The following is a 54,579-nucleotide window of genomic DNA, read 5'->3' as shown; positions in this document are numbered from 1 at the left end:
CGAGGTCGAGGACGTCGCGGATGTGGACGGTGCCGACGACCTCGTCGAGGGTGTCGCGGTAGACCGGGAACCGGGACAGGCCGGTGGCCAGCGTCAGGTTCGCGGCGTCGGCTGCGGTGGCGTGCAGTTCCAGGGCCTGCACGTCGATGCGGGGCGTCATGACGTTCTCGGCGGTCAGCTCGGACAGGTGCAGCGTGCGCACGAACAGTTCGGCCGAGTCCGCTTCGATCGCGCCCTCGCGGGCGGAGTGGCGCGCGAGCGCCACCAGCTCCTCCGGGGTCCGCGCGGAGGCCAGTTCCTCGGCGGGCTCCAGACCGAAGCGGCGGACGAGCCGGTTGGCCGTGTTGTTGAGGTGGCGGATCAGCGGGGCGAAGGCCGCCGTGAACGCGCGCTGGGGACCGGCCACGACCTTGGCCACGGCCAGGGGGCGTGAGATCGCCCAGTTCTTGGGGACGAGCTCGCCGACGACCATGAGGACGACCGTGGAGAGCGCCACGCCCAGCAGGGTGGCCGTGGTGGAGACGGCGCCGGCGGGCAGGCCCGCGGATTCCAGGGGGCCGCGCAGCAGGGCCGAGACGGAGGGCTCGGCGAGCATGCCGATCACCAGGGAGGTGACGGTGATGCCGAGCTGGGCGCCGGACAGCTGGAAGGTCAGCCGCTTGGCGGCCTTCAGCGCGCCTTCGGCGCCCCGTTCCCCGGCGGCGGCGGCACGTTCCAGCTCGCCGCGCTCGACGGTCGTCAGGGAGAACTCGGCGGCCACGAACACCGCGCAGGCGAGCGTGAGCACCAGGGCGAGGAGGAGCAGCAGGATCTCGGTCACCGTGCCACCTCCGCTTCCCGGCTCGGACGCTGCGGGTGGGACGTGGCACGGCGTGGACTGGGAGGTTCACCCATTGCGGGTCTACTGCTCCTTCTGCTCTCGCGGGCCGCGTCGCGCGGCCCGGGGGTGGTCGGGTGGTGATCGGTGGGGAGGGACCCCACCCCAATAGTAAAGGAAGGGCAAAGCGTCGGCGGGGTCGCGTCTCGTGGGTGGATGTTTTCCGGCCTTGCTTCCGGAATATTCCGAGATGTGGCCTGCGCGTGGCCTTGCCGCCCCTATGCTTCTACAGCTTTGTAGAAAAAGCGAGAGGCGGCCGCCTCCGGGATCTCGACCGGCGCCGTGCCGCGGCTTCCGTGTGCCCGCGCTCTCGCATCCGTCGCCTGACCCGTGGAGGGAACCGCTGTGGCTTCGATCGATCTGAGCAAGGTGCTGGACAAGGCGTGGGCGGAGAAGGGCCTGCCCGAGGTGCTCGCGGCGCCCGTGTCGGCGCTCAAGGGGGTCAGCGAGCGCCAGGGCGGCCTCCTGGAGGAGGCCTTCGGGGTCAAGACCGTCGCCGACCTCGCCGACCTGAAGTACGCCCACTGGGCGCGGGCGCTGGCGACGCTGGACGCCTCCGTCAAGTAGCCGCGCGCGGGGTGGCCGGCCCGGCCGCGCCACCCCGCTCGTCGGTCATCACCCGTACAACCGGAAGGAGTGGACACCGCGATGGTGTTCAAGAGACTGCTCGGCTCGCTCGGTGTGGGCGGCCCGGCCGTGGACACGGTGCCGGACCCCTTCGCCGCCCTGCCGGGCGGCACCCTCGGCGGTCAGGTGCACATCAAGGGAGGCGCCGCGGACTTCACGGTCGAGCGCGTCACCCTCGAACTGATCGCCCGGGTCGAGGCGGAGCACGAGCGCGGCGAGTCCGACGGCGTCGTCGTCTTCGAGCGCTTCACCGTGGCCGGCGGATTCCGCCTCGCCGCGGGGGAGGAGCGCGACATCCCCTTCGCGGTCACCCTGCCCTGGGAGACGCCCGTCACCGAGCTGCACGGGCAGTCGTTGGGCGTCGTCCTGGGCCTGCGGACCGAGCTGGGCGTCGCCGCCGCGAAGGACAAGGGCGACCTCGACCCCATCGCCGTCCGGCCGCTGCCCGTCCAGGAGGCCGTCCTGGAGGCCTTCGGGCAGCTCGGGTTCGGCTTCGGGTCCGCCGACCTGGAGCTCGGGTACATCCGCGGCACCGGACAGCGGCTGCCGTTCTACCAGGAGATCGAGCTGACGCCCCCCGCCGCGTACGCGCACCGGGTGGAGGAGATCGAGGTGACCTTCCTCGCCGGCCCGGACGCGGTGGAGGTCGTTCTGGAGGCCGACCGGCGCGGCGGGCCCTTCTCCGACGGCCACGACATCGTGGGCCGCCACACCGTCGCCCACGCCGACGTCCCGCACCGGAACTGGAACGCGGAGGTCGAGGGCTGGATCCGGCACCTGGTCGAGCACCGCGCCGGCCATGACGGAGGACTCGGCGGCGACCTCGGCGGAGCCCGGTACGCCGACAAGGGCCACGGCGCCCACCGGGGCCCGGGCGTGGGAGCGGTCGTCGCGGCCGGAGCCGCGGGCCTGGCCGTCGGTGTGGTCGGCGGCCTCGTCGCGGCCGAAGTCGTCGACGAGGTGGGCGACTTCTTCGAGGGCGACGACGGCGAGGGCGACGACGGGGACGAGGGCGACGAGGCGTAGTCGCCCGCCGCGGGCCCGGACGGGGTGTGCGGCGCGGGGGTGATCACCTGCGGGCACACCCCTGCTGGTAACTTCTACAGAGTTGTAGAAACAAGGGGCTTCGGGTGTCCGCCCGGAGCCACCGCCCGAGGGATGTGGAGTGGGCATGGCACTGTGGGACCGGATCAAGGAATCCGCATCGACGATGCAGACCCAGCTGGTGGCCAGGAAGAACGACCTCAAGAGCGGCGCCTTCCGCGACGCGAGCATGGCCATGTGCGCGCTGGTCGCCGCCGCCGACGGCACGGTCGACCCGTCCGAACGGCGCCGCGTGGCCCAGCTCATCATGACCAACGAGGTGTTGCAGAACTTCGACGCCACCGATCTCCAGCGCCGCTTCGACGCCAACCTCGACAAGCTGCTGGCCGACTTCGACTTCGGCAAGGTCGCCGTCCTCCAGGAGGTCGCCAAGGCGCGGAAGAAGCCCGCCGAGGCCCGCGCGGTCGTCCAGATCGGCATCGTCATCGGCGGCGCCGACGGCGACTTCGACAAGACCGAACAGGCCGTGGTCCGGGAGGCCTGCTACACCCTCGACCTGCCGCCCCACGAGTTCGACCTCTGAGCGCGCGACGGCGCCCGCGCGACGACCGGGCGGGGCCGCCACCCCCTACAGGGGCGTGGCGGCCTTGAGGATGAAGAACAACGTGACCGCGGCGTTCGCCGACGACAGCGCGGAGACCGCCGCACCGACCGTCGCCCCCCACACCGCCAGCCCGACGGCCGTGAACACCGGAGGCCAACGCAGCGCGGCCGGCGCCGGAGCCAGCAGCGCGGCCACCCGCCGCGGCACCGGACCCGCGACGGCGAAGTGGGCGAACGCCCCCGCCGGCGCGGAACCCCGTACCAGAGCCGCCTTCGCCACGGCCCGCGCTACCCCCCGGCGGCTGCCCGTCACCGCCGCCGCGTCCTCGTCGGCCCACCGCTCGGTGGTGTAGGCCACCGAGGTGCACAGCGGACGCAGGAACGGATTGGCCCGGGCGGCCAACCGCACCACCAACAGGAACCGGTGGTGGCGCGCGGCGAGATGGGCCCGCTCGTGCGCGAACAGGGCGCGCCGCTCGCGCCCGTCGAGGGCCGCCAGCATCCCGGCGCTCACCACGATCCGCCCGCGCCGCCCCGGCACCGCGTAGGCGTAACCCGCGTCGTCGGGCAGCACCGTCACGCTCCGCCGGGGCAACCCGGCCAGGGCGCGCACGGCCCCGCGCCGCACCCGGAAGTGGCGCCACGTGATCGAGGCGCACCCGGCGAGGGCGGCCAGCAGCGCCGGGATGGCCGCCTTGCCCGCCACCTCGTCGTAGGGCACCGCGTCACGGACCTCCGGATCGGACCAGCCGTCGGGCAGCGGGTTCCCGGGCAGCTGGGCGGTACCGACCACCATCAGCAACGCCAGGCACAAGGTGCTGCAGACCGCGAGGACGGCCGCGATGGCCGTCAACAGCCACGTCGCGGTACGGGGATGGAGATGGTGCTCGGCCAGCCGCGCGATGGGCCACGCGGTGAACGGGAGCACCAGGGGAAGGAAGACGAAGACCCCCATGGGAGCTCAGCGTTCTCCCTCGTCCTCGGCCTGCGCGAGCAGACCCCGCAACAGCTCCTCGTCCCCCGGCGAGAGCGAGGTGACGAAGCTCGTCAACACCGCCTCCCGGTCGGCCTCGCCGTCCAGGACCCTGCGCATCCGCAGCGCCGCCAGCCCGGCCTCGTCGGCCACCCGGACCCACTCGAAGGAACGGCCCACGCGCTCGCGCTCCACCGCCCCCTTGGCGTGCAGCCGGGTCAGGATCGTGATGACGGTGGTGTAGGCCAGCGCCCCCGGCAACCGCTCCTGCACCCAGGCGACGGTGACCGGCCCGGGCGCGGTACCGAGTACGGCGAGGATCTGGGACTCCAGCTCGCCCTGCCCGCGCCGCGCGGGCGACGCGCCCGCCGTGCCGTGCCCGTCCACCATGCCGGGGCCTCCCGTCCGGGATCGTGTTCCACCTGAGGTGGGCCCCATCGTACGCAGCCCGGGCCGCCGCTCCCGCCGGGGCGGCCGGGCCGCGGCCCGGACTCCTGCGCGGCGCGGCTCACGCGGGGTCGGGGACCGGGTCGAGGAGCGGGTCGAGGTCGATCGACCGGTACTCCTCCAACACGGTGAACCCCGCGCTCTCGTACAGCCCCATCGCCACGTCGTTGCCGCCGAACACGTTCAGCATCAGCACCTCGTCGCCGCCCTGCCGGGTGGCCCACGCGCCGACCGCCATCGCGGCCCGACCGTAGCCCCTGCCCCGGTGCTCCTCGTACACCTCCAACGAGAAGCCGAACGTCACCCCCGGCAGGAAGGCGTGGTTCACCCACCCGGTCCCGACCACGACGCCCTCGGCCTCCATCGCGTAGAACGCGTGCCCCGGGGTCGCGTACCCCCGCGGCAGGAGCCGGGCGAAGTCCCGGTCCGACTTGGCCTTCGCCTGCTCCGGGGTCATCGCCCCGGCCCGCACCATGTCCGCGACGTAACCGGCCTGCTCACCGGCCAGCCAGCGCGGGTACTCCTCCTCGGTGAGGCGCCGGGCCGTCAGGCCCGCCGGGAGCTCGGGAACCTCGGCCACGGCCCGCATGCGGTTCTGCGCCCGCACCGGATAGTCGGCGAACGCCCCCGCCCCGCCCGTGAGTCGCACCGCCACCCGCTGCGCCCCGCGCTCGGCGCACCACCGCTCGGCCCACTCGCGTCCCCGCGGCGTCGTGAGGTCGTGTATCCGGCCCACGAGGGCGCCGTCCTCCTCGCGGACCTCGACGGCCGCCCACCCGGCGCCGTCCGTGGCCACCGTCCAACCGTCGATCCCCTCTACGGCCTTTTCGAGAAGGGCCCGCGCCAACGGCTCGGAACAGCCCGCTTCCCGGTACCCGGCCAACACCCGCCCCTCGAACTCGCCGCGCCACACACCCGTTTCGGAAATGATCTCCATCTGCTGCATGGGCCCACCGTAGGCACCCCCACCGACAGAGCCCCACCGATATTTCCGGGCGAGGGTCACCGGCGATGGCGCACGCACCCGCTCGGCGCGCGTGCGCCCCGCGCACGCGCGTCTCGGCGCCGGGCCCTACATGGGGTCCATGGTGGCGGCCTCCGGCCCGCCGAGCCGTTCGCATTCCCTCCGGATCTCCAGGGCCCTGCGGATCAGTTCCCGGCGTCGCGCGGGGTCGGGCGACCGCTGGGCCTGGAACTCCAGCTCCTCGGCCTGCCGACGCAGCTGCCGGGCGTCTTCCTCTGCATCCTTCATGAGCGATCGATCCTTACCTGGGAGGGCGGTCTTCCGGTTCGGTGGCGACGCGGTGCTCGGCGATCACCGACAGCCCCATCATGCTGGTCCGGCTCCCGACAGCGGCGTAGCGACCGGCGCGCCACTTCGGCCGAAGGTCACCCGGCGCCTGCCCCGCCCGAGGGGGCGGGGGATTTCAGCGATGGCCGGCTCGCCCGTTCACGGGGTCGTGGCCCCAATTCATCAGCGAATAGCGCCATCGCGTATCGGTGACGTCGCCCTTCGGCCGTTGCCCGGTGTGGCGGTGGACGAAGCCGACCACCTTGCGCATGTGTCGGAGGTCGTCGTCGCTGAGGTCCGCCTTCCTGGTGCGGAGGAGCTTGACGATGCGGCGTCCTGACGCGTGTCCGACGCTCTCGCCGCCGTTGCTCTGCCCGACGCCCTTCGACTCATCGGTGGCCAACCACTTCTCCAGTCGGCCCGCGGTCATGTTGACGGCCTCCCCGAAGGCGCGCCAGGTGTCATCGCGTTCGTCCTTCGGGCGCGCGGTCATCGGGAGCCGCCCTTCCTCGGGTGCAGCGCGTCGGGCTTGTGTACGGCCGTGCGGCCCGACTTGTCGCTCTCCACCTCGTACTGCGGTTCGTCCCGCGAGGCGTCCACGGTCCGGCCCGCCGCGCGCGTCCGTTCGGTGATCTTCTTCTTGACCGTGCCCGACACGGTCCGGCCGTGACTCTTCCACGACACCTTGTCGCCCGCTTGCGCCTCGTCCTTCCGCTTCGACACGGCAGGTCTCCTTCCTTCCGCCCTACGGTGCCGACGTCGATCGCCCGGGCCCCTCGCTCCGGGCCGGCCCGAGGGCGTCGTCCCGGTCCGCGAGCGCGGGGACGCACGCGAGCAGGCCGGCCGTCGAGGTGATCTCCAGCATCCTGATCATCTGGTGCCCGGGCGCGGCGAGGACGAGTCGACGGCCCAGGTTCAGGGCCTGCTGCCGCGCCTCCAGGAGCACGTTCAGCCCCGTCGAGTCGCAGAAGGAGGAGTTCCGGAGGTCGACGACGATCTCCGAGCGGGCCGGGGCCCGGGCGAGGGCCGCCGCGAGCGCGGTACGCAGGTCCTCCGCGTGCTCCAGGTCCATGTCACCGCTCACGCGGACCACGTAGGGGCCGGGACCGTGAGGTTGCGTCGTGCCGGTGTTCATCGTGCACCTCCTGTACGGCACCGGGTCCTGTACGGCACCGGGCTTCTGCCCCGCGCCGCGCCGGGCATGCGTACCCGTGCCCGTCCGCGGACGGGGGCCGCCGCCCGGCGGTGCGACGGGTGGCAGCGGGTAGGAGCGCGGTGAGGCAGGAGCCCGACCCGAAAGGAGCCGTACGTCATGGGAGGCATGCAGGACAAGCGGCAGGAACCCGGCAAGGGCCGCGAGGAGCAGGCGCGGGACCTCACGACCCGCCCCGGCCGGACCCGGGAGCACCGCGGCGGCGGCCGCCACACGGACCGGGATCGCCACCCCGAGCCGACCCCGCCCCGCGAAGAGCGCCACGAACGCGGCGGACGCGGCGAGCAGGGCTAAGCGAGGGCGGACCGTACGCCGTACGCCGCGCGGGGGCCGAGGCGGCCTCGGGGGTTCAGGGCTGTCCGACGGCGTCAGCCGCGGAGGGCGGCGAGGCCTTCGGCGCAGCTCGGGTAGCGGGGGGTCCAGCCGAGTTCGGTCCGGGCCCGGGCGTTCGAGACGCGCAGGTTGGTGGTGAACATCCGGTGCGCGTACGGCATCGGCCGCGTCAGCCAGGCCGGCACGGTCCTCGGCGCGGGAGTGCCGAACACCTCCGCGACCGCGCGGACGTGGGCGCCGAAACCCGTCGGGGTGTCGTCCACGACGTTGTACGCGCGCCCCGCCACCCCGCCCTCCACCGCGAGCGCCACCGCCCGGGCGGCGTCGCGCAGTTCGACCCACGGCAGCACGCGACCCCGGTCGGCGACGGCCGGCAGCTTCCGCTCGCGCAGCAGTCCCACCAGCGCCTCGGTGCCGCCGGGACCGTAGAACAGCCCGAACCGCAGGGCGACGCCCTCGATGCCTTCGGCGCCGAGCATCAGCTCCTCCTTGGTCCGCATCGCGTCCACGTGCGCCTGCGACCCCCGGTCGAGCCCGCCGGCCCCGAAACCGTCGTCCTCGTCCAGCACCCGGTCCCCGAAGTCGCGGTACCCGTACCCGAAGACCATCGACTCGGCGATCATCCGCCGCGCCCCCACCGCCCGCGCGGCCTCGACCAGGTTCGCGGTGCCGGTGGTTCTCAGGGCGTCGGTGGCGGCCATGTCGCGGTGTCTCATCGGCGCCTCGCGCAGCGCGGTGGCGGCGTGCACGACGACGTCGACCCGCAGTCCGTCAACGGCCCGCAGCAGACCCTCGCGGTCCGTCAGGTCGGCGACGACGTCGTTCTCCGCCCCGCGCCCCAGCCCCAGTACGCGGTGGCCCGCCCCGGTGAGCTCCTTCGCGATGTGGCGTCCGAAGACCCCGCTCGCCCCTGCCAGCAGCACGTTCTCGATGTCGTTCATGCCCATGTGACAAGTCGGCCCGCCCGGAACGTGACACCTCCGGAAGTGACCCCCGTCACTCCGAGGGGTCACGGGGCGGCGGCGTCCTCGTAAAGGCGGAACAGGCGCGGTCGCCCGGGTCCCTCGTCGTGCCCGGCGGCCAGGGCCTCCCAGCACCGTGCGGCCAGCGCGCGGGCACGAGTGCCCGGCCACGGCCGGGGGAGCAGTTCGGGGGGCAGCAGCGGGTCGGGCTCCATCGCGGCGGTGAAGGCCGCGGCCAGCTCGATCGCGTACCGCAGCCGCTCGGTGCCGGTCGCGGGCCCCGACGCGCGGAGGCGGGCCAGGCGGGCCTCGGCGAGCGCGGCGAGGGCCTCGTACCGTTCGGCGATCGCGGGCAGCGGCCAGAGTCGGGCGGCGAGTCGGCCGGCGTCGACCTCCTCGCCGAGGCTCAGGTCCCGGCTGGTCAGGCGGGTCAGGGAGGCGTGCACCCCGAGCCGGCGGGCGTGCGCCTCGACGAGGTCGCCGATGGCGTTCGCGCTGACGTACAGGCCGCCCTGGAGGGGGGCCGCCCCCAGGTACAACAGGGTGTCGCGCAACGTGTCGCGGGCCTGCCGGGCGGTCTCGGGAATGGCGAAGGCGAAGAGGTGCCAGTTCCCGTCCCAGGGGGCGAGGCCGCGGTCCTGCCGGTAGGCGTGACGTACATACTCCACGTCCGGTGCCACGACCCCGGTGGGGTCCGCCGCGGCGTGCAGCAGCGCCTTGCGGCCGCGCCCCTCCTGGCGGAACCTGCCCTCCGCGACGAGTCGCTTGAGGCAGAGCCGGACCTGCTGATCCGTCATGCCCAGCGCCTCGGCGACGGCGTACAGCTCGCCCGCGTCGACCGTGCCGTCCTCGCGGACGAGGGCGAACACCAGCGTCCTGGTCCCGATCTCGGGCACGGCGGGATCCTTGGCGGCTGCGCTGGTCATCGCCGGTGCTCCTCGGTGTGGTCGGGGACGCCGCCGCCGGGCCGGGCGGGGACGGCCCGACGCATGGTGGTCACCGCGCCGAAGCCCATGAGGCCCCGCAGGTACGGCGTCCGCTCGGTGCGCACGGCGGTGAAGCCGTGGCGTTCGTACAGAACGCGGGCGCGCGGGTTGACGTCGATGACGTCCAGGCGGACGCGCGAGCGGCCGTGATCGGCCGCGACGGACAGGATCTCCGTGAGGAGCAGGCTCCCCACGCCCCGGCCGCGCAGGGCCGGGTCGACGGCGATGCCGTCCATGACCAACTCCCCGGGCCGGGGGGTGCGTTCGAGCAGGGCCAGGAGGGCGAGCCGGGGCAGACCGCGCAGCGGCCCGTACGCCGACAGGACCTCGCGCGCACCGCCCCCGGTCAGTCCGCGTCCGTCCAGCCGGTACCCGGCGACACCCACCACCCGCTCCCCACCCGGGGCGAGGGCCACCACGGCGCGGTCGTGGTGGAGGTGGCGGGCGAGGAAGGCCCGACCCCGTTCGGGCGGGTCGAGCGCCGGCCCCAGTTTGCGGCCGAAGGCCTCCCAGTACAGGGCTGCCACCCGGGGCTCGGCCCCGTGCGGTACGCCGCGCCGAACGATCACCGCCGTGTCCACGCATCCTCCTCGCCTTGTCCGTACGAACATAGTACGGTCGAAATGAAAACGAGCGTTGTTGAAACGATAGTTTTGAGGAGCGGCGGAATGGCACCCACGACAGCGGCGGGCCCGTCGAGACGCCGACGGATCGCGCGCGCCCTCGCCGCCACGCTGGCCGCGCTGACCCTCGCGGCCACGGCGCTCACCGGCCTCGCCGCCTGGCAGCACAGCTACGACCTGCGCGAACGAGCGGTGACCGTGCGCCACGGCGGACGCACCCTCGACGGGGTGCTGGCCCTGCCCGAACGGGGGGAGGGGCCCTTCCCCCTCGTCGTCCTCGTGCACGGCGACGGCCCCGTCGACGCCACCCACGACACCTTCTACCGCCCGATCTGGGAGGCCTTCGCCCGCGCCGGCTACGCCTCGCTGTCCTGGAACAAACCCGGCGTGGGCGGTTCGTCCGGCGACTGGCTCGACCAGTCCATGGACGACCGGGCCGCGGAAGCCGTCGACGCCATCGCCTGGGCCCGACGGCACCCCGACGTCGACGGGAGCCGGATCGGCCTGTGGGGCGCCAGCCAGGCGGGCTGGGTCCTGCCGAAGATCGCGGCGAAGGACCGCGACATCCGGTTCGTCATCGCCGTTTCGCCCGCCGTCGACTGGCACCGCCAGGGCCGCTGGAACCTCCTCGCCGAGCTGCGTCGCGACGGCGCCTCCGACACCGAGATCGCCGCCGCCCTGCGCCGCCGCGAAACGGTACTGGAACTGCTCGGGCGCAAGGCCCCGTACGAGGAGTACGCGCGCGCCGTCGGCGATCCGCCGGACATGACGGAGGCCCGCTGGCGGTTCGTCTCCCGGAACCACACCGCCAACGCCGAAGCCGACCTCCCGGCCCTGCGCGGGATCCCCGTCCTGCTGGTCCTGGCCGGCCACGACCTGAACGTGGACGTCGCCGACACCGAGGCCGGCTACCGGCGGGCGCTGCCCGGGCCCGCCCTGCGCGTCGTCCACTACCCCCGGGCCACCCACTCCCTCCTCGACCACGACGTCGAGGGCTCGTGGCCGCGCCTCACCGCGACCGCGGTGTTCGCGCCGAGGTCCCTGTTCGCCGCGGGCTTCCTGACCGACCAGCGGGATTTCCTGGCCTCGCTCGGGGCGACCGCGCGCTGAGCGGGCGAGCCGCGGTCGGCCCGCCGGGACGGCCCGGGGCGGCCTCAGGGCTGCCTCAGGGCTGCCTCAGGGAGGCCTCAGGGCGGCAGGTCCCCCCGCCCGCGCTCGCCGCGCAGCACCTCCCGCAGGTCCGTGAGGCGGTCGAGGCCGTACACGGCGCGGGCCGTGCGCGGGTTCGCCGCGAGCACGTCACGGTGGCGGTGCACGAAGGACCAGTACCCGGTCGTGTAGGGGCAGGCGCGGGGCCCGGTGCGGTCCCCCGGCCGGTAGGCGCAACCGCCGCACAGGTCGCTCATGCGGTGGATGTAGGCGCCTCCGGAGGTGTAGGGCTTGGTCGTCATCCGCCCGCCGTCGGCGTACTGCGACATGCCGACGACGTTCGGCAGCATCACCCAGTCGTAGCCGTCGACGAAGCAGCGGTGGAACCAGTCGGTCACCTCGCGCGGGTCCCACCCCCGTTGGAGGGCGTGACTGCCGAGCAGCATGAGCCGTGGGATGTGGTGCGTCCACCCCGTGTCGCGGACCTGCGCGAGGGCCGTGGCCAGGCAACGGGCCGTGACGGCGTCGGCGTCGAGTTCGGCGAACCAGCGGGGGAGCGGCTCACGGTGCCCCAGCGCGTTGCTGTCGCGGTAGCCGTCCCCGAAGTGCCAGTAGAGCTGCCACACGTACTCGCGCCAGCCCGCGATCTGCCGGACGAACCCCTCGACGCTGTTGACCGGCGCCCGACCGTCCCGCCAGGCCCGTTCGGCCTCCTCGACCACCTCCAGCGGGTCCAGGAGGCCCAGGTTGAGCGAGGAGGACAGCAGGCTGTGGCTCATGACGGGATCCGCCGCGAGCACGGCGTCCTCGTACGGGCCGAAGTCGGCCAGCCGCTTGTCGACGAACCGGCGCAGGGCCGCCAGGGCCTCGCGGCGCGACGCCGGGAAGAGGCGGGGCCCGTCCCGACCGACGAACTCGATCCCGTCCTCGCGCTGCCACCGGTCCAGGTCCGCGCGGACCTCCTCGTCGATGGCGTCCTCCCGGGGCCGGTAGGGCCGCGGGGCGCCCAGCGTCGCGGAACCCCTGGGCGGCGGTTCCCGGTTGGCGTGGTCGTGGTTCCACCGACCGCCGGCCGGGGCGTCGCCGTCCATGAGCAGGTTCAGCTCGCGGCGCGTCCAGTGGTAGAAGTCCTCCTGCCGCAGTTCACGTCCCTCGCGCAGGTCGACCCAGGCGCGGAAGGACTCGCGCGGGATCAGGAACCCCCTGGCCGGCAGGACCCGGACCCGATCGAGACCGCGTACGAACGCCGACGCGGCGTGGGACGTCGGATGGTGGACGGTGACGGGACCCCTTCCCGGCAGCCCGCGCAGGCCCTCCCTGTAGGTCTCGGCGCGCACGTAGTGGACGCGGTCCCCCAGCTCGGCCGCCCTGTGGCGCATCGCCGACAGCACGAGGTGCGCCTTGGCGCGGTGGAAGCGCCTGCGCCGGAAGACCGCCCGGGACTCGATCATCACCACACGGGCGTCGCGGGCGGGACCGTCGTCGCCGGGATCCAGGAAGTGCGGTCCCAACTGGTCACCGAACAGCCAGTGCCATCGCATCTCGACTCCTTGCCGCCGCCGGGCACGACGCTATCCGAGCCGGCCCGACGAACCGGTCGCCGAGCCGTCGTGTCGGCCCGCGAACGGCGCCCGCCGGCAGGGCCGCACCGCACGGCATACTCGTCCCACGTCCCGACAAGGAGCCCGCGTGACACCCCTCAGAGCCGAAACCCTCCACACCGACCGGTTGACCGTGCTGCCCCTGCGGGTCGAGCACGCCGACGAGATGGCCGTGGTGCTGTCCGACCCCGACCTGCACTCCTTCATCGGCGGCACTCCCGAGACCGCCCCGGCCCTGCGCGCGCGGTACGCGCGCTGGGAGGCCGGTTCACCGAACCCCGGGGAATCCTGGTGCAACTGGGTCATCCGGCTCCGCGACGGGCGGGACGGTCCCCTGACCGGCACGCTCCAGGCGACGATCACCGCCGACGACCGGGGCGCCACGGCGGAGTTGGCCTGGGTCGTGGGAACCCCCTGGCAGCGCCGCGGCATCGCCGGCGAGGCGGCCCGAGGGCTCGTCGCCTGGCTGCGCACGCTCCCGGTGCACACGGTCCTCGCCCACATCCACCCGGACCACGAGGCCTCCGCCGCCGTCGCCTCCGCCGCCGGACTCACCCCCACCGACGAGCGGGTCGACGGCGAGGTCCGGTGGCGGCTGGCGATCGACTGAACAGGGAGTAAGGGGCAGGGCGTCTCACTCGGGGCGGCCGAAGCGGTGCGCGGCCCAGAGCAGGGCGACGACCCCGACCGTCAGGAGCCCCGCCGCTTCCAGGAGGAGCGGGGGTTGGTGCCCGAACCACGTGATACCGGCCCCGGTCGCCCCGTCCGGTTCCCGGATGGCGACGACGCGGCGCAGCAGGTCGACGCCGTGGGCGAGCGGGTTGAAGGCGGCCGATGCACGGGCCCAGCCCGGCAGGCTCTCCAGCGGGAAGAAGCCGCCGGACAGGAACAGCAGCGGCATCATCACCAGGCCGAGCAGCATCTGGAACATCTCGGCCCGGGCCAGGCTCACGGCCAGGGCCAGGGACAGGGCGGTGAGGGTGAACGAGGCGAGCACCATGCCCGCCAGGAGCAGGGCCAGCAGGATCGGGTCGTAGGGCAGACCGACGGCGCCCGCGAGGGCGAGCAGCACGGCCCCCTGGACCGTGGCGACCGCGGTGCCGCCGGCGCAGCTGCCCAGGAGCAGGGTGGAGCGACGTACGGGGGCCATGAGCAGTTCGCGCAGGTAGCCGCTCTGCCGGTCGGTGATCAGCCGGATGCCCACCACGATCGCCGGGGACTGGATCGTCATCATCAGGACGCCGGGGAAGAGGTAGGTCCGGTAGTCGACGCCCAGCCTCGCGTCGGGGATCAGGGCCGCCAGGCCGCCGCCGAGGAGGAACAGGTAGAGCACCGGCTGGATCAGCATCAGCGCGGTGTGGGTGCGTTGGGAGGCCAGGCGCAGCAGGTCGCGGTGGACGAGGGCGTGGACGGCCCGGAGTTCGCGGCGCAGGGCGGCGAGCGGCGACCGCTCCGGGGCGTCCCCGGCACGGGGGGTTCGAGGGGCTCCCCGCTCCCGCACGGCGGAGGTGCTCACGGGCCCTCCCCGCTCGTCGTCGCCACCGGGGGCGCCTTGTGGATGCTGCGTCCGGTGTGGTGGAAGAAGACGTCGTCGAGCGTCGGCGGGGTCGCGGAGGCGGCGTGCACGGCGATGCCGTGCTGTGCCAGGGCCCCGCACAGGCGCGGGACCCAGGAACCGCCGTCGGGTACCCGCAGGGCGATCCCTTCGCCGTCCGAGGTCGTGACGGTGCCCGGCGGCGCGGTCCGGCGCACGACCTCGAGCGCCGCGCGGTCGTCACCGGTGCGCAGCACCACGCGGTCGTCCCCGATCGCGGCCCTCAGCGCGAGCGGTGTCCCCTGGGCCACCAGGCGGCCGTGGTCGATGATGGCGAGGCGGTCGCAGTTCTCCGCCTCGCCCAGGTAGTGGGTGGTGACGAAGAGGGTGGTGCCCTGCCGGTCGCGCAGGGCCCGCAGGTGTTCCCAGACCTGGGCGCGGGCGTGGGGGTCGAGTCCCGTCGTCGGCTCGTCGAGGAACAGGATCCGCGGCTCGTGCAACAGCCCGCGGGCGATTTCGAGACGGCGTCGCATGCCGCCGGACAGGCTGCGGACGGGGGAGCGCCGCCGGTCGCTCAGACCGACGGCCTCCAGGGTCTCGGCGGCGCGCAGCCGGGCGTGGCGGCGGCCCAGCCCGTAGAGGCGGGCGTGGATGTGGAGGTTCTGCTCGGCCGTCAGGTCCGTGTCCAGGGCGCTGTGCTGGAAGAGCATCCCGACGTGTCGTCGTACCCGCTCCGGTCGGTCGAGGACGTCGGCGCCGGCCACCGTGGCGCTTCCGGCGGTGGGCCGGGCCAGGGCGCACAACAGGGCGATGGTGGTGGACTTGCCGGCGCCGTTGGGGCCGAGGAAGGCGAAGGTCTCGCCCTGCCGTACGTCCAGGTCCAGGCCGCGCACGGCGTGGGTCGTGGTTCCGTCGGGACCCGGGTAGCTCTTGACCAGGCCCCGCGTGGTGATGGCGTACGCCGTCCCGTGGTCCGGCCGTGCCCCGTCCGGGTCCTCGCGGGCGGCGTCCGGGGCGGTGGCGGGGAGGGCGTCCGGGAGGGTGGCCAGGGCGGGGGCGTCGGCACCTGCGGGTGGCTGCATGGGCGGGTCCTCGTCTGCGGGGTGGTCTGCGGACTCGGCAGGACGGCGGTGGAGCCGGGAACGGGTGGGGAGGGTCGCCGGCCCCACCGCGCGGTGGAGCGTGCTCCGACAGGTGGCCACCGCCGTGGGCGGTCACCTGTCGGAGGTCGTGCGGCCCCGTGCGCGCCGGGGCCTACTGCCCGGTCAGGCGCAGCTGATGCCCACACAGACGGTGTTGAGCAGCGTCAGGAGTCCGACGCACGCGCAGGTGTCGGCGAACGGGACCCCGTCGACGCCGACCGGGTCGGTCTCGGGAAGGGCGTGCAGGTGAGCCAGCAGTTCGAGGTCGCGGTTCTCCATGGCTTTCTCCTTCTCTCGGAGGTGGCGGCAGGGCAGGTTTCCCTGCCGCTCAGCCCGGCTGCCTGGTCATCCAGAGCCGGGAGTCGGTGTGGCGGGTCCGCAGGAGGAACGCGAGGATCCCCGCCGATCCGTCGCTCCAGCTCGTCGAGACGTCCCCGTACTCGGTGGGGAAGACGACGTGGCCGGCGCGGTGGGCCCGTTCGGTCGCGATGAGGTGGGCCAGGTCCTCGGCCATCGCGTGGTAGGTGGTGTCCCCGGTGGCCGCGGCCATGTCGAGGAGGAAGTCCCCGTTGCCGGCCGACCCGTGGCACTGGGTCAGGGGGGCGCGGGAGGCGCGTTCCACCACGGCCCGGGCGGCGCCGTGGGCGAGTTCGCCGAAGCGGTCGTCCCCGGTGGTTTGCCACAGTCGGAGCAGGAAGGTGCCGATGCCCGCCGAACCGTGGCACCAGTACGGGGCCGTGGGCACGTCGCCGGCCTGCGCCGGCCATTGGACGGTGTCCCCGATCCGTACCGCGCCGGCCACCAGCTCCTCGCCGGCCGTCACGGCCAGGTCGAGGTAGCGCCGGTGCCCGGAGACCTCGGCGGCGGCGAGGAGGAAGCAGCCGATGCCGGACGCCCCGTGGGCGAAGCCGAGGTAGCGTTTCCCGGCCTCCGCGGAGGCGGCTTCCGCCGGGATCGGCCAGCTCACCCCGCAGGGCTCGGGCCGGGCGGCGGCGGCCAGCCGATCGGCGGCGCCGACCACGAGCGCGGCCAGGCGCGGGTCGCCGGTGCGCTGCCACAGGTGGGCGGCGGCCATTCCGCTGCCGGCGCGGCCGTGGGTGATGTCGTGGCTCGGTGTCGTCTCCTGCGGTGCGAGGGCCAGGGCCGTCGCGTGCTCCGCGAGGTCGGGGTCGTCGACGGCGCGCGCCGCGTCGTACAGGGCCCAGGCGATGCCCGACCCTCCGAAGTGGAGCCCCGGACGTATGGAGCGGGTGTCGGTCCGCTCCGTGATCCAGCGCCCCGCGGTGGAGATCACCTCCGGCAGGCGCGGATCACCGGTGAGTTCGAAGCAGCGGGTCAGGACGGCCAGTACGCCGGCCGCCCCCTGCTGCACCGTGCAGGGGTCCGTCTCGCCCGCCTTGGTGGACACGGGCCACAGGCGTCGCGCGTCCTTCGGCGTCATCGAGTCGACGAGGTGGTCGACGAGGCCCTCCAGGGCGGCGGACACCGCGTCGGGCGCCGGCCGTCCACGGGCCGGGCCGGCCGGCGGGCCTTCCCGCCGCTGCGGCGGGGCGATCGCCCGGCGCAGGGCCTCGCCCGCCCCGACCGGGTCCCCGCGTTCGCCCGGCTCGTCCCGCATCAGCCCGAGGATGAGCTCGGGCAGGCCGTCGGGCAGGGGGAACGCGGCGCAGGCGGCGTCCAGCCACTCGGCGAGCCGCCGGTCCGTGGACCGCTCGGCGGGCTCCTCGGGCAGCAGGTTGGGCACCTTGCCGACGAGGACGAAGCACAGGGTGGCGCCGAGACTGTAGTAGTCGGCCGTCGGGGAGACGGGCGCGTCCGCCAGGCGCTCGGGCGCGCTGAAGCCGGGGGTCCCCACCGTCGTGGGCAGGGCGTCGTCGTCCTCCAGGACGGCGAGTTCGAGGTCGATGAGGCGCAGTTCGCCGTCCGGGCGCACCATGATGTTGCCGGGGGTGAAATCGCGCAGGACGCAGCCGCGGGCGTGGGTCGCGGTGACGAGGTCGATCAGCCGGCCGGCCTGGACGAGGGCGTCGGCGCGGTAGCGCGCGGCGCCGGTGTCGCGGAAGTGTTCGGCGACCCAGTTGCGCAGGGGGATGCCGGGGATCTCCTCCTGGGCGAGGAAGAGGTGTCCGCCGTGCTCGAACAGGGCGAGGGGCTCCGGCGCGAGGCCGGTGCCGCGCAGGTTCTCCAACGTCCGAGCCTCGGCCCGCAACCAGTCGCGCACGTCGCGCCCCGAGGCGTCGGCCTCCACGTGCGGCCGGGCCTCCTTGATGACCACCGGCGCGCCCGTGGTGACGTCCGTGCCCCGGTAGACGCCGCCCTTGTTGGTGTGGCGGATCGCCTCCCGGACGGAGAACCGGCTGCCCAGCAGCACCGGCTGTGTCCCGGTCTCCCGGGGTGGGGGCGCCACCGGGACCGATGCGGGGAAGGGGCTGACCGCCCAGGCGGGGGGCGCGTACCGGCCGGTGCGCTCGTCCTCCACGGGGTTGCCGTCGGGGTCCTCGATGTACCAGACCAGCAGTCCGGCGTCGGACAGGTGCCGCCGGCCGACGAAGGCGCCGTAGCGGTAGTGCACCAGGCTGTTCGCGGCGTACGGCTGGTCCGAGAGGATCCGGGGGCCGGCCAGGCCGGCCGTGGCGGTGTGCAGTTCGAGCGCGATCCGGGCGGCGTCCGCGTCGGAGCGGGGGTAGACGGTGAGGAACTTGCCCGAGCCGCCCCGGGGCGTGGCGCGGGAGTTGAGCGCGCCCACCTGCTCCAGGGACCGGGCGAACTTGAACGCCGACGCGTCCCGCAGCAGTACCTCCAGGGCCCTCGCGAGGACCGTCGGCGCGGAGGCGGACGTCGCCGAGACGTGCAGCTTCCAACCCTGCTCGCGCAGTGTCGCGGACCGGGGGGTGAGCCGGCACCACATGTCGTCCGTGTCGGTGGTCCACCGCGCGGCCGTACCGGTCGAGTCCAGGGTCCGGCGGAGGAGTTCTTCGAGTTCGACTTCGATGGCGTGGCTCGTCATGCCCGTCCCCCTCAACGGCGAATACCGCGGGTTGGAATATGCCTTCGGTAAGCAAGAACGTACAACCGGGCCACCGCGGGCGTCACTTGTTCCGGTGAGCGCACGGTGTTGTTGTGCGTCCGGATGGTGTGGGCCGGCGCGGAAAGGAAGCGCGGGGAGGGTGTGCGCGGTGGTGATGCACCGGGCGGCGGGGCGAAATCGTGGCAGGTGGGGCGCCGGGTGCGCGTGGGACGGGGCGGGGCCGGCCAGGCCGCTCCGCGTTCCCCGCCGCGAGGAGGTCGGGCGCGCGGCGGCCGAGAGGGGGAGCGCGTTTCCGTTCCGGGGCGAATGGACGTGCGCGGAACACCGGCAGGTGCTGTTGTCTGCGGCTTTACGGATCGTTCCGCGGGGAATTCGGCCCACGGGGGGCGTGTCGTACGCCGGGGAGGAAATTGAAAGGAAAATGAATTACGTGGCGCCCCCGCATGCGACTCGAATCGACGACCGAAATTTTCGGGATCGACGGAGGCGGGTGGGGTGTGCGCGTCGGGTGGGACTCCGTCGGAGCGGCCGGCGCGCCGCCGGCGGCACGGCGACGGCGGCGCGAAACGGGTGCCTGCTCGCGGGGGCCGGCTTCGGTCCCGTGACGCTCCTCCCGACCCGTATCGCATTTTTAGGTCGTCTGACCTAAACTCCGGGCCATGATCACCGAACTGCGCGACGAGCTGCGCCCGGACCCCTCCGGCCCCGTCCTCATCACCGGCGGGTACGGCACCGTGGGCGCCGAGATCGCCCGTGTCCTCGGGGCGGACACCCCGACCCTCCTCACCGGCCGCAACCCCGACCGGGGCGCCGCGCTGGCCGCCGAGGTCGGGGGCGAGGCGCGGGCCTGGGACCTGACGGACCCCACCCCCTTCCGGGCGGGCGTCCGCGCCGTCATCGGCTCCGTCAACGACCCCGACGACCGGGTACTGCGCGCCGCCGCGACCGCCGGCGTGCCCTACGTCGACATCACCCGCTGGACGGGCCGCCTGCAACGGGCGGTCACCGTCGCCTCCCTGCTGCGGCCCACCGCCCCCGTACTCCTGTCGTCCGCCTGGATGGGCGGGGTCACCAGCCTGGTGGCCGCCGCGTCGGCCGCGGAACTCGGCGGCGCCGAACGCGTGGAGATCGCCGTCCGCTGGGACATGGCCGACCGGGCCGGGGCGGACTCCGTGGAGTTCATGGACCGCCTGGGAGTGTCGTTCGAGGTGGTCGACGGCGGCAGCCGCCGCCTCGCCGCGCCGATGACCGAGGCCCGTACGGTGGCCGTCGGCGGAACGCCCGTACGCGTCGCCCGCATCGACACCCCCGAACAGTTCACCCTGCCCCTGACCCTCGGCACCACCACCGCCGTCACCCGCATCGGGTTCAGCTCCCCGGCCGCGACCCGGGCCCTCCTCGCGCTGCGGGGCACGGGATTCTTCCGCTGGGCCGGAGGGGAACGCTGGGCCCCCGCCCGCCGCGCCCTGCTGCACTCGCCGGGCGAGGGCGGAACGGCCCGCCTGCGCGTGGACGTCACCCACCGCGGCCGCACCCGCACCACGACCGTCACCGACCCGCTCGGCCAGCACCACCTGACGGCGGTCGGGGCCGTCGCGGGCCTGCACCGCGTCCTGGGCACCGACGGATCCCCCGCCCCCGAGGGCGTGGTCTTCCCCGAACAACACCCGGACCCCGCCCGCGCGCTCGCACTCCTCTCCGCACACGGCGTCGACCTCTCCTTCGACGAGCACGCCGACGCCGCCGCCGACGAAGCCCGCGGCAAGGGCCCCGGCCGGGCCGGAACGCGGGCCGCCGCGTGAGCGCCGCGCCCGAGCCGACCCCCAAGGGCCGGCAGCGGCGCGAGGCCCTCCTCGACGCGACCGCGCACGTCCTCACCTCCTCCGGAGGATCCGAACTGACCCTGAGGGCGGTCGCGGACCACGCCGGCGTCCGCCTCGGCCACCTCCAGTACTACTTCCCCACCCGCGCCGCCCTCCTGGCCGCGCTCCTCGACCGCGTCCTCGCCGCGTCCCTGGAGCGGGTCACCGCCCTCACCGCCGCGCACACGGAAGGCACCGACCGCGAGGCCCTGCTCGACGGGGTCCTCTCCGACCACGACGACCCCGGCCTGGTACGGCTGTTCACCGAGGTGTGGGCCCTGGCCGCGCACGACGGGGAGGCGGCCGCGGCCGTCCGCGCCTTCTACGACCGTTACGCCGAGCACGTGGCCGCGTTCGTGCGGGACCGGGCGCCCGGGCTGAGCGCCGCCGAGGCGCGCCACCGGGCCGAGGTGTTCGTCATGCTGATGGAGGGCTCCGCCCTCTTCCGCTCGGGCATCACCGGCCGGCGCACCGCCGGCGCCGACGCCCGCCTGCGCGAGACCGCCCTCACCCTGCTCGGGGCCGCCGAACGCCCCTGATCAGCACGCCCGCCGCCGGGCGACGGCCGGGACGCGCCCGATCGGGCGGACCCACCGGGGCGACAGGCGCCCGGCGGGTCCGCCCGTTGGACCGGCGGTGTCGGACGCGGCCCCTATCCTCGGGCCCATGACCATTCAGCGCATGGACAACGTCGGCATCGTCGTCGACGACCTCGACGCCGCCGTCGCCTTCTTCACCGAACTCGGCATGGAGCTGGAGGGCAGGATGCCGATCGAAGGGGGCTGGGCGGGGAAGGTCGTCGGCCTCGACGACATGCGGTGCGAGATCGCGATGATGCGGATCCCGGACGCACCGGGCCGGCTCGAACTGGCGCGGTACCACCACCCGAAGGCGATCACCCCCGAGCCGAAGACCACCCCGGCGAACACGCTCGGCCTGCACCGCGTCATGTTCGCCGTCGACGACCTCCAGGACACCCTCGCGCGCCTGCGGCCGCACGGCGCCGAACTCGTCGGCGAGGTGACGCGCTACGAGGACGCCTACCTGCTGTGCTACCTCCGCGGGCCGGGCGGAATCATCCTCGCGCTGGCCGAGGAACTCGGCTGACCGCCGAACGCTGAACGACGCCCCCGCCCCCGGCGGCGGCCGGGTCAGCCCGTCAGTCGGGCGAGCGCCAGCGCGTGAGCGCGGTCGAGGGATTCGGCGGCGGTGCAGGGGACGTCCGGCCGTACGCCGACGCCCTCCCAGTTCGTGCCGGACACGGGGTTGACGGCGCGCGCCAAGGGGACGGTGACCTCCAGGTGGGGGTGAACGGTCCAGCCCTGGCACGGGTGGGCGCCGCCGCGGGTGGTCTCGCCGACGACCTCGGCGCGGCCGAGCTGCTGGAGGTCGTACGCCAGCTCCTCGGCGGCGGAGAACGTGCCGGCGGCGGTCAGCACGTACAGGGGCTTGCTGCCGCCGAAGCGCGGGCCGGGGACGTGCGGCTGGCTCCAGGACTGCTCGACGCGGTCGCCGCCGCGCCAGTGCATGGTGTTGAGGTGGGTGCGCTCGTCGAGCAGGTGGCTACAGACGAAGGCCACCGTGTCCGGGTCGCCGCCCCGGTTGGAGCGCAGGTCGATGATCAGCGCCGGGGCGCGGGAGATCAGGGTCAGCGCGGCGCCGAGCGGTTCGGCGGCCCACTCCAGCGGGAACAGCATCGGCGCCAGTTCCAGCACGGCGACCCCGCCGTCGAGCAACTGCACCCGGGGCGCACCGCCCAGCGAGGTGTCGAAGTCCCGGCGTATGGCCTCCAGGGTGGCCGCCCCCTCCTTCGGGGGTACCGGGGTGGCGTGGTGCTTCAGTCGCAGGTGCCGGTCGCCGTTGACGGACTGCAGGTCCGCGGTGACCAGTCGGGCGAGTTCCGCGGCGTCGTCGACGTCGTAGGCGCCCTCGGAGAGGCGTTCGCGGAGCAGGGCGGCGAGTTGTTCGGCCGTCTCGGGGAACACGTAGTGCTCCGTCAGCAGTCGGACCGTCTCGTCGACAACAGGGCGCGTGGAGAGCTTCGTTGGAGTCGTCATGGCAGGGAGTAGAGCACGGCCCTTGCGAAAGCGTCAAAGATTTTGGATACTTTCGGCATGCGTGATGAGTCTTCCCACCCGCAGCCTCCCGAGGACGTCCTGGAGATCGGCGCGCCCGAGCAGTTCGCGGCGCTCGCCCACCCGTTGCGCCAGCGCCTGCTCTTCGCCCTGGGCCACCGGCCCGCCACCGCACGGCAGTTGGCGGCGCGGCTGGGCGCGGCGAAGGGCAATGTGGCCCACCACCTCAAAGTGCTCCGCGACGCCGGGCTGGTCCACATCACCGAGACCCGCCCGGTCCGCGGCGGCACCGAGCAGTACCACCAGCGCACGGCCCGCCGCATGGTCGTCGCCGAACCGCAGGCGGCGGGCACCGCGGCGATGCTTGCCGCCTTCGCCCAGGAACTGGACCTCTCGCCCACGGAGACCCACCTGACGCTGCGCCACCTGCGCCTGAGTCCCGACCGGGCGCGGGAACTCGGCGAGACCCTCGCCCGACTGGTCGACGAGGCCGAGGAGGACACGGAGGAACAGCCCCTGCACGGCGTGCTGGTGGCGCTCTACCAACAGGGCCCGCCGACCGACGCCACCCCGTCCGGCTAGTGCGGCCAGTCCGGCCGGACGGCATGGTGCTCCGACCGCGAGGGGTCACCGGATCGCGGTCAGCCCTGGGCCGTCGGTCGCACCACGATCTCGTTCACGTCCACGTCCGCGGGCTGTTCGATCGCGTACGCGACGGCCCGCGCCACCGCCGAGGGGGCGATGCCGACCTCCTCCCGCAGGCGTGTGATGTCGGCGCGGACCCGTTCGTTGTTCGACGCCTCGGCGAAGTCGGTGGAGATCACGCCCGGCGAGACGGTGGTGACCCGCAGGGTCGGCCCCGCCTCCTGCCGCAGGCCCTCGCAGATGGCTCGTACCGCGACCTTCGTGCCGGCGTAGACGGCCATCGTCGGCACGACGCGGTGGGCGGCCGTGGACGCGGTCGTGACGAAGTGACCGCCGCCCTGGGCGCGGAACACCGGGAGGGCCGCGCCGATGCCGTTGAGGACGCCCTTGATGTTGACGTCGACCATGTGGTCCCACTCCTCGATCCGCAGATCGTCGAGCGGCGAGATCGTGCCCACCCCGGCGTTGCCGACGAGGACGTCCAACCGCCCGAAGCGCTCGCCCGCCAGCGCGACCAGCGCGCGCAGATCGCCGATGCGCGTCACGTCCGTACGGAGGTGGACCGCCTCACCGCCCGCCTCCTCGATCCGCGCGGTCAACCGCTCCAGCCGCTCGGTGCGGCGCGCGCCCAACACCAGCCGGGCGCCCCGCCCGGCCAACAGCAAGGCGGTCGCCTCGCCTATCCCACTGCTCGCCCCCGTGATGGCCACGACCTTGCCCTTGATGCCCGACACCGTGTTCCTCCCGTACCGCTGATCCGCCGTCGCCCTTCGACCGGCGGCAAGGCCAGTGTGCGAGGGGTTTAGCCTGGTATCCAGAGCCGACTTATCCTGGAATCAGAGGTGGTAGCCGTATGTCCGACCCCCGGCGGGAACAACGGCGCGAGCTGGCGGCCTTCCTGCGCAGCCGCCGCGAGCGCATCACCCCCCGCGAGGTCGGCCTGCCGCCCACGGGCCGGCGCAGGACCCCGGGCCTGCGGCGCGAGGAACTGGCGTTGCTCGCCGGGATGAGCGCCACCTGGTACACGTACCTGGAGCAGGGCCGGGACGTCCGCGCCTCGGAACAGGTCCTGGAGGCCCTCGCCGGCGCGCTGCGCCTTGGCCCTCCCGAACGCGACCACCTCTTCCGACTCGCCGGCCGCGCGCCCGCCGACGGGGAGACGGCGCCCGCGCCCCTCGACCCGGACGTGGCCGTCGTCCCGCTGCTGCTCCAGCCGCATCCCGCGTACGTCATCGACGGCGCGTACGAGGTACTGAGCCACAACCCGGCCACCGAAGGGGCGTTCCCGGGACTCCTCCCCGGGGACGGGCGGCGGCCGAACCTCGCGCGCTGGACGTTCCTGGAGCCGCGGGCGCGGGAGGTGCTCGTCGACTGGGAAGCGGAGGCGCGCGGACTCCTCGCACGGGTGCGCACCCTGACCGGGGCCCGCCCCGAGGACCCGCGACTCGCGCGGCTGGTCGACGAACTGCGCGAGGGCAGCCCCGAAGTCCGCGCGTGGTGGCCGCACTTCGAGGTCGAGGCGCGCGGCGGCGGCCGCAAGCGGCTCCGGTCGCCGGACGGGGCCGTGGTCACCTACGCCTACACCGCCTTCCACGTGGCGGGGAGCCCCGAGCAGACCCTCGTCGTCTACGCCCCGGCCCCGGCCCCCTGAGCGGGCGCGCGCCGGCCCCGCACGGGGGCCGATGCGCGGCCGACGCCAAGGCCGTACGGGCCAACGCCAGGGCCGTACGGGCCGACCCCGACGTCGTACGGGCCGGTGCCAAGGCCGAACGGCCGACCGCCCGTTCGGGCCGCACCACCGCTCCGCTAGGGTCGCCCGGATGGAAACCCGTACCCCACCCGTCCTCCTCCTGTCCGCGCCCCGCACCTCGACCGCCGAACTCCTCGCCCGCGCGGCGGCCTGGCGGGGCCACGACGTGGCCGACCGCGCGGCAGGCCTCGAAGGACGCCGGGTCCACTGGTACGGAGGTCCCCGCGCGGCCGCGCGCCTCGCCGGTCCGCTCGGCCTCGGGCTCCTCGAACCCGCCGACGACTGGCTGACGCACCTGCCGCACCGGCTCCTGCGGCGCCCCGTGCGGCTCACCACCCTCGCCGAGGCCCGGACCTCCCGGGAGCGGGCCTTCGTGAAACCGCCCTCGGCCAAGATCGACCCGCTGCCCGCGCAGGTCTACGAGGACGGCGGCGACCTGCCCGCCGGGCTCGACGCATCCACGCCGGTCCTGGTGAGCGGGGTGGTCGAGTTCACCGCCGAGTACCGGCTGTTCGTCCTCGACGGTGAGGTCGTCACCGCGAGCCGCTACGCCGTCCACGGACGCCTGGACCCGGCCCCGCCGGACGCCGAGAGCCTCGCCTTCGGCCGCACCGTGCTGGACGCCGAGGCCGCCCGCCTGCCCAGCGCGGTGTGCCTGGACGTCGGCCGGCTCGCCGACGGCGGGTGGGCCGTCGTGGAGGCCAACATGGCCTGGTTCGCCCACTGCTACGCCGCCGAACCGGACCGCGTCCTCGACGTGGTGCTCCGCGCCGCCGGCCCGATCGACGCGGTCGCCGAGCGCGACCGGACCCACCTCGCCCCGCACCCACCCCGACCGCGATGACCTGGGGCCCGCCCGGAACCACGGCGGTGACGGGCGGTCCGGAAGCGGGTGTTCCGAGGGGTGGGATCACGCCACGGATTCCGCACCCGATCGGCTCGGCAGCCCCTAGAGTGTGCGCGTGAGCGAGCAGAATCCCGAACTCATCGCCGGCCGATACCAGCTGGTCGAACGCATCGGCCAGGGCGGTATGGGCCGCGTGTGGCGCGGCCTCGACCGGCACCTCTTCGGGCGCGAGGTCGCGATCAAGGAGATCGTCTTCCCGCCGGGACTCGACGACGCCGACCGCGCCGCGCTGCTGCGGCGGTTCACCGGCGAGGCCCGCGCCGCGGTCACCCTCAGCCACCCCGGGATCATCACCATCCACGACGTCGTCGAGCACGACGGCGCCCCCGTCATCGTCATGGAACTGGTCCGGGGCCGCTCCCTGGCCGCCGCCATCCGCGACGACGGGCCCCTGCCCGTGCGCCGGGTCGCCGAGATCGGCGCCGCCGTGCTCGACGCGTTGGCCGAGGCGCACCGGGCACGGATCGTCCACCGCGACATCAAGCCGGACAACGTGCTCCTCACCAAGGACCGCGTCGTCCTGACCGACTTCGGCATCGCCCACCTCGCGGACGCCACGACCCGGCTGAGCCACAGCGGGACCGTCATCGGCACGCCCCACTACATGCCGCCGGAGCAACTGGAGGGCAAGCGGCCCACTCCCGCCAACGACCTGTGGGCACTCGGCGCGACGCTCTACCACGCCGTGGAGGGACGCCCGCCCTTCGACGCGGAAGGGCTCCACGCCCTGGCCGTGGCCGTCTTTACCCGACCGCACCGGCCGGCGGTCCACGCCGGCCCGCTCGCACCGGTGTTGGACGCGCTGCTCACCAAGGACCCGGACCGGCGCGTCGACGCCGACCGGGCGGCCGAGATGCTGGCATCGGTCCTGCGGTCCACCACCCCCGCCCCCGCCCACGGTCCGTCCGCCGGACCGGAGTCCGACCCCGCACCCGCCTCCCCCCGCGCCCCGGACCCGCGCGCGAGCCACTCCGGGGCGACACCGGACGCCGCGCCGGCCACCCCGGACCCCACACCCACATCCTCGCGGCGGCAGCCGGAGCCCCCGCCCCGAGCGACGCCGGCGACGCCGGCCGCGCCGACCCGGACGCCGACCGTCCTCGACCCCGCCGGAGCGACCCCGGTGGTGTCGAACGGGACGGAGGACGGCGAGGGCCTCCCCGCCGGGCGGCGGCCCCCGGCCCGACGCTCCGTGGTCCTGGCCGCGGTGCTCGCCACCCTCGCGACGGGCTCCCTCCTGACCTGGACCCTCACCCGTGACGAGGACGCGCCCCACGGCGGGGCGGCCGGCAACGGTTCGGCGGCCTCCGCCGTCACCGTGGTGATCGGGGTGGACGCACCGCTCAGCGGCGGCCTGTCCGCCCTGGGCGCCGGCATGAGGAACTCCGCCGAACTCGCGGCCCGCACCGCCAACGAGGCCGGGCACGTTCCCGGCGTGAAGTTCGAGATCAAGGCCCTGGACGACGCCGCGGACCCCGCGAAGGGCGCCTCCAACGCCGCCCGCTTCGTGTCCGACGAGAAGGTGATCGGGGTCGTCGGCCCCCTGAACTCCGGTGTCGCCAAGACCTTCCTCCCGCCGCTCGCGCGGGCGGACATGGCCGTCGTGTCGCCCGGCAACACCGACCCCGTGCTCACCCTGGGACCCGACTGGGCCGCGGGCACCATCACGCGGCCCTACCCCACCTATTTCCGCACCGTCGCGACCGACGTCGACCAGGGTCCCTTCGCCGCCCGCTACCTGCACGGCCAGGCGAAGAGGACCAGGCTGTACGTGGTGGACGACGCGAGCGCCCACGGCACCGCCCTCACCTCCGGCCTCACGGCCGAGTTCACGAAGCTCGGCGGGACCGTCGTCGGCACCGAGCAGGTCGACCCCGCCGAGCGCGCCTTCGCGGGCCTCGCGGAACGGGTGCGCTCCTCGCAGGCCGACGCCGTCTACTTCGGCGGCTACCACGACACCGCCGCGCCGCTCTCCCGGCAGCTGGAGCAGGCGGGCGTGACGGCCCCCCTGATGGGCGGCGACGGCATCTTCGACCGGCAGTACCTCACGGCGAACCCGCACGCCGAGGGCGACCTCGCGACCAACATCGGCGTGCCCGCCGAGGATTCGGCGGCCGGGCGGGACTTCCTGGCCCGCTACGGAGGGGCGGGCTTCCAGGAAGCGGCCGGCTGGTACGGGCCGTACGCCTACGACGCGACCTGGAGCCTCATCGAAGCGGTCAAGGCGGTCGTGGCGGCGAACGGCGGCACCCTTCCCGGGGATGCCCGCGGGCGACTGCCCGCCGCCGTGGCCCGCCTGGGCTTCGACGGGGTCACGGGACGCGTCGCCTTCGACGGCAGCGGGGACACGCTCGATCGCCGGCTGACGGTGTACACGGTCAAGGGCGGGAGCTGGGCCGCCGTGCCGAACGCGCGCCCGGCCCGCTGAAGCCGAGGTCGCCACCCGGCCGCCCGCCAGGCCCCGGCAGTCGCCCGCCAGGCCCCGACCGGTGACCGTCTCGACGTCAGACGGACGTCTCCGGCCCCCGGGAACGGGCGGACCGCACGCCCGGCGCCGTCAGGTGTTCCAGGGTCCCGGTGACCTCCAGGAGCCGGTTCAACTGCACGGTCCGGCCGTCGAGGTGAAGCCCCGCACCGACCGCGTCGGTGCGGCGCCGGACCATCAGCAGCGCGGCCAGACCGCTGGAGTCGACACCGGTCAGCCCGGTGAAGTCCAGCCGCAGGTGCCGCATCGGTCGGTGCTCGGCGAGCACCCGGTCCACCACGTCGAGGAGCCGGTCCGTGAAGAGGTGGTCGAGGTCGCCGCGCAGCTCGACGCGCACGGTGCCCTGCGAGGCGGAGCACGTGAGGCTGAGCGGGGAGGAGTGGGGAAGGCTCGTCATTCTGGGATCCCGGCGGCGGTGTGGGGGGTACGGGTCAGGCGGGCGCTGCCGGCCCGCAGGGCGGAGCGGGCGCGGGGGAAGTCGTGGAGCTCGCGTCCGAGCAGGTCCAGGGCCGGCACGAGGGATCCGGCCGGGACGCCCCGGGAGCGCAGGACTTCGGCGGTCCACAGCAGGAACCCGCAGAACAGTTCCTCGTCACCGGTGTACAGCGCGGTGGCCAGGAACTCGACGATGTGCGCGAGGTCCTCGGCGGTCCGCTCGCGCTGCGCCTGCGTGTACGCGCGCATCGCCGGAAAGGCCTCCTCCAGCCGCCCGAACACGGCGCGCACCAGCCGGGGTCGGTTGCGGGCGACCAGCGTGTACTCCTGGTCCTTCAGGTGGGGCAGGTCGTCGATGGCCTGGTGGCCGGCTCGGGGGCGGGGCAGCGGTCCGGCGGCGAGCGCGTCCGCGGCGGACCGGGCGTCCGGGGCCCACGCGTCCGCGCCCAGCAGCCGGGCGTAGCGGCCGTCGGCACCGAAGGCGGCGCCGCCGACGATCACGGGGGTGCCGACGGCCTGGCAGGCGGTGATGGTCGCGTGCGCGGCCGGCAGCCGGGTCGCGAGGGATCCGGACAGCGCCACCGCGTCCGGGCCGGTGCGGTGCAGGTGCGCGACGAGGTGCGGGGCGGGGACCTGTGCGCCGAGGTAGTCGACGTGCCAGCCCCGCAGCCGCAGGACCTCGGCCAGCAGCCGGGCCGGCAGGGCGTGCCATTCGCCGTCCACGCAGGCCACCGTGACACGGCCGCGCCCCGCCACCGGGCGGGCCGCGGCGCGCAGCGCGAGGGCGGCGACGGCCCGGTCGTTGATGGCCGTCGCGGCGTGCTCCTGGGCGACGGTGAGCCGGTTCGCCGCCCACTCGCTGCCGACGCGGCCCTGGACGGCGGCGATGACGTCGAGCAGGAGGTCCTCGGCCCGCGCGCCCTCGTCCAACGCGCGCAGCAGCGTGGCGACCGTGGCGGCCTCGTCGAGGGCCGTCACCGACTCCCACACGCGCGCGAGGAGCCGTTCCGTGCCGGGAGCGGGACGGGGCGCGTGCGAGGGCACCGCGCCGTCGTGCGCCGGGTCGTGTGCGGTGTCGTGCCCGGTGCCGGGGGTCGTGTCGTGGGTCGTGTCGTGGGTCGTACCGCGCACCGTGCCCCGCGCCGTGTCGTGAGCGCTCACGCGGTGAACCGCCCGCGGGTGTGGCCGTCGACGGCACTGAGGTGGTTGGTGCGGGGCGCCGCGATCACCACGAGCGCCATGTCGTCGTGCCGACCCGTGCCCACCCACCGCGAGGTCAGCATCTGCACGTGCTCCACCACCGCCTCCGCGGGCATCGCCGCGCACTGCGACAGGGCGCGGTGAAGCCGTTCCTCCCCGAACATCGCGCCACCCATCGGTCCGCCCCGCGCCTCGCTGATGCCGTCGGTGTAGAGCACGCAGGTGTCACCGGGGGACAGGGTCACCGAGGCCGTCTCCGTGGAGATCTCGGGCAGCGCGCCGACGAGCGTGCCCTTCGTGGGGGCCTCCTCCACCCGGCCGTCGGAGCGCAGGATCAGCGGAGCGGGGTGCCCGGCGCTCGTCAGGCGCAGCCGCACCGCGTTGCCGTCGCGCGTCGCGGAGGCCAGCACCATGGTGGCGAAGCGGGTGCTGTCGGAGTTCAGCAGCGAGGTGTTCAGCAGGCTCAGCATCCGGTGGTGGTCGTCGGCCATGGGCAGCAGGGCGTGCAGGGTGTTGCGGATCTTGCCCGTCATCACCGCCGCCTCCAGCCCCTTGCCGCAGACGTCCCCGAGGACGACCAGCGAGGCGTCGCCCTCGCGGGTGGCCGGATGGACGTCGTAGAAGTCCCCGCCGACCCGCTCGTGGTCCTTCGACGGCCGGTAGCCGCCCGCGTACTCGACGCCGGAGACCTGGTGCAGCGACGGGGGCAGCAGCTCCCGCATCAGCGTGTCGGTGATCGACGCCTGCTCCGAGTAGAGCCTGGCGGCCGACATGGCCGCCCCCGCGCGGGCGGCGAACAACCGGGCGAAGACCTCCTCGCCCTCCGTGAAGGCGCTCGCCCCGTCGCGACGCAACAGGACCAGGGCGCCCGCGGGGACCCCGTGCCCGGGCAGCGGCGTGATCACGATCGATCCGACGGCGCCGAACCCCTCGGGCACCAGCCAGTCCGGCGCCGCGGACGGGTCCAGCCACCGGGAGGGGACGGGCGGGAACCCCTGGAGCGCCTCGGCCAGACCCGGTACCTCCTCGGGGGCGACGGCCGCGCGGGACACCGTCAGGCCGCCGCCGCGCAGGCAGGAGACGACGGGCAGTTCGGCCCCGTGCGCCGGGGCGATCACCAGGGCCGCGTCGGCGAGGTGGTCGGCCGCCATCTGCGCGGTCACGTCCATGCACCGGCCGAGGTTGAGCGAGGACAGCAGCAGGTTGGAGGAGCGGACCAGGAATGCGGTGCGTTCGCGCTCCGCCCGTAGGGCCTCGCGCGCCAGGCGGTGGTGGGTGTCGTCGACCAGCCACCACACGACCGTCCCGTCGTCACACCGGGTCGGATGCGCCTCGTACGAGCGCTCGCCGACGGCCCCCCGGACCTCCTGCGCCCCGGCGAGCGACCCCCGCGCGGGCGGGACGGCGGCGTAGCGCGCGTGCGCCGAGGTCAGCCACCCCGGCACCGCGTCCGCGAGGGGCGAACCGGGGAGGGCGCGCGGGAACACCAGCCGGGCCGGGTCGTTGACCTGGACGACGACCGCCCGGAGGTCCACCACCAGAGCGGGGTAGGGGGCCTGACTCCACGGCAGGCCCGCGACGGAAGAGCCGGGCGTCGTCTCGGTGGAAGGAACCAATCGTTGAAGGCCCGCTGCGCGAACCCCTCACCTCTTCATCGCGTTTCGTCACGTCGGAAAGTGACCGGAGAAACCATTGTCCTGCGGCAACCATCCTCCATCCGCCCTCCCCCTCGCAACCGCGCGCGGCCGGGACGCCGTGTCGAGCCGTCCCTCCCGCGGGTGACGAACGGCCGTGCGGCACTCGCGGGAGGGGGTCGCGCCGGCCGCGCACGATGTAGGAGGATGTCCCGGTGAGTGGAGAGGGAGCGGTCGTCGCCACGACGACGGACCGGGACGTGGCGGTCATCAGCCTGCGCGGAGAGGTCGACGAGGACCACGCGCCCCGGTTGGCGGGCGCCCTCGCGCAGGCCGCGTCCAGGGGTCCCCGGCGCACCGTGGTCGACCTCTCCAGGACCCGCTTCGCGGACTCCTCCGTGCTGCACGCGCTGCTCGACGCCCAGCGAGCCCACACGGCCGCGGGGGCCACGCTCGTCCTCGCCGGTCCCTTCCACACGGCCGTCCGGCGACTGTTCGAGGTCACCGGCTCCGCGTCCGTGTTCCGCATGGCGGACAGCCTGGAGACCGCGATGACATGCTGAGCACCGACCCCCGTCCCCGAACGGGCCGGCGCGGTACGACGCGCCGACCATGGGCAGGCGATGACGCATGAACCCACCCCGCCCGCCCTTCGACTCCCCGCACGACCCGCGGTCGCGGCGGGGGGACACCCCCCGGCCCCCCGGCCCGCCCGACTCCGCGGCCGCCGCCCGCCAGAGGGTGTGCGAGCTGCTGCTGCGGGCCGGCGTCGGCCTCGACAGCGTCATGGCCGCGGACGCCCTGCTCGTCACCTCGGAACTGGTCACCAACGCCATCCGCCACGGCGGCGGCATCACCCACTTCCGCGCCGACGTCGCGGGCGACGTCCTGCGCCTGGCGGTCGGTGACGCGAACCCACGACTGCCCGTTCCCAGGACGGGCACCGCCGACAATCCGGGCGGATTCGGCTGGCCGCTCATCCGACGCCTGAGCGATCACGTCGCCTGCGACGCGCGCCCCGACGGCAAGACCATCACCACGGCCCTCCGCCTCGCCTGACCCGGAGCGGGCCGCGGAGCCGGTCGCGGAGCGTGAGCCGGGCCGGGCGCGTCCCGGTGCCACACTGGAGGGGTGACCGACCACGGGCGGCAGACGCGACGGCTCCTGGAGCGGGCCATCACGGAGCTGCTGGACCACCGCGCCCCCGGCGCCACGATCTGCCCGTCCGACGCCGCCCGGGCGGTGTACACGGGCGACGACGAGGGGTGGCGGGCCCTGATGGAACCGGCCCGCGGCGCGGCGCGCCGCCTGGTGGAGGCCGGCGAGGTGGAGATCACCCAGGGTGGCCGACCCGTCGACCCGTCGAAGGCGCGCGGCCCCGTGCGCATCCGCCGCGCTCGCCCGACGTCACCCGGGCGGCCCAACCCCTGACGGGGGTCGACCGTCGGAGGCCTGTTGGTCCCGGGACCCGCGCACGCGCCGTGATACGGAGGGCGGAGGCGTTTGTACCCGTGATCGCGAGAGGTGCGGCCCGTGTCCGACGAGCAACGCAAGCGGGGACAGAGACGGCGACTGCCCGTGAAGGCGGCCCTGCCCGGCCGTCATCCGCACGAGGACGAGGAGGCCGTCACCGACCGGATCGTCTTCGGCGTGACGGCCGCCCTGACCCTGGGCTTCGTCATCTGGGGCGTCACGGCCACCGACAGCCTGGAGCGGGTCTCCGACACCCTGCTGAACGGCCTGATGCACAACGCCGGCTGGGCGTTCGTCCTGGTCGCCTCCGGGTTCGTCGTGTTCGCGCTCTGGCTCGCCATCAGCCGGTACGGGCGGATCGAGCTGGGTCAGGAGCACGAGAAGCCGGAGTTCAGCACCGTCTCCTGGGTCGCGATGATGTTCAGCGCCGGCATGGGCATCGGCCTGATGTTCTACGGCGTCAGCGAACCCCTCGCGCACTACGCCGACCCGCCGCCGGGCACCGACCCCGCCGACTCGGCCGACGCCATGCAGACGGCTCTGGCCACCACCCTCTTCCACTGGACGCTGCACCCGTGGGCCATCTACGCCGTCGTCGGCCTAGCCATCGCGTACAGCACCTTCCGCCGCCGCAGGCGGCAGACGATCAGCGCCGTCTTCGTCCCGCTCCTCGGGGAGAGGCGCGCCGAGGGCGCCCCCGGCCGCGTCATCGACATCCTGGCGATCTTCGCCACGCTGTTCGGCTCCGCCACGTCCCTGGGACTGGGCGCGCTCCAGATCGGCAGCGGCATGCACGAGGTGGGCTGGCTGGAGAAGGCCGGCACCGGCCTGCTCGTCGCCGTCATCGGGGTGTTGACCGTCTGCTTCGTCTTCTCCGCCGTGTCCGGTGTCGAGAAGGGCATCCAGTGGCTCTCCAACATCAACATGGTGCTGGCCGTCGTCCTCGCCGTCTTCGTGTTCGTCGTCGGCCCCACCATCCTGGTCCTCGACCTCATCCCCACCTCCCTCGCCGCCTACTTCGACGAGCTGCCCCAACTGGTCGGCCGCACCGAGGCGTCCACGGGCGGCGGTGACGTCGCCGACTGGCTGAGCAGTTGGACGGTCTTCTACTGGGCCTGGTGGATCTCCTGGACGCCGTTCGTCGGCATGTTCATCGCCCGCATCAGCCGGGGCCGTACGATCCGCCAGTTCGTCGGCGGGGTCATCCTGGTGCCCAGCACCGTGAGCCTGGTCTGGTTCGCGGTCTTCGGTGGCACGGCCATGCGTCTGAAGGAACAGGGAGAACTCGGCGCCGCGACCACGCCCGAGGCGCAACTCTTCGGCGTGCTCCAGGAGTTCCCCATCGCCGGTGTGATGAGCCTGCTCGTGATGGTCCTCGTCGGCGTCTTCTTCGTCTCCGGCGCCGACGCGGCCTCGATCGTGATGGGCACGCTCTCCCAGAAGGGCACGTTCGAACCGGGCCGGTGGGTCGTCGTCTTCTGGGGCGTGGTCACCGGTGGCGTGGCGGCCGTGATGCTGCTCGTCGGCCAGGGCAAGGGCGACGCCCTGGAAGGCCTGCAACACCTGACGATCCTCGTCGCGGCGCCGTTCGTCCTCGTCATGATCGGCATGTGCTGGGCCCTCCTGAGGGACCTGCGCCGGGACCCGCTGATCGTCCGTGTCGAACTCGCCGAGGAGGCGGTGGAGGAGGCCGTGATCGCGGGCCACGAGAAGTACGCGGGAGGTTTCGAACTGCGCATCGGCCCGGCAGGGGACACGCCCCCCGCGGAGCCGAGGGACGAGGACCGCGACCGCGAGGACCCGCCGAACCCGCCGCCCGCCCCCTGAACGGACGGACCCGCGGGCCCACGGACCTCCGGGCGGCGGTCGGCGGTCGGCGAGACGGTCCACCGGCCGGGCGCCGCGGGCGGGACCGCGCCGTCAGAAGGTGACGGCGTCGCGGATGATCGGGCAGGTCATGCAGTGGCCGCCGCCGCGTCCTCGCCCGAGTTCGGCTCCGACGATGGTGATGACCTCGACGCCCGCCTTGCGGAGCAGGGTGTTGGTCGTCGTGTTGCGGTCGTACGTGAAGACCACCCCGGGTTCCAGGGCGACGGCGTTGTTGCCGCTGTCCCACTGCTGCCGCTCGGAGGCGTAGACGTCACCGCCGGTCTCGATCACCCGCAGCCCGGGGAGGCCGAGGCCCTTGGCGACGACCTCGACGAAGGGACGACTCCCCTCGTCCGTGATGTGGACGCCGGTCGGCGCGTCACCGGGGCGCAGCGAGAAGGTGTGCACCGCGTCCATGATGGTGGGATAGAGGGTGACGATGTCCCGGTCGGCGAAGGTGAACACGGTGTCGAGGTGCATGGCGGCCCGGAGCTTGGGCATGCCGGCGACGATGACGTGTTCGGCCGCGCCGCCCCGGAACAGGGAGGCGGCGACCTGGGTGATGGCCTGGCGGGAGGTGCGCTCGCTCATGCCCATCAGGACGACGCCGTTTCCGACGGGCATGATGTCGCCGCCCTCGAAGGTGGCCTGGCCCCAGGACCGCTCGGGATCCCCCCACCAGACGGTGGAGTCCTTGAAGTCGGGGTGGAAGGTGTAGACGGCCTTCATCAGGAGGGTCTCGTCGTGCCGGGCCGGCCAGTACAGCGGGTTGAGGGTGACGCCGCCGTACAGCCAGCAGGTCGTGTCCCGGGTGTAGAGGGTGTTGGGCAGGGGAGGCATCAGGTACTCCCGCGCGCCCGTGCCCTCGCGGGCGAGTGCGACGTACGGGGGTCGGTAGTCGTCGGGCAGGTCGGCGGTGGCCAGTCCGCCGATCAGGAAGTCGGCCAGCTCGCGGGAGGTGAGCGTCTCCAGGAAGGCCCGGGTGGTGTCGAGCAGTCCCAGGCCCACCTCGTTGGCGGTGATCTTGCGATCGAGGAGCCAGGCGCGGGCCTCGGGGATCTCCATCGTCCGCGCCAGCAGGTCGTGGAGCTCGACGACCTCGACGCCGCGCTGCGTGAGCTTGTTGACGAAGTCCGCGTGGTCGCGCTGGGCGTTCTCCACCCACATCACGTCGTCGAAGAGGAGGTCGTCGGCGTTGGTCGGCGTGAGCCGCCGGTGCGCGAGTCCGGGCGCGCAGACCAGGACCTTGCGGAGCCTGCCGACCTCGGAGTGGACGCCGAAGGCGGGCGGGGCGGGGCTGTCGGTGTTCAACTCGTCGCATCTTTCGGTCGTCGGGTACGGCGGAGACGGGGGCGGGTCCGGTCAGAGCTCGATCCAGCCGAGGGCGAGGGCGAGTACGCCCAGGGCCGCTCCGGCCACCGAGACGGCGCAGATGACGGCCTCGCGGGCGGAGAACACCCGGCGGTTCTGCTCGCGCCGGGCCTTGGCGAACAGGAAGGTGGCCGGGGCGTAGAGGAGGAAGGACACCAGGACGAACTTGAGGCCGGCGGCGAACAGCAGGAAGGCCGTGTAGAGGGTGGCCAGTACGGCGACCACCAGTTCCGGTCGCGTGCCGCGTCCGACGGTCCCGGCGCCGCCCCGTCCCGCGGCGATCTTCACGGCGAAGCCGGCGGCGAGCAGGAAGGGGATCAGGCTCAGCGCGCTGGTCAGGTCGAGCGCGAAGGTGAAGGCGTCGTCGGAGAACATCGTCACGACCAGGACGATCTGGCTCAGCGAGGTGCTCATCAGCAGCGCGTTGGCCGGTACGTCCGCCGCGGTGGCCCGCCCCAGGAAGCGGGGCATGTCGTTGTCCTTCGCGGCGACGAACAGCACCTCCGCGGCCATGAGCGTCCAGGCGAGGTAGGCGCCCAGGACCGAGACGATCAGGCCCACGCTGACGAAGACCTGCCCCCACGTGCCGACGGCGTGCTGGAGGACCCCGGCCATGGAGGGTTGGCGGAGTTCGGCGATCTCGGCCATCGGCATGATGCCGTAGGAGACGATGGTGACGGAGGCGAAGACGGCGAAGACGCTGAGGAATCCCAGGATCGTGGCCCGCCCGACGTCCTCCCGGCGCCGGGCGTGGCGGGAGTAGACGCTGGCCCCCTCCACGCCGAGGAAGACGAAGACGGTCGCCAGCATCGTGCCCCGCACCTGGTTGAACAGCGAGCCCGCGTAGTCGGCGCCGCCCCAGTTGGCCGCGAACACCTCCGCGTCGAGGTAGAAGAGCGCGATCAGCACGAAGACCAGGATGGGCACGATCTTCGCGACGGTCACGATCCTGTTGATCGCCGCGGCTTCCTTGACCCCCCGGCGGATGAGGAGGAAGAAGCACCACAGGCCGACCGAGGACAGCACGACGGCGAGCAGGGTGTCGCCGTCGCCCAGCGCGGGCCACACCGCGCCGATCGTCGACATGATGAGCACCCAGTAGGTGACGTTGCCGACGCAGGCGCTCGCCCAGTAGCCGAACGCCGAGAAGAACCCGAGGTACTCGCCGAAGCCGGCCTTGGCGTAGGCGTACACGCCGGCGTCGAGGTCGGGCCTGCGGACGGCGAGGGTCTGGAAGACGAAGGCGAGCATCAGCATGCCCGTGCCGGCGATCGCCCAGGCGATCAGGGCGCCCGCGACACCGGTCTCCTGGGCGAAGCGGCGCGGCAGTGAGAAGACGCCGGCGCCGACCATGGAGCCGACCACCATCGCGGTCAGCGTCACCAGCGTCAGCTTCACGGCCGGCGGGCCCCCGGCCGGCGCGGCCTTGGCTTCAACGTCGCTCATGGCTTCCTTCGTGCGGGCCCATCGGTCACGGGTCAGACGCAATGTATCCACAAGAGGAAGGAATCAGGCATATTGCCGGTTCGGGGTGCGGGCGCGTCAGCCCACATGGCGCCTTCCGCCGACCCCGCCGGCACCCACGGTCCCGTCGGGCCCGGTGGTGCGCACCAGGAGCAGGGCGGTGTCGTCGGTGTACCCGCCGGTGGGCCAGGCGCGGCGGATCAGGCGGTCGATCAGCTCCTCGACCCCTTCGCCGTGGTGGTCGGCGAGGTGCCCCGCGAGGTCGGCGGCGATTCGGTCCGGATCGCTCCCGGGGACCTCCACCAGCCCGTCGGTGTACAGCGTGAGGGCGCTTCCCGGCGGCAGGGCGAGTTCGGTGACGGGGTAGGGCGCGCCGATGTCGATGCCGAGCGGCGGGGCGGGGTCGATCCCGACGACCAGCCCCGCCCGCCCCGGCCGGTGCAGGAGGGGCGGTGGATGACCGGCACCGGCCAGGGCGACCCGCCCCCGGGCGAGGTCGATCCGGGCGTACAGGCAGGTGACGAGCAGGTCGGTCCCCAGGCCGATGAGGACCTCGTTGGTGCGGGCCAGGACCCGGTCCGGCGGTGCGCCGGCGGTGGCGCGGATCGCGGTGCGCACCTGGCCCATCAGCGCGGCGGCGGCCACGCTGTGGCCCTCGACGTCGCCGATGACGGCGGCCACGGTGGTGGCGTCGAGTCGGATGACGTCGTAGAAGTCCCCGCCGATGTCCATGCCGCGGCCGGCGGGCAGGTAGCGGGCGGCCATCGTGAGGCCGGGCACGGTCGGCAGGTTGGGGGGCAACAGCGACTCCTGGAGGCCCAGGGCGAGACCGTGCACGGCGTCGTAGAGGCGGGCCCGGTCCAGTGCCTGGGCGATCAGGCCGGTGAGGGAGGTGAGGACCGCCCGTTCGTCGGCGGTGAACGCGTGCGGGCGGTCGTAGGACAGGATGCAGCAGCCGACGGGCCGGCCGGAGACGAGCAACGGCAGGAAGGCCCAGGCCTGTTTGCCGCTCATGAGGGGGGCCCGGGGGAACGCGCGGACCATCGCGTCGACGTCGGCGAAGAACGACGGGATGCCGGTGGACAGGACGTGACCGGCCGGGGTGATGTCGGTGCCCAGGGGCAGGCCGTCGAGACGTTCGACGGCCCGTCGGTCGTAGCCGTGCCAACCGGTGATCTTCAGACGGCCGGCCTCGGCCGCGGAGAGGACGAGGCCGTCCGCGCCGAAGGCGGGCAGGACCTGTCCGGCGACCAGCTCGACGACGTCCCTGACGGCCACGGTCTCCGTCAGGGCGGACGCCAGGTGCAGGAGTTGGTAGAGCCGCCCGGTGTGGGCGGTCGCCGGCGCGGTCGACGAGGGGCGGTCCGGAGGGTCCGGGGGGTCCGGAGGGTCCGGGGGGTCCGGCTCGGGCCGGTCCCCGTCGGGGCGCGTCGCCGCGGTGATGCGGACGCTGATGCCACTGGCGTCGGGGTGGAGCCGGAAGCGCAGGAGGCGGTCCGGGGGCTGTGGGGCGGTGAAGTCGACGGGCTCACGGCTGATGACGGCGGTGCGGTAGTGGTCCTCGACGGAGGGCTGGTCCAGCCAGGGCAGGGACTGCCAGGGCCTGGTCCCCAGCAGGCGGTCCGCGGGCCGGCCGAGGAGCCCGGCCGCCGCACCGTTCACGAAGGTGATCCGGCCCTCCAGATCCAGGGCGAGGGCGCCCTCGGGCAGGCGCTCGGCGTAGTCGGCCGCCGCCTGCGAGGTCCGGCCCGCGTAGGGGTGGGGCTCGGTGAGCGACACCTTCTCGGGCCGCTCGGGCACCCGCGGCGGGTCCGTGCACCGGTCCAGGGCGTGCGCGATGCCCCGCGCCTCGGAGGCGATGTGGCCCCGCTCGCGGCGGGTGGCCTCCGGCGGGTGGGAGGCCGGCCACAGCAGGACCAGGCCGCCCCAGCGGCGGGAACGGCCGGGCAGCGGTGCGGCCGCGAGGGCGAAGCGGTACGGCAGGCTCGCCGCCACCCGCGGGTACGCGCGGGCCATGTCCTCCTGGGAGCCGACCCACACCAGCCGGTCCTCCCGGACGGCGTCACAGACCGGAGCGGCCGCCGCGAGGGGGATCCGGTGCCACGGCCAGGCCACCTCCTCGGGAAGCCCGCACAACACCGCGAGGCCGAGCGACCGGGTGGCCTCGTCCAGCAGGTAGAGGACCCCCGCGGAGGCTCCGGTGCGCCGCACGGTGTCGACCAGCGCGGTGCCGAGCGACCCCGTCCCGCCGGGCCGCTCGCCGAAGCCGGGTACCGCAGCTCGCATACCAGGACCATACGCCGAGAAGCCGGACCCATCCCGCCGCCGGTCGGGGGCCGGCGCCGCCGACCCCTCCCGGATCCTCCGGAGCGGAGACCCGGCGGGACCACCCGAGGGGCCGGCCGCGGTGACGCGGGCGCCGGCGCACGCGGCGGGGGAGTGCGGCTCGCCCGTTCGGCCTACGCCCGGGGGCCTGGCGCGGCGGCGCGGGCCGCCGCGTGGCACGGTGGCAGGGCGACGAGAGTCCACGCGCGCGGGGACCGGCCGGTCGAGGAAGCCCGGCCGGCGGCCCGCGCCGGAGCCGGCCCCCGCCGCCACCCTCGGCGGTGACCCGCCGGGGGATCGGCGACGTGGGCGGCCACCGCCCCTTCTCGGACACCGTCACGCGGGCGGCCACGCCCGCGCCAATTCTCACCCCGCCCGTCCCACTTCCCACGGTTGGAGAACACCGTGCTCGAACGCGAGCCGCTCACTTTCGTCCTGCCCCCCGACGTTCCGCGAGGGGCGGTCGGCGGCGCGGGCCGCTCCCACCGTGCGCGGCCCGCGGTGCCTCCCCGCGCCGGCGCGACGCCGTCCTTCCACTACGTCGCGGCCGGCGACTACTGGTTCGACGACCGGGCCGCCGGCCCGCACCGGGCGACCGCCTCCGACGCACCCGCCTGAGCGCGCCCGGGGCGGGGCCCCGCCCCGCCCCGAAGCGGACGCCGAACGAAGCTCGCCACGCGCGGGGTTCGGCGTCCGTCGTCGGGTCGGCGAACGACGGTCGGCCGGCATCGGTCCTCCGCGTCGACCGCCACCCCGCCGGCTCCCTCGCGGATCCCCGCGCGGCGACTCGCGCGTCTCCCGCGCCGGGACCGCCCCTTCGCCGCGCCCAGGACCGCGCCCAGGAACGCGCCCAGGGTCGTGAACAGTGCCGCCCCGCGCGGTCGGTCTTCTACGCCGGGCCGATCGAGGCCTCGATGCGGGCGAGGTGGGCGGCGAGGATCTCCTCGAACGCGGCGTCGCGGTCCTCACCGAGCGGGCGCACCTCGCGGGCGAAGTGGGCCAGGGCCGGGAAACGCTCGGGGTCCGCGCCCAACACCGCCACGCGGAACAGCTCCATGCCCTGTTCGTGCTCCTCGGGGGTGACGGAGCCGGCCCCGGCCTCGGAGGCGATCAGCGCGGAGATCAGGACCGCGAGCCGGTGGTAGCGCACCGGGATCTCCTCGTCGGGCAGACCTGACGCGCGCAGCGCCTGGAGGGCCTCCTCCATGACCAGTCGGGAACCGGCGCCGCTCGACGCGTAGCGCCCCCAGACGCCGGCGAGCTGGGGCTGTTGCCCGAAGGCCTCCCGAACACGCAGGGCCAGGTCCGTGAGGCGCCGCTTCCAGTCGCCCTCGGGTCGGTGGCCGTCCATCGCGGCCAGCAGGATCCGGTCGGCGACCGCGCGCAGCAGTTCGGTCTTGCTGCGGAAGTGCCGGTAGAGGCTGGAGGAATCGGTCCCCAGGACCGCCGCCAGCTTGCGCACGCTGAACGAATCCGCGTCGCTCGTGCGCAGCATCTCCGCCGCCGCGTCCAGGATCTCCTCGGTCGTCCAACGCCTTCGGCCTGCCATCCCGCTCCTCTCGTCGGCCCTCATCCTAGCGGTGCACTTGGTGTTGCACGCACCGCGTGCATAATGAGGACATGAGCGTGCCGGCGAGCCGGCGCGCCGTTCGTGCCCTGTTGTCCGGGACGGGCGGCCGGTGCGGAGCCCGCCCGCCCGCCCCGGGGATGTGAAAGGACGCATGACGTGCGAAACGCACTGGATCACGCGGCGTTGGACGCCGCCCTCGACCACGTCCACCGCGCCGGGATGCCGGGCCTGTTCGCCGAGGTGCGCGCCGGCGACCGGGTCTGGCGCGGCGCCGCCGGGGTCGCCGACGTCGCCACCGGCCGCCCCGTCACCGCCGACATGCGCCACCGCGTCGGCAGCGTCACCAAGACCTTCACCGCCGTCGCCGTCCTGCGCCTGGTCGAGGGCGGCCGGGTCGATCTCGACGCGCCGATCGGCCGGCACCTGCCGGAACTGGTCCCGGGGGAGCGGGGGGAGGCGATCACGGTGCGGATGCTGCTCGACCACACCAGCGGCCTCGCCGAGTACCTCCCGTACGCCTACCCCTCCCTCAAGGCGTTCCCCGTCCTCGCGGACACCGGACCCGAGAGCCTCGACGACCTTCGGCACACGCGGTTCGACCCCGTCGAGCTGATCGGGATGGGGGTGGCCGCGCCCCCCGTCGGCGTCCCGGGCGGCGGTCCGGGGGTGTACTCGAACACCAACTACCTGCTCCTCGGCCGGCTCCTGGAACGGCTGACCGGCACCACCGCCGAGCGGTACATCACCCGGCACGTCATCGAGCCCGCGGGGCTGCGGGACACGGCCTTCCCCGACGGGCCGCACGTCGAGGGGCCGCACGCGCGGCTCTACGAGGCCTGGTTCGGCATGATCGATCCGCCGCGCGACTACAGCGTCTACGACATGTCCTGGGTGGGGCCGTCGGCCTCGCTGATATCGACCGTGGCGGACCTCAACCGCTTCTACCGGCTGCTGCTGGCCGGTGAGATCGTCGCTCCGGAGTCGCTGGAGCGGATGCGCCGCACGGTGCCCGTGGTCTCCCAGGAGGGGAAGGTGATCGAGTACGGCCTCGGCCTGCACCCGATGGAGGCTCCCGGGCAGGAGGTCTTCTGGGGTCACGGCGGCACCGTCTGGGGCGGCGGAACGTTGGCCATGGCCCGTGCCGACGGGGAGCGCCAGATGGCGGTCGCGGTGAACCTCCAGCGGTGGAACCGGCTCGACGATGCCGGCAGGCCGCAGCCCCACCCCATCGACGAGGCGCTCGCGAGGCTGTACCACCTGGCGATGTACGGCTGACGGGGGGCGGGGCCCGGGCCCGGGGTCGTGGCACAGGCCCCGGGCGTCGGCCCCGTAGGCGAGATCGTCGGACTACTGGTAGGAAACTTTCCTGTCCGCTACGCTCCCGGACGGCGGCCCGACGTCATGCCGTTGCCCAGAATTGGCATGCGCATGGCGTGATCGGCGAGAGCTCCGCCCCGGCCGCCGGGACGCCCTCTCCCGCCCCCGGGCGGGAAAGGGCGTCCCGCACCGGTGTCCCGCACTCGCCGTACTCAGGCCAAGGAGTCCAGGCATGCACCCGTACGCCCCCACCCCCTTACCCCCCTCCGGCCGCCGGCACCGACCGGCCCTCCTCATCGTGACGGTGGTGCTCGCGCTCGCCGCCGGGCTCCTGCTCGCCTGGCCCGGCCGGGCGGGAGCCGTCGCCGACCCGCTCATCTCACGCGGCAGGCCCGCCACCGCCTCCTCCACCGAAAGCTCCTCGCTCGGCGCCGCCAACGCCTTCGACGGCGCCGCCTCCACCCGCTGGGCCAGCGCCGAGGGCAAGGACCCGCAGTGGATCCGCGTCGACCTCGGGGCCGGCGCCACCGTCTCCCGCGTCAAGCTGACCTGGGAGGCCGCCTACGCCAAGGCCTACCGCGTCGAGGTCTCCACCGACGGCACCACCTGGACCCGGATCGCCGAGGAGAAGGCCGGCAACGGCGGCACCGACGACCTCGCCGGCCTCTCCGGCAAGGGCAGGTACCTGCGCGTGTACGGCACCGCGCGCGGCACGGCGTACGGCTACTCCCTCTTCGAGGTCGAGGTCTACGGCACCGCGGACGGAGGGACGCCCCCCGGCGGCGGAGCCTTCACCGTCGTCGCCGCGGGCGACATCGCGGCGCAGTGCACCGCCTCCGACAGCGGCTGCGCGCACCCGAAGACCGCGGCCCTGGCCCGGCAGATCGACCCGAAGTTCTACCTGACGATGGGCGACAACCAGTACGACGACGCCCGGCTCTCCGACTTCCGCGCCTACTACGACAAGAGCTGGGGCGCCTTCAAGGCCAAGACCCGCCCCGTGCCCGGCAACCACGAGACGTACGACCCGGCCGGCGCCCTCGCCGGATACAAGGCGTACTTCGGGAACATCGCCTACCCCCAGGGCAAGAGCTACTACAGCTTCGACGAGGGCAACTGGCACTTCGTCGCCCTCGACTCCAACGCCTTCGACCAGGCCGCCCAGATCGACTGGCTCAAGGCCGACCTCGCCGCGAACACGAAGCAGTGCGTCGCCGCCTACTGGCACCACCCCCTCTTCTCCTCGGGCGGCCACGGCAACGACCCCGTGTCCAAGCCCGTCTGGAAGATCCTCTACGCCGCCAAGGCCGACCTGGTCCTGGGCGGACACGACCACCACTACGAGCGGTTCGCACCGCAGAACCCCGACGGAAAGGCGACCGCCGACGGCATCGTGCAGATCGTCGGCGGCATGGGCGGCGCCGACCCCTACCCGATCGAGGAGGTCCAGCCCAACAGCCAGAAGCGGATCAGCGGCCAGTACGGGGTCCTGAAGCTCGACTTCACGGACTCGGGCTACAGCTGGACCTACGTCGCCACCGACGGCGTCAAGGACACCAGCCCGAAGTACGACTGCCACTGATGTACCTGGCCACCACCGGCCGCCGGGACGCGCCGTCCGCCCCCCTCGGGGCCCGGCGGCGCGTCCCCGCCACCGTCATCGCACTGGGTACCGTCAGCCTGGTCACCGACGTCTCCTCCGAGATGGTCACGGCCGTCCTGCCGCTCTACCTCGTCCTGGGCCTCGGCCTCTCACCGCTCCAGTTCGGCTTCCTGGACGGCGTGTTCAACGCGGCCACCGCGCTCGTGCGGCTCCTCGGCGGCCGCCTCGCCGACCGCGGCGGCCGGCACCGACGGGTCGCCGCCGCGGGCTACCTCCTGTCCGCGCTGTCCCGGCTCGGCCTGCTCCTCGCCGCCGGCTCCACCACGGGCATCGCCGCCTCCCTCGCCGCCGACCGTCTCGGCAAGGGCGTGCGCACCGCCCCGCGCGACGCGCTCATCGCCCTCAGCGTCCCGCCGCAGGACCTCGGCCGCGCGTTCGGCGTGCACCGCGCCATGGACACCACCGGCGCACTGCTCGGCCCGCTCGCCGCCTTCGCCGTCCTGTGGGCCACCGCCGACGCCTACGACGCGGTCTTCGCCGTCAGTTTCTGCACGGGCCTGCTCGGCGTGCTCCTGCTCCTCCTGTACGTCCCCCGCTCGGCCCCCGTCCCCCCGGCGGCCCCCGCCGTCGCGCCCGCCCCGCCCGTCCGCCCGCACCACACCGCCCCGCGCCAGGGGGCGCTGCGCGACCCGGCCTTCCGCCGGATCCTGTACGCCGCCTCACTGCTCGGCGCCGCCACCATCGGCGACTCCTTCCTCTACCTCCTCGTCCAGCGCGGGCTGGACCTGCCGCCCGCGCTGTTCCCCCTGCTGCCGCTCGGCGCCGCCGCCGGATACCTGATCCTCGCCGTCCCCGCCGGTCGGATCGCCGACCGCTTCGGGCGTCGCCTGCCCTTCCTGGCCGGACACCTCGCGCTGCTGGGCGCGTACACCGTCCTGCTGCTCCCCGTCGCCTGGCCGACCGTGTTCCTCGTCCTGGCCCTCCTCGGCGTCTTCTACGCCGCCACCGACGGCGTGCTGATGGCACTGGCCTCTCCCGTCCTGCCCGCACACCGCCGCGCCGGCGGCCTCGCGGTGCTCCAGACCGGCCAGGTCCTGGCCCGACTGCTGGGAGCCGCCGGCTTCGGGGCGGCCTGGACCTACTGGGGACAGGGCCCCGCCCTGGCGGTGGCGGCCCTCGCGCTCGCGGCGGCCCTCGCCGCGGCCTGGCGCATCCTGCCCGGGGCGCGGCCGGGGCCCGCCGGCGACCCCCGTCCCGCGCCCGACCACGACGCCCCGGAGGCACCGTGAACCCCCGAGCGCCACAGCTGCGCCGCATCACCGTCGTCGTCCTCGCCGTGCTCCTGCTCGGAGGCGGTTCCCTCGGCTACGTCCTGCACGCCAGGCACCGGACCCCGCCGACGGCCGCCCCGGACGCGTCGTTCGGCCCGATCGAACCCGGGCTCTACTATCAGGACTCCGCCACCGGACGCGTCGCCCGCCGCGGCGGCGCCACCGGCCCGCCCGTCACGGGAGGCCCCGCCTGCGAGCGCTTCCACGCCGTACCGGAGCGCGCCCTGTGCCTGCGCAAGCTGCCCGGCATCCCGGCCCGCACCCAGGCCCTCGTACTGGACCGACGGCTGGGCGAGGTCAAACGCGTCACCGTGCCCGGGATCCCCAACCGGGCCCGCGTCTCGGCCTCGGGGAACGTGCTGTCCTGGACGACCTTCGCGACCGGCGATTCCTACGCCACGACCGGCTTCTCCACCCGGACCTCCATCCTCGACCTGCGCACCGGCTACCTGATCAAGTCCATGGAGGAGATCCCGCTGACCATCGACGGCGCCCGCCACCACGCCCCCGACGTCAACTACTGGGGCGTCACCTTCGCCTCGGACGACAACCGCTTCTACGCCACGGTCTCGACCAAGGGACGCACCCACCTCGTCGAGGGCGACCTGCGCGCCTGGTCGGCGAAGGCCCTGCGCGTCAACGTCGAATGCCCGTCGCTGTCACCCGACGGCACCCGCGTCGCCTTCAAGAAGAAGGTCACCGACGGCCCCGCACCCTGGCGGCTGTACGTCCTGGACCTGGCGGACCTGCGCGAGCACCCGCTCGCGGAGCCGCGCGGCGTCGACGACCAGGCCGCCTGGCTCGACGACGGCACCATCGGCTACGCCCTCCCGGGCGAGGGAGGACGCGTCTCGGACGTCTGGTCGGTCCCGGCGGACGGCACGGGCGCCCCCCGCCTCCTGGTGCCCGGCGGCTTCTCCCCGGCCGCCGTGCGCTGACCACACCGACCCCGGACGGAACGCCCACACCCCGGCGTACGGAGCCCCGCCCACCGGGCGGGGCGCCGCCCGGTGGTCACACGGGCGGCAGCAGATCGCTCCCGCTGACGGTGTACGTGAGCGGGGGGTAGACGAAGTCCGTCTCGGTGTTCTCGCGGCGACGCAGCCGGTAGAACGCGCGGGCCTGCTCCTCGTCCGCGACGACGAGCCGCTCGCCCCGCGGGAGGTGGGCCCGTCCCTCGTGGAAGCGCAGGAGGGTCTTCGAGGTCCGGAACGTCACGCCCAGCCATTCGTTGTCCTCCGCCGGAACGGGCTTGTCCGCAACGATCCTGTGCCTCATCCGCCGGTTCGCGTCGACGGAGAACGCGACGACGCCGTGGTGGGTGAGGGGCACCTCGAACGTCTCGCCCGCCTCCCCCGTCTCGCCGTCCGGCTCCTTCGCCTCGACGATCAGCTTCCTCGGCGGGCCGGCGTCGGGACGCGCGTAGCAGGAGAAGACGGCGATGAAGGACCCGTCGGCGAGGTCGAGGGCCTGGTCGCTGTGGCCGCCCATGGTGGTGTAGGCGTTCGTATAGCGCTCGACGAGGGCGTTGTCGAAGCCGATCGGGATCGCCGCCAGCTCCCGGACCCTTCGGGCCAGCCGTTCGTGGACCGCGCGGAACCGCTGCGCCGGGTTGCCGTACCGCGTCGTCGTACGGACGAGCGGCACGCCGCCCGTACCGTCGGGCCGGGTGAGGACCGCCCCCCGCCGGCCCTTGCCCACGTCCTCCCAGACGGTCGAGGCGGCCAGCTCCGCGAAGAGGTCCCCCTCGCCCGGCAGCGTGCACGTGAGGATCTCGTCGCGGATCCTAGACCCGGGGCGCAAGGTAGTCTCCCGTGTTCATGCTGAAGAGGAGTTCGTCGGCCCCGTAGTCGATGAAGGACGCGCTCCTGTTCTCCTCGGCGTACAGCCTGCGCAGCTCGTCCATGCCCTCCTGCGTGGGCGGCCCCAGCTTCACCGCGTCCCCGCCCACCCCGACGTACGTGTCGCCGTTCCGGTGCACGGCCTCGGTGCTCGAACAGCGCACCACGTATCCCAGACGGGTCGGCAGCAGCCCGGCGTCCAGTCCCGAGGGCCTGATCTCATGCGTGTACAGGCGGTTGGTGGACAGCGGCATGAAGAACACGGAGCCGGGATACAGGGTCACGCCGAACCGCGCGGGCAGCGCGCCCCCGTCACCCTCGGGGCCCGGCTCCTTCAGTCGGAAGTGGAGCCTGGTCAGCCCGCTGGTCCCCTTCACCCCCAGGTCGAAGGGGTCCTGCGCCAGGGGCGCCAGCCCGTCGAGCCCCTCGTAGAAGGTGCAGAAAGCCATGATGCCGTGGGCGGGCATGTCCTTCGTCTTGTCGGCGTGGGAGGAGATCCTGGCCTTGGACTGCCTGCGCTCCGCCGTGGCCGGGGTGTTGTGGTAGATCTGCGCGAGGACGTGGTTCAGGGGCGCGTGGTCGCGGAAGACGGCGGCGGCCTCGCGGTTCAGGGCCCCGACGACCTGCGTGTCGGTCGCGCGGAAGCCCTCGGTCGGCCCCGACAGGTTCGTCGAGCACCGGAGCAGGCGGAAACGCAGCTCGTCACCGGTCCTCGTGACGGGCGTCAGGTAGATGCCGCTGCGATGGGCCGTTCCGGGCTTCGTGGACTCCGTCAGCGACTGGAACGCGTGCTCCGCTCGGATCCGTCCGAAGTGGTCGTCATCGGGGTCGAAGAAGCGGCGGTAGAACACGCCCGCGCCGTGGACGCGCAGCGGAAGGCGCCCGACACCGACGACGGGCCACGGCCCGTCGCCCCCCTCGGGCCGGCCGTGTGCCGGGTCCCGGACGACGAACACCCGCTCCGCCGCGCGCAGTCGGTGCGCGTCCACCCCGGAGGCGTCGCCCCACACGTAGACGGTCCTGCCCGCGAGTTCGGTCGCGTCGTCGGCGAACTCCCGCGGCGTGACGGTGCTTCCGAAGAACTCCCCGACCGCAGCGTCGTCGTGCGTCGTCGCGGGCGCGACCAGGATGTTGCCCGCATCCTCGATGCGGGCTTCCGTCGGCCTTGTCGAGTGCATGGAGGCACCTCTCCTTCGCGGAACCCGGGGGACTGCTCGAACCCTGTACACGGCGACGGCCCGCGCCCCTTCCCCATGACCGCGTGGCACGGGGGAGAGGGAGGCGGACCCTGAACCCCGATGCTCTCACGGGGCGCTGACACTCGACGCGCGGATGTGGTGGGGCCCCACGGGAGGCGCCGTCAGCTCCGCGCGTACGGACCCTGCGCGGCCATCGTGTTCTGCATCTGCGTCAGCCTGCGGACGAAGAGGAGGGCGAGCACGCCGGCGACCATGGTGACGAGGTCCGCGACGATACCGAGCGACCCCGCGGCGAGCAGCTCCTCCACGGTGTCGGCGGCCATGTAGATCTTGCTGAAGATCCGGCCCAGGCTCGCCGCGACGACCCAGACCACCCACCAGGTCGTCAGCAGCGCCAAGGACGCCGAGCGCTCGGAGCCGTCGGGGCCGCGCTGGGTGCTCGCCCGCCAGGTCTGCCGTGCGATCAGGTAGGGCATGACCAGGTTGGCGACGGGGACGAACCAGGCGCCGATGGCCCAGCCCCGGCCGAGGGTGAAGGCGTCGGGGCGGAAGACGCCGCCGTTGCCGCGCACCCGGTGGAACCAGATGATGAAGACGACGATCGTCGGCACCATCGTCAGGACCTGGAGCGCGCCCGCGAGCATCGTCAGTCCCGCGGACAGGCTGATTTCGAGGTCGTCGAAGTGGGTGTCCGGAGAGAACCCGCCCAACCACGACTGCTCGTACCCGCCGGCGCCGGCGGAGAACAGGTGCACCGCCGCTCCGGCACCGAGCAGCCAGGTCAGGGCCGTCGCGAGGCCCTTCGGTGAGCGCGGTACGTCCTGCCGGCCCACGGGGGCCGGGTAGCCGGGCGCACCCGGGTACGGGTGACCCTGCGGGTGGCCCTGATACGGATGCGGATGCGCACCGGGCTGTGGGTACGGCTGCGGGTACGGCTGCCCCGGAGGCGGCGAGCCGGGAGCGCTGAAGGACATGACGGTGGACCCCCCACGGGACGGACTGCATGCGGACGGCCCCGCCGAGCGGGTGGGGCCACCGCAGAACATATGCCGGGCCCCCGCCCGGAGTCCAGACGGTTTCCGCTGGTCAGAGCCCATCCGGCCGCGGGCGGCAGCCGGGGTTGCCCCGACCGCCGTCGACGCGGCCCGTCGGCCGGGGCGATGGCGCCCCTCACGGGACCCCGAGGTCCAGGAGGGCGTTCTCGACGATCTCGGTCAGCGCGGGGTGGATCCAGTACGGCTTGCGCGCGAGGGTCCTCGCGTCGATGCCGAGGGTCACCGCGAGGACCAGGGGCTGGATCAGGGCGGGTGCCTCGGCGCCCATCACGTGGGCGCCGAGGATACGCCCCGTGCCGGGCTCCGCGATCACCTTGCAGAAGCCGGTGGTGTCCTCCATCGCCCAGCCGTAGGCGATGTCCGCGTACCGGGCCGAGCCCACCGCGTACGCGATCCCCCCGTCCCTGCACTCCTGCTCGGTGACTCCGACCGAGGCGATCGGGGGCTCGGTGAACACCGCCGCCGGGACGTGCTCGTGATCGCAGGAGATCAGGTCGTGCGGGTGGCGCAGGTTGTGCGCGACGACCTCCGCCTCCCGGTTGGCCACGTGCTTGAGGGGGACCGGAGAGCAGATGTCCCCCAACGCGAAGACGCCTTCCGCGGTGGTGCGTTGATGGCGGTCCACGACCACGCGGCCGTCCTCCCGGACGGCGACACCGGCCGCCGCGAGGCCCAACCGGTCACTGTTCGGCACCCGGCCCACCGCGACGAGCAGCATGTCCGCCTCGACCGTCGAGCCGTCGTCCAGGAGCAGGCGCAGCGCGTCGCCCGGCCCGCTCTCGACCGCCGTGAGCTCCCGGCCGAGCCTGAGGTCCCAGCGCGTGCGGACCAGTTCGGTGAACCGCCTCGCGACCGTCTCGTCCTGCGGGCCGAGCAGCCGTGCCTCCTTCTCCACGATGGTGACGGCGCTGCCCGCCGCGGCGAACACCTCGGCCAGTTCGGCGGCGATGTAGCCGCCGCCCAGGATCGTCAGGCGTCGGGGCGGGGCGTCGATCCGCATGACGGTGTCGGAGGTCTCGTACGGCAGGCCCGACTCCAGGACGGGTCCGGGCACCGACGGGCGTCCGCCCGCCGCGATGACGACCTGACCGGCACTCACCTCCACCGGCCCGGCCGCCCCCTCGATCCGCAGCGTCCTCGGCCCGGTGAAGACGGCCCGGCCCTCGTAGACGGTGACCGAGGACTCCCGCTCACGGCCCCCGCGGCCCCGGTCCCGTACGCCGTCCAGCCGCCGGAAGACCCGGTCCCGCGCCGCCCGCCAGCGCACCGTGCCCGGCGCGGGGTCCACGTCGAAGGTCCCGGCCTCCCGGACCGTGCGCGCCACGTGCGCCGTGTGGGCGAGCATCTTGCTCGGGACGCACCCGGCGTTCAGGCAGGTCCCGCCGAACCAGCGTTCCTCGACGATCGCCACGTCCAGATCGGCGAACGAGTCGTCGACGACGGCGTTGCCGGATCCCGCACCGATGACGACCAGATCGTGGTGACGCATCCCCACACCGTACGAGGCCCGGGACCGGGCGGGCCCGCGCGCCGCGCCGGCCTACGCGGGGCGGCCCTCGGGCCGGGGCGACCTGCCGTCGGCGGAGGCGAAGCCGAGCCAGGTGTGGCGGTTGTTCCACCAGCACCAGCCGACCTTGGGCGCGTCGCGGCGCTCGCGGCCGTCCCGCCCGGTGCCGTTGCTGATCCACAGGGCCGGGGTACGGGCGTCCAGGGTGCCGTTGGGCTTGCGCAGCCGTGAGCCGATGGTCATGAAGCAGTGGTTGCGTTCCAGTACGGAGGGCCGCTGGAGGAGCCAGAGGATGCCCTCGGTGAGCAGGAGCGGGGTGCGGTGAGCCCGGGCGAGCGCGGGCAGGGCCTCCTCCGGGGTCAGGTTGGCCAGGTCGTCGCCGCGGTCGGGCCCGGTGACCAGGTAGAGGGCGGCGTCGGGCAACTCGATGTCGTGCGGGGCGAACAGGTCGACGTCGGTCATGTCCTCGACGACGAAACCGGGCTTGTCCGTGCGCCGCAGCAGGGGCGCGAGAACGGAGGCGGGGGCCCGGTCCGGGTGGAGGGCGAGCAGGGCGCCGTCGGCGTCGTCACCGACGGCGCCGGCGAAGGCCCGCAGTTCGGTCGCGGAGATTCCGGTGAGCTCCGGCACCCCGAGCTCGATGAGCCGCTCGGCCTGGGCGGCGAGCGGGGGCAGCGGAGCGGAGGCGTCCAGGGAAGGGGTTTCGGGCGGGGTCATGGCGCTCCTCGATGCGTGAACGGGGCGGGTCGGCGCGGGGCACGCCGGCGCGCGGTGGTGCGGTTCGGTGCGGGCGGAGTCGGGCGGGTGTCGCGGGTCCGGGCGGGAGTCGCGGGGCACGGTCAGCGGCTCAGGTTGCGGAACCGGTTCACCGCCAGCGGGAGGAAGACCGCGGTCAGGGCCACCGGCCAGACCACCGCGAGGAGTTCCGCGTGGGTCGCGGCCCATGATCCCCCGGCCGCGCCCGGATTCCCGAACAGCGCGCGTACCGCGGTGGCCGTCGCCGACATCGGGTTCCACTCCACGACGGCGCCCAACCAGCCGGGCATCGACGCGGGCGAGGCGATGGCGTTGGAGAGGAAGCCGACCGGCCAGACCAGGATCTGCACCGCCTGGACCAGTTCGGGCCGGCCCGCGACCATCGCCAGGTGGATGCCGATCCAGAGCATCGCGAACCGCAGCAGCAACAGCAGGCCCACCGCGCCCAGGAAGGAAGCGGCTCCGCCCTGCCACCGCCAGCCGATCGCGTACCCGACGGCGATCATCACGGTCAGACCGACCGCCGACTGGAGCATGTCGGCGACGCTCCGCCCGACCAGGATCGCGCCCGAGGCCATCGGCATCGAGCGGAACCGGTCGATGACCCCCTTGCCCAGGTCCTGGGTGACCGCGAGCATCGTCGCCTCGATGCCGAAGGCCATCGTCATGGTCAGCATGCCGGGGACGAGGTAGGCCGTGAAGTCCCCGTCGACACCGCGTCCTCCGCCGATCAGGTAGCCGAACATCAACAGCATCATCACGGGGAAGACCAGGCCGACGACGACCTGGACGGGTCGGCGCGCCCAGTGCGCCAGTTCGCGCCGGGTCATCGTCCAGCAGTCGGCGGCGGCCCGGCCCACCCTCGTTCCCGTGCCGGGCGTGGTGTCCACGACGTGGGTCGCGCTCACGCGGCGTCCTCCTTCGTCAGGTGCATGAAGACCTCGTCGAGCGTCGGCCGGCGCACCGCGATGTCCTGTGCCTCGATCCCGGCGTCCGCCAGCGCCCGTACGGTTTCGGTCAGGGCCCGCATCCGGTCGGTGACGGGGGCGCTGACCATGCGCCGGTCCTCGTCGACCACCGCCCCACCGGGCAACAGGGCGGCCGCGAGCGCCAGATGGGCGGCGTCGCGCACGACCACGTCGATGCGGTCGCCGCCCGTCGTGGACTTGAGCCGGTCGGGCGTGTCCTGCGCGATCACCCTTCCGTGGTCGATCACGGCGATCCGGTCGGCCAGCTGGTCGGCCTCCTCCAGGTACTGCGTGGTCAGCAGGACGGTCGTACCGCCGCCGACCAGGGAACGCACCGCGTTCCACACCTCCGTGCGACCGCGGGGGTCGAGCCCCGTCGTGGGTTCGTCCAGGAAGAGCACGAGCGGCCGGGAGATCAGGGACGCCGCGAGATCGAGCCTGCGCCGCATGCCGCCGCTGTACTGTCGGACGGCCTTGTCGCCGGTGTCCGCGAGCCCGAAGCGGGCGAGGAGCTCGTCGGCCCGCGCGCCCGCGCGGCGCGCCCCGAGGTGGTGCAGGCGCCCGAACATCTCCAGGTTCTGGCGGCCGTCGAGCTCCTCGTCCACGGCGGCGTTCTGCCCGAGCAGCCCGATCCGCGAGCGCACCTCGCCGGCCCGGGTCAGCGCGTTCACGCCGGCCACCTCGACGCGCCCCTCGTCGGGACGCAGGAGCGTGGACATGATGCGTACGGCGGTGGTCTTGCCGGCTCCGTTCGGGCCGAGGATCCCCTGGACGGTCCCGGCCCCGACGGTGAGATCGAGACCGTCGAGGGCCTGCTCGGAGCCGTACCTCTTCCGGACTCCTTCGACGACGATCGCCGGATCGTGCGAGGTCACCATGCCCCCTCCGTCAGTGGTCAAACTTGACTACGAGAGCCCACCGTAGGGCACGCGAGCCCTCTGGTCAAACTTGATTACTGGGCCACCCGAGGCGACTATTCAAATTTGTGTAGGCTGGGCCGCAGTTCCTCGAAGGGAGACCCCATGTCCGCGATCCGGTTGCTGGTCCTCGGCGCGGTCCGCCAGCACGGGCGGGCGCACGGCTACCAGGTCCGCAACGACCTGGAGTTCTGGGGCGCGCACGAGTGGTCGAACGCCAAGCCGGGCTCGATCTACCACGCGCTCAAGCAGATGGCCAAGGAAGACCTCCTCCTCGCCCACGAGGTCGCGCCGAGCACCGTCGGCGGCCCGCCCCGCGTCGAGTACGAGATCACCGACCGGGGAACCGAGGAGTACCTCACGCTGCTTCGCCAGGCCCTGACCTCGTACGACCAGAAGATGGACGTGCTCTCGGCCGCCATCGGATTCATCGTCGACCTGCCGCGCGAGGAGGCCGTCGCGCTCCTGGAGCAGCGCATCGCGGCCCTCGGGCGGTGGCGGGCCTCGGTCACCGAGTACTACACCCCCGAGAACGGCCCCGGACAGCTCGGCCACATCGGCGAGATCATGAACATGTGGGTGCACTC

At 73.8% G+C, this 54,579-nt stretch carries 55 protein-coding genes (2 of these 55 only partly in view); 23 read left to right on the top strand and 32 right to left on the bottom strand.

What is annotated here, in order from left to right:
• On the bottom strand, positions 1 to 820 hold the 5' portion of the coding sequence (locus ACZ6ZI_RS23565) for a hemolysin family protein (protein WP_469523944.1). 521 nt of this gene lie to the left of the window's left edge; only the first 820 of its 1,341 coding nucleotides appear in the window; it begins with the start codon at positions 818 to 820; the stop codon falls past the left edge of the window.
• A 402-nt stretch (positions 821 to 1,222) separates the two neighbouring features.
• On the opposite strand from ACZ6ZI_RS23565, the gene ACZ6ZI_RS23560 reads away from it, so the two are divergent.
• The 3 genes from ACZ6ZI_RS23560 (at position 1,223) to ACZ6ZI_RS23550 (ending at position 3,131) form a co-directional block, all read left to right on the top strand.
• Positions 1,223 to 1,444 carry a hypothetical protein gene (locus ACZ6ZI_RS23560; RefSeq protein WP_469523943.1) on the top strand — a complete coding sequence of 74 codons (222 nt, stop codon included), beginning with the start codon at positions 1,223 to 1,225 and terminating at the stop codon, positions 1,442 to 1,444.
• Positions 1,445 to 1,525: 81 nt separating this feature from the next.
• Complete coding sequence (locus ACZ6ZI_RS23555; protein ID WP_469523941.1) at positions 1,526 to 2,530, top strand: sporulation protein; 1,005 nt, start codon at positions 1,526 to 1,528, stop codon at positions 2,528 to 2,530.
• 145 nt (positions 2,531 to 2,675) lie between these two features.
• Entirely contained in the window at positions 2,676 to 3,131 is a 456-nt protein-coding gene (locus ACZ6ZI_RS23550; protein WP_469523939.1) for a tellurite resistance TerB family protein, read from the top strand.
• 45 nt (positions 3,132 to 3,176) lie between these two features.
• On the opposite strand, the gene ACZ6ZI_RS23545 is transcribed toward ACZ6ZI_RS23550, so the two are convergent.
• From ACZ6ZI_RS23545 to ACZ6ZI_RS23515, 7 genes are all read right to left on the bottom strand, one after another.
• Positions 3,177 to 4,106: a M56 family metallopeptidase gene (locus tag ACZ6ZI_RS23545; protein ID WP_469523937.1), complete on the bottom strand. Its 930-nt coding sequence runs from the start codon at positions 4,104 to 4,106 to the stop codon at positions 3,177 to 3,179.
• Positions 4,107 to 4,112: 6 nt separating this feature from the next.
• Positions 4,113 to 4,514, bottom strand: coding sequence for a BlaI/MecI/CopY family transcriptional regulator (locus ACZ6ZI_RS23540; RefSeq protein ID WP_469523935.1), 402 nt, complete (start codon positions 4,512 to 4,514; stop codon positions 4,113 to 4,115).
• 118 nt (positions 4,515 to 4,632) lie between these two features.
• Positions 4,633 to 5,517 carry a GNAT family N-acetyltransferase gene (locus ACZ6ZI_RS23535; RefSeq protein WP_469523933.1) on the bottom strand — a complete coding sequence of 295 codons (885 nt, stop codon included), beginning with the start codon at positions 5,515 to 5,517 and terminating at the stop codon, positions 4,633 to 4,635.
• 126 nt (positions 5,518 to 5,643) lie between these two features.
• Positions 5,644 to 5,823, bottom strand: coding sequence for a DUF6381 family protein (locus tag ACZ6ZI_RS23530; RefSeq protein WP_363060678.1), 180 nt, complete (start codon positions 5,821 to 5,823; stop codon positions 5,644 to 5,646).
• Between the two features lie 175 nt (positions 5,824 to 5,998).
• Entirely contained in the window at positions 5,999 to 6,355 is a 357-nt protein-coding gene (locus ACZ6ZI_RS23525) for a DUF3140 domain-containing protein (RefSeq protein ID WP_469523931.1), read from the bottom strand.
• Positions 6,352 to 6,585 carry a hypervirulence associated TUDOR domain-containing protein gene (locus ACZ6ZI_RS23520; RefSeq protein WP_469523929.1) on the bottom strand — a complete coding sequence of 78 codons (234 nt, stop codon included), beginning with the start codon at positions 6,583 to 6,585 and terminating at the stop codon, positions 6,352 to 6,354. Before ACZ6ZI_RS23520 ends, ACZ6ZI_RS23525 begins: the two co-directional genes overlap by 4 nt.
• 22 nt (positions 6,586 to 6,607) lie before the next feature.
• A complete protein-coding gene (locus ACZ6ZI_RS23515; protein WP_469523927.1) occupies positions 6,608 to 6,997 on the bottom strand; it encodes an STAS domain-containing protein in 390 nt (129 codons plus the stop codon).
• 177 nt (positions 6,998 to 7,174) lie between these two features.
• Between ACZ6ZI_RS23515 and ACZ6ZI_RS23510 the strand changes: the two genes are divergently transcribed.
• Positions 7,175 to 7,369, top strand: a complete 195-nt coding sequence (locus tag ACZ6ZI_RS23510) for a hypothetical protein (protein WP_469523926.1) — start codon at positions 7,175 to 7,177, stop codon at positions 7,367 to 7,369.
• A gap of 74 nt (positions 7,370 to 7,443) precedes the next feature.
• Here ACZ6ZI_RS23510 and ACZ6ZI_RS23505 read toward each other — a convergent pair whose 3' ends face one another.
• The 3 genes from ACZ6ZI_RS23505 to ACZ6ZI_RS23495 all read right to left on the bottom strand — a co-directional run bounded on the left by ACZ6ZI_RS23505 (position 7,444) and on the right by ACZ6ZI_RS23495 (position 9,937).
• A complete protein-coding gene (locus tag ACZ6ZI_RS23505) occupies positions 7,444 to 8,349 on the bottom strand; it encodes an NAD-dependent epimerase/dehydratase family protein (RefSeq protein WP_469523924.1) in 906 nt (301 codons plus the stop codon).
• Positions 8,350 to 8,417: 68 nt separating this feature from the next.
• Positions 8,418 to 9,296, bottom strand: a complete 879-nt coding sequence (locus ACZ6ZI_RS23500) for a PaaX family transcriptional regulator C-terminal domain-containing protein (protein WP_469523922.1) — start codon at positions 9,294 to 9,296, stop codon at positions 8,418 to 8,420.
• Positions 9,293 to 9,937: a GNAT family N-acetyltransferase gene (locus ACZ6ZI_RS23495; RefSeq protein WP_469523920.1), complete on the bottom strand. Its 645-nt coding sequence runs from the start codon at positions 9,935 to 9,937 to the stop codon at positions 9,293 to 9,295. Before ACZ6ZI_RS23495 ends, ACZ6ZI_RS23500 begins: the two co-directional genes overlap by 4 nt.
• An 87-nt stretch (positions 9,938 to 10,024) precedes the next feature.
• Here ACZ6ZI_RS23495 and ACZ6ZI_RS23490 point away from each other — a divergent pair, with 87 nt between their 5' ends.
• A complete protein-coding gene (locus ACZ6ZI_RS23490; protein WP_469523918.1) occupies positions 10,025 to 11,089 on the top strand; it encodes an alpha/beta hydrolase family protein in 1,065 nt (354 codons plus the stop codon).
• Between the two features lie 77 nt (positions 11,090 to 11,166).
• On the opposite strand, the gene ACZ6ZI_RS23485 is transcribed toward ACZ6ZI_RS23490, so the two are convergent.
• Positions 11,167 to 12,669 (bottom strand): cryptochrome/photolyase family protein, encoded by a 1,503-nt coding sequence (locus tag ACZ6ZI_RS23485; protein ID WP_469523916.1) that lies wholly within the window; start codon positions 12,667 to 12,669, stop codon positions 11,167 to 11,169.
• 148 nt (positions 12,670 to 12,817) lie between these two features.
• Here ACZ6ZI_RS23485 and ACZ6ZI_RS23480 point away from each other — a divergent pair, with 148 nt between their 5' ends.
• On the top strand, positions 12,818 to 13,339 hold the full coding sequence (locus ACZ6ZI_RS23480) for a GNAT family N-acetyltransferase (RefSeq protein WP_469523915.1): 522 nt from the start codon (positions 12,818 to 12,820) through the stop codon (positions 13,337 to 13,339).
• Between the two features lie 24 nt (positions 13,340 to 13,363).
• On the opposite strand, the gene ACZ6ZI_RS23475 is transcribed toward ACZ6ZI_RS23480, so the two are convergent.
• From ACZ6ZI_RS23475 to lanL, 4 genes are all read right to left on the bottom strand, one after another.
• Positions 13,364 to 14,245, bottom strand: coding sequence for an ABC transporter permease (locus ACZ6ZI_RS23475; protein ID WP_469523913.1), 882 nt, complete (start codon positions 14,243 to 14,245; stop codon positions 13,364 to 13,366).
• The gene (locus ACZ6ZI_RS23470; protein ID WP_469523911.1) at positions 14,242 to 15,345 is read right to left on the bottom strand and encodes an ABC transporter ATP-binding protein; all 1,104 of its coding nucleotides are present in this window, start codon (positions 15,343 to 15,345) and stop codon (positions 14,242 to 14,244) included. Before ACZ6ZI_RS23470 ends, ACZ6ZI_RS23475 begins: the two co-directional genes overlap by 4 nt.
• A gap of 183 nt (positions 15,346 to 15,528) precedes the next feature.
• Positions 15,529 to 15,684 (bottom strand): VenA family class IV lanthipeptide, encoded by a 156-nt coding sequence (locus tag ACZ6ZI_RS23465; RefSeq protein WP_469523909.1) that lies wholly within the window; start codon positions 15,682 to 15,684, stop codon positions 15,529 to 15,531.
• A 49-nt stretch (positions 15,685 to 15,733) separates the two neighbouring features.
• Complete coding sequence (lanL, locus tag ACZ6ZI_RS23460; protein ID WP_469523907.1) at positions 15,734 to 18,412, bottom strand: class IV lanthionine synthetase LanL; 2,679 nt, start codon at positions 18,410 to 18,412, stop codon at positions 15,734 to 15,736.
• Positions 18,413 to 19,092: 680 nt separating this feature from the next.
• Here lanL and ACZ6ZI_RS23455 point away from each other — a divergent pair.
• The 3 genes from ACZ6ZI_RS23455 (at position 19,093) to ACZ6ZI_RS23445 (ending at position 21,402) form a co-directional block, all read left to right on the top strand.
• Complete coding sequence (locus tag ACZ6ZI_RS23455; RefSeq protein WP_469523905.1) at positions 19,093 to 20,235, top strand: saccharopine dehydrogenase family protein; 1,143 nt, start codon at positions 19,093 to 19,095, stop codon at positions 20,233 to 20,235.
• Positions 20,232 to 20,834, top strand: a complete 603-nt coding sequence (locus tag ACZ6ZI_RS23450) for a TetR family transcriptional regulator (RefSeq protein WP_469523904.1) — start codon at positions 20,232 to 20,234, stop codon at positions 20,832 to 20,834. Before ACZ6ZI_RS23455 ends, ACZ6ZI_RS23450 begins: the two co-directional genes overlap by 4 nt.
• 127 nt (positions 20,835 to 20,961) lie before the next feature.
• A complete protein-coding gene (locus ACZ6ZI_RS23445) occupies positions 20,962 to 21,402 on the top strand; it encodes a VOC family protein (protein ID WP_469523902.1) in 441 nt (146 codons plus the stop codon).
• A gap of 44 nt (positions 21,403 to 21,446) precedes the next feature.
• Here the strand turns inward: ACZ6ZI_RS23445 and ACZ6ZI_RS23440 are convergent, their stop codons facing one another.
• Positions 21,447 to 22,352, bottom strand: a complete 906-nt coding sequence (locus ACZ6ZI_RS23440) for a S41 family peptidase (protein WP_469523901.1) — start codon at positions 22,350 to 22,352, stop codon at positions 21,447 to 21,449.
• 57 nt (positions 22,353 to 22,409) lie between these two features.
• On the opposite strand from ACZ6ZI_RS23440, the gene ACZ6ZI_RS23435 reads away from it, so the two are divergent.
• On the top strand, positions 22,410 to 22,952 hold the full coding sequence (locus ACZ6ZI_RS23435) for an ArsR/SmtB family transcription factor (RefSeq protein WP_469523899.1): 543 nt from the start codon (positions 22,410 to 22,412) through the stop codon (positions 22,950 to 22,952).
• Between the two features lie 59 nt (positions 22,953 to 23,011).
• Here ACZ6ZI_RS23435 and ACZ6ZI_RS23430 read toward each other — a convergent pair whose 3' ends face one another.
• Positions 23,012 to 23,749: an SDR family oxidoreductase gene (locus tag ACZ6ZI_RS23430; RefSeq protein WP_469523897.1), complete on the bottom strand. Its 738-nt coding sequence runs from the start codon at positions 23,747 to 23,749 to the stop codon at positions 23,012 to 23,014.
• A gap of 119 nt (positions 23,750 to 23,868) precedes the next feature.
• Between ACZ6ZI_RS23430 and ACZ6ZI_RS23425 the strand changes: the two genes are divergently transcribed.
• From ACZ6ZI_RS23425 to ACZ6ZI_RS23415, 3 genes are all read left to right on the top strand, one after another.
• Positions 23,869 to 24,666 carry a helix-turn-helix transcriptional regulator gene (locus tag ACZ6ZI_RS23425; RefSeq protein ID WP_469523895.1) on the top strand — a complete coding sequence of 266 codons (798 nt, stop codon included), beginning with the start codon at positions 23,869 to 23,871 and terminating at the stop codon, positions 24,664 to 24,666.
• Positions 24,667 to 24,835: 169 nt separating this feature from the next.
• A complete protein-coding gene (locus ACZ6ZI_RS23420) occupies positions 24,836 to 25,609 on the top strand; it encodes an ATP-grasp domain-containing protein (RefSeq protein ID WP_469523893.1) in 774 nt (257 codons plus the stop codon).
• Positions 25,610 to 25,727: 118 nt separating this feature from the next.
• The gene (locus ACZ6ZI_RS23415; protein ID WP_469523891.1) at positions 25,728 to 28,100 is read left to right on the top strand and encodes a bifunctional serine/threonine-protein kinase/ABC transporter substrate-binding protein; all 2,373 of its coding nucleotides are present in this window, start codon (positions 25,728 to 25,730) and stop codon (positions 28,098 to 28,100) included.
• Between the two features lie 76 nt (positions 28,101 to 28,176).
• On the opposite strand, the gene ACZ6ZI_RS23410 is transcribed toward ACZ6ZI_RS23415, so the two are convergent.
• The 3 genes from ACZ6ZI_RS23410 to ACZ6ZI_RS23400 all read right to left on the bottom strand — a co-directional run bounded on the left by ACZ6ZI_RS23410 (position 28,177) and on the right by ACZ6ZI_RS23400 (position 31,333).
• Positions 28,177 to 28,554: an STAS domain-containing protein gene (locus tag ACZ6ZI_RS23410; RefSeq protein ID WP_469523889.1), complete on the bottom strand. Its 378-nt coding sequence runs from the start codon at positions 28,552 to 28,554 to the stop codon at positions 28,177 to 28,179.
• Positions 28,551 to 29,636, bottom strand: coding sequence for a cobalamin B12-binding domain-containing protein (locus tag ACZ6ZI_RS23405; protein ID WP_469524015.1), 1,086 nt, complete (start codon positions 29,634 to 29,636; stop codon positions 28,551 to 28,553). The genes ACZ6ZI_RS23410 and ACZ6ZI_RS23405 overlap by 4 nt, the downstream gene beginning before the upstream one ends.
• 113 nt (positions 29,637 to 29,749) lie before the next feature.
• Positions 29,750 to 31,333: a PP2C family protein-serine/threonine phosphatase gene (locus ACZ6ZI_RS23400; protein WP_469524014.1), complete on the bottom strand. Its 1,584-nt coding sequence runs from the start codon at positions 31,331 to 31,333 to the stop codon at positions 29,750 to 29,752.
• 308 nt (positions 31,334 to 31,641) lie between these two features.
• Here ACZ6ZI_RS23400 and ACZ6ZI_RS23395 point away from each other — a divergent pair, with 308 nt between their 5' ends.
• From ACZ6ZI_RS23395 to ACZ6ZI_RS23380, 4 genes are all read left to right on the top strand, one after another.
• Complete coding sequence (locus ACZ6ZI_RS23395) at positions 31,642 to 31,989, top strand: STAS domain-containing protein (RefSeq protein WP_469523888.1); 348 nt, start codon at positions 31,642 to 31,644, stop codon at positions 31,987 to 31,989.
• Between the two features lie 67 nt (positions 31,990 to 32,056).
• Positions 32,057 to 32,485, top strand: a complete 429-nt coding sequence (locus ACZ6ZI_RS23390; protein ID WP_469523886.1) for an ATP-binding protein — start codon at positions 32,057 to 32,059, stop codon at positions 32,483 to 32,485.
• A 72-nt stretch (positions 32,486 to 32,557) separates the two neighbouring features.
• Positions 32,558 to 32,857: a DUF3253 domain-containing protein gene (locus tag ACZ6ZI_RS23385; protein ID WP_469523885.1), complete on the top strand. Its 300-nt coding sequence runs from the start codon at positions 32,558 to 32,560 to the stop codon at positions 32,855 to 32,857.
• A 102-nt stretch (positions 32,858 to 32,959) separates the two neighbouring features.
• Positions 32,960 to 34,726 carry a BCCT family transporter gene (locus tag ACZ6ZI_RS23380; RefSeq protein WP_469523884.1) on the top strand — a complete coding sequence of 589 codons (1,767 nt, stop codon included), beginning with the start codon at positions 32,960 to 32,962 and terminating at the stop codon, positions 34,724 to 34,726.
• 93 nt (positions 34,727 to 34,819) lie between these two features.
• Here ACZ6ZI_RS23380 and ACZ6ZI_RS23375 read toward each other — a convergent pair whose 3' ends face one another.
• The 3 genes from ACZ6ZI_RS23375 to ACZ6ZI_RS23365 form a co-directional block, all read right to left on the bottom strand.
• Positions 34,820 to 36,079: an arginine deiminase gene (locus tag ACZ6ZI_RS23375; RefSeq protein ID WP_469523882.1), complete on the bottom strand. Its 1,260-nt coding sequence runs from the start codon at positions 36,077 to 36,079 to the stop codon at positions 34,820 to 34,822.
• A 51-nt stretch (positions 36,080 to 36,130) separates the two neighbouring features.
• A complete protein-coding gene (locus ACZ6ZI_RS23370) occupies positions 36,131 to 37,585 on the bottom strand; it encodes a basic amino acid/polyamine antiporter (RefSeq protein WP_469523881.1) in 1,455 nt (484 codons plus the stop codon).
• 96 nt (positions 37,586 to 37,681) lie between these two features.
• A complete protein-coding gene (locus ACZ6ZI_RS23365; protein WP_469523880.1) occupies positions 37,682 to 39,889 on the bottom strand; it encodes a SpoIIE family protein phosphatase in 2,208 nt (735 codons plus the stop codon).
• Positions 39,890 to 40,333: 444 nt separating this feature from the next.
• Here ACZ6ZI_RS23365 and ACZ6ZI_RS23360 point away from each other — a divergent pair, with 444 nt between their 5' ends.
• Positions 40,334 to 40,546: a hypothetical protein gene (locus tag ACZ6ZI_RS23360; protein ID WP_469523879.1), complete on the top strand. Its 213-nt coding sequence runs from the start codon at positions 40,334 to 40,336 to the stop codon at positions 40,544 to 40,546.
• A 271-nt stretch (positions 40,547 to 40,817) separates the two neighbouring features.
• On the opposite strand, the gene ACZ6ZI_RS23355 is transcribed toward ACZ6ZI_RS23360, so the two are convergent.
• The gene (locus ACZ6ZI_RS23355) at positions 40,818 to 41,477 is read right to left on the bottom strand and encodes a TetR/AcrR family transcriptional regulator (protein WP_469523878.1); all 660 of its coding nucleotides are present in this window, start codon (positions 41,475 to 41,477) and stop codon (positions 40,818 to 40,820) included.
• A gap of 177 nt (positions 41,478 to 41,654) precedes the next feature.
• Between ACZ6ZI_RS23355 and ACZ6ZI_RS23350 the strand changes: the two genes are divergently transcribed.
• The 4 genes from ACZ6ZI_RS23350 (at position 41,655) to ACZ6ZI_RS23335 (ending at position 46,687) form a co-directional block, all read left to right on the top strand.
• A complete protein-coding gene (locus tag ACZ6ZI_RS23350; RefSeq protein WP_469523877.1) occupies positions 41,655 to 42,773 on the top strand; it encodes a serine hydrolase domain-containing protein in 1,119 nt (372 codons plus the stop codon).
• A 274-nt stretch (positions 42,774 to 43,047) separates the two neighbouring features.
• Positions 43,048 to 44,397 (top strand): discoidin domain-containing protein, encoded by a 1,350-nt coding sequence (locus tag ACZ6ZI_RS23345; protein WP_469523876.1) that lies wholly within the window; start codon positions 43,048 to 43,050, stop codon positions 44,395 to 44,397.
• A complete protein-coding gene (locus tag ACZ6ZI_RS23340; protein WP_469523875.1) occupies positions 44,397 to 45,707 on the top strand; it encodes an MFS transporter in 1,311 nt (436 codons plus the stop codon). The genes ACZ6ZI_RS23345 and ACZ6ZI_RS23340 overlap by 1 nt, the downstream gene beginning before the upstream one ends.
• Positions 45,704 to 46,687, top strand: a complete 984-nt coding sequence (locus tag ACZ6ZI_RS23335; RefSeq protein ID WP_469523873.1) for a hypothetical protein — start codon at positions 45,704 to 45,706, stop codon at positions 46,685 to 46,687. The genes ACZ6ZI_RS23340 and ACZ6ZI_RS23335 overlap by 4 nt, the downstream gene beginning before the upstream one ends.
• A 76-nt stretch (positions 46,688 to 46,763) precedes the next feature.
• On the opposite strand, the gene ACZ6ZI_RS23330 is transcribed toward ACZ6ZI_RS23335, so the two are convergent.
• From ACZ6ZI_RS23330 to ACZ6ZI_RS23300, 7 genes are all read right to left on the bottom strand, one after another.
• Positions 46,764 to 47,552: a hypothetical protein gene (locus ACZ6ZI_RS23330; RefSeq protein WP_469523871.1), complete on the bottom strand. Its 789-nt coding sequence runs from the start codon at positions 47,550 to 47,552 to the stop codon at positions 46,764 to 46,766.
• Positions 47,536 to 48,768, bottom strand: a complete 1,233-nt coding sequence (locus ACZ6ZI_RS23325; RefSeq protein ID WP_469523869.1) for a hypothetical protein — start codon at positions 48,766 to 48,768, stop codon at positions 47,536 to 47,538. The genes ACZ6ZI_RS23330 and ACZ6ZI_RS23325 overlap by 17 nt, the downstream gene beginning before the upstream one ends.
• Positions 48,769 to 48,950: 182 nt before the next feature.
• Positions 48,951 to 49,622: a DUF4328 domain-containing protein gene (locus ACZ6ZI_RS23320; protein WP_469523867.1), complete on the bottom strand. Its 672-nt coding sequence runs from the start codon at positions 49,620 to 49,622 to the stop codon at positions 48,951 to 48,953.
• A 337-nt stretch (positions 49,623 to 49,959) separates the two neighbouring features.
• The gene (locus tag ACZ6ZI_RS23315; protein WP_469523865.1) at positions 49,960 to 51,333 is read right to left on the bottom strand and encodes a mycothione reductase; all 1,374 of its coding nucleotides are present in this window, start codon (positions 51,331 to 51,333) and stop codon (positions 49,960 to 49,962) included.
• Between the two features lie 51 nt (positions 51,334 to 51,384).
• Entirely contained in the window at positions 51,385 to 52,068 is a 684-nt protein-coding gene (locus ACZ6ZI_RS23310; protein WP_469523863.1) for a DUF5701 family protein, read from the bottom strand.
• A 122-nt stretch (positions 52,069 to 52,190) separates the two neighbouring features.
• Positions 52,191 to 52,937: an ABC transporter permease gene (locus ACZ6ZI_RS23305; protein ID WP_469524013.1), complete on the bottom strand. Its 747-nt coding sequence runs from the start codon at positions 52,935 to 52,937 to the stop codon at positions 52,191 to 52,193.
• A gap of 74 nt (positions 52,938 to 53,011) precedes the next feature.
• Positions 53,012 to 53,953, bottom strand: a complete 942-nt coding sequence (locus ACZ6ZI_RS23300) for an ATP-binding cassette domain-containing protein (RefSeq protein WP_469523862.1) — start codon at positions 53,951 to 53,953, stop codon at positions 53,012 to 53,014.
• A gap of 144 nt (positions 53,954 to 54,097) precedes the next feature.
• Between ACZ6ZI_RS23300 and ACZ6ZI_RS23295 the strand changes: the two genes are divergently transcribed.
• On the top strand, positions 54,098 to 54,579 hold the 5' portion of the coding sequence (locus ACZ6ZI_RS23295) for a PadR family transcriptional regulator (RefSeq protein WP_469523860.1). 157 nt of this gene lie beyond the right edge of the window; only the first 482 of its 639 coding nucleotides appear in the window; it begins with the start codon at positions 54,098 to 54,100; its stop codon lies off the right edge, out of view.

The organism is Streptomyces sp. NPDC103540, assembly GCF_055584445.1.
Note: the sequence above shows the minus strand (reverse complement) of the source record. Positions and strands in the feature narration are given on the sequence as shown.

What these genes read in the sequence shown, in the direction of transcription:
- ACZ6ZI_RS23310 (WP_469523863.1), bottom strand. Translation starts at nt 52,068, where the DNA reads ATGACCCCGCCCGAAACCCCTTCCCTGGACGCCTCCGCTCCGCTGCCC.
- ACZ6ZI_RS23345 (WP_469523876.1), top strand. Translation starts at nt 43,048, where the DNA reads ATGCACCCGTACGCCCCCACCCCCTTACCCCCCTCCGGCCGCCGGCAC.
- ACZ6ZI_RS23455 (WP_469523905.1), top strand. Translation starts at nt 19,093, where the DNA reads ATGATCACCGAACTGCGCGACGAGCTGCGCCCGGACCCCTCCGGCCCC.
- ACZ6ZI_RS23445 (WP_469523902.1), top strand. Translation starts at nt 20,962, where the DNA reads ATGACCATTCAGCGCATGGACAACGTCGGCATCGTCGTCGACGACCTC.
- ACZ6ZI_RS23500 (WP_469523922.1), bottom strand. Translation starts at nt 9,296, where the DNA reads ATGACCAGCGCAGCCGCCAAGGATCCCGCCGTGCCCGAGATCGGGACC.
- ACZ6ZI_RS23390 (WP_469523886.1), top strand. Translation starts at nt 32,057, where the DNA reads ATGAACCCACCCCGCCCGCCCTTCGACTCCCCGCACGACCCGCGGTCG.
- ACZ6ZI_RS23555 (WP_469523941.1), top strand. Translation starts at nt 1,526, where the DNA reads ATGGTGTTCAAGAGACTGCTCGGCTCGCTCGGTGTGGGCGGCCCGGCC.
- ACZ6ZI_RS23410 (WP_469523889.1), bottom strand. Translation starts at nt 28,554, where the DNA reads ATGACGAGCCTTCCCCACTCCTCCCCGCTCAGCCTCACGTGCTCCGCC.
- lanL (WP_469523907.1), bottom strand. Translation starts at nt 18,412, where the DNA reads ATGACGAGCCACGCCATCGAAGTCGAACTCGAAGAACTCCTCCGCCGG.
- ACZ6ZI_RS23420 (WP_469523893.1), top strand. Translation starts at nt 24,836, where the DNA reads ATGGAAACCCGTACCCCACCCGTCCTCCTCCTGTCCGCGCCCCGCACC.
- ACZ6ZI_RS23540 (WP_469523935.1), bottom strand. Translation starts at nt 4,514, where the DNA reads ATGGTGGACGGGCACGGCACGGCGGGCGCGTCGCCCGCGCGGCGCGGG.
- ACZ6ZI_RS23315 (WP_469523865.1), bottom strand. Translation starts at nt 51,333, where the DNA reads ATGCGTCACCACGATCTGGTCGTCATCGGTGCGGGATCCGGCAACGCC.
- ACZ6ZI_RS23365 (WP_469523880.1), bottom strand. Translation starts at nt 39,889, where the DNA reads ATGCGAGCTGCGGTACCCGGCTTCGGCGAGCGGCCCGGCGGGACGGGG.
- ACZ6ZI_RS23535 (WP_469523933.1), bottom strand. Translation starts at nt 5,517, where the DNA reads ATGCAGCAGATGGAGATCATTTCCGAAACGGGTGTGTGGCGCGGCGAG.
- ACZ6ZI_RS23435 (WP_469523899.1), top strand. Translation starts at nt 22,410, where the DNA reads ATGCGTGATGAGTCTTCCCACCCGCAGCCTCCCGAGGACGTCCTGGAG.
- ACZ6ZI_RS23510 (WP_469523926.1), top strand. Translation starts at nt 7,175, where the DNA reads ATGGGAGGCATGCAGGACAAGCGGCAGGAACCCGGCAAGGGCCGCGAG.
- ACZ6ZI_RS23505 (WP_469523924.1), bottom strand. Translation starts at nt 8,349, where the DNA reads ATGAACGACATCGAGAACGTGCTGCTGGCAGGGGCGAGCGGGGTCTTC.
- ACZ6ZI_RS23425 (WP_469523895.1), top strand. Translation starts at nt 23,869, where the DNA reads ATGTCCGACCCCCGGCGGGAACAACGGCGCGAGCTGGCGGCCTTCCTG.
- ACZ6ZI_RS23545 (WP_469523937.1), bottom strand. Translation starts at nt 4,106, where the DNA reads ATGGGGGTCTTCGTCTTCCTTCCCCTGGTGCTCCCGTTCACCGCGTGG.
- ACZ6ZI_RS23370 (WP_469523881.1), bottom strand. Translation starts at nt 37,585, where the DNA reads ATGAGCGACGTTGAAGCCAAGGCCGCGCCGGCCGGGGGCCCGCCGGCC.
- ACZ6ZI_RS23550 (WP_469523939.1), top strand. Translation starts at nt 2,676, where the DNA reads ATGGCACTGTGGGACCGGATCAAGGAATCCGCATCGACGATGCAGACC.
- ACZ6ZI_RS23525 (WP_469523931.1), bottom strand. Translation starts at nt 6,355, where the DNA reads ATGACCGCGCGCCCGAAGGACGAACGCGATGACACCTGGCGCGCCTTC.
- ACZ6ZI_RS23515 (WP_469523927.1), bottom strand. Translation starts at nt 6,997, where the DNA reads ATGAACACCGGCACGACGCAACCTCACGGTCCCGGCCCCTACGTGGTC.
- ACZ6ZI_RS23340 (WP_469523875.1), top strand. Translation starts at nt 44,397, where the DNA reads ATGTACCTGGCCACCACCGGCCGCCGGGACGCGCCGTCCGCCCCCCTC.
- ACZ6ZI_RS23305 (WP_469524013.1), bottom strand. Translation starts at nt 52,937, where the DNA reads ATGACCCGGCGCGAACTGGCGCACTGGGCGCGCCGACCCGTCCAGGTC.
- ACZ6ZI_RS23355 (WP_469523878.1), bottom strand. Translation starts at nt 41,477, where the DNA reads ATGGCAGGCCGAAGGCGTTGGACGACCGAGGAGATCCTGGACGCGGCG.
- ACZ6ZI_RS23485 (WP_469523916.1), bottom strand. Translation starts at nt 12,669, where the DNA reads ATGCGATGGCACTGGCTGTTCGGTGACCAGTTGGGACCGCACTTCCTG.
- ACZ6ZI_RS23300 (WP_469523862.1), bottom strand. Translation starts at nt 53,953, where the DNA reads ATGGTGACCTCGCACGATCCGGCGATCGTCGTCGAAGGAGTCCGGAAG.
- ACZ6ZI_RS23325 (WP_469523869.1), bottom strand. Translation starts at nt 48,768, where the DNA reads ATGCACTCGACAAGGCCGACGGAAGCCCGCATCGAGGATGCGGGCAAC.
- ACZ6ZI_RS23470 (WP_469523911.1), bottom strand. Translation starts at nt 15,345, where the DNA reads ATGCAGCCACCCGCAGGTGCCGACGCCCCCGCCCTGGCCACCCTCCCG.
- ACZ6ZI_RS23530 (WP_363060678.1), bottom strand. Translation starts at nt 5,823, where the DNA reads ATGAAGGATGCAGAGGAAGACGCCCGGCAGCTGCGTCGGCAGGCCGAG.
- ACZ6ZI_RS23440 (WP_469523901.1), bottom strand. Translation starts at nt 22,352, where the DNA reads ATGACGACTCCAACGAAGCTCTCCACGCGCCCTGTTGTCGACGAGACG.
- ACZ6ZI_RS23490 (WP_469523918.1), top strand. Translation starts at nt 10,025, where the DNA reads ATGGCACCCACGACAGCGGCGGGCCCGTCGAGACGCCGACGGATCGCG.
- ACZ6ZI_RS23465 (WP_469523909.1), bottom strand. Translation starts at nt 15,684, where the DNA reads ATGGAGAACCGCGACCTCGAACTGCTGGCTCACCTGCACGCCCTTCCC.